This window comes from Pseudomonas tolaasii NCPPB 2192 (genome assembly GCF_002813445.1).
GTDB lineage: Bacteria > Pseudomonadota > Gammaproteobacteria > Pseudomonadales > Pseudomonadaceae > Aquipseudomonas > Aquipseudomonas tolaasii.
The window spans coordinates 2,120,698-2,178,368 of sequence record NZ_PHHD01000001.1 but is presented as its reverse complement, the minus strand read 5'-3'; the positions used below and the strand labels follow the sequence as shown (position 1 = coordinate 2,178,368).

At 61.3% G+C, this 57,671-nt stretch carries 49 protein-coding genes and 2 tRNA genes (2 of these 51 only partly in view); 19 read left to right on the top strand and 32 right to left on the bottom strand.

The window, feature by feature from the left end; all coding sequences use genetic code 11:
• Together ATI14_RS10070 and ATI14_RS10065 are read right to left on the bottom strand one after the other, a co-directional pair.
• A protein-coding gene (locus ATI14_RS10070) for an NEL-type E3 ubiquitin ligase domain-containing protein (protein WP_080520632.1) crosses the window boundary here: on the bottom strand, positions 1-4,363 show its 5' portion. The gene continues 2,492 nt to the left of window position 1, outside the view; 4,363 of the gene's 6,855 nt are visible here — the first part of the coding sequence; its start codon is at positions 4,361-4,363; its stop codon lies off the left edge, out of view.
• Positions 4,364-4,448: 85 nt separating this feature from the next.
• Positions 4,449-5,384 carry a DnaJ C-terminal domain-containing protein gene (locus ATI14_RS10065; protein ID WP_016972555.1) on the bottom strand — a complete coding sequence of 312 codons (936 nt, stop codon included), beginning with the start codon at positions 5,382-5,384 and terminating at the stop codon, positions 4,449-4,451.
• A 237-nt stretch (positions 5,385-5,621) separates the two neighbouring features.
• On the opposite strand from ATI14_RS10065, the gene ATI14_RS10060 reads away from it, so the two are divergent.
• Entirely contained in the window at positions 5,622-6,890 is a 1,269-nt protein-coding gene (locus ATI14_RS10060; RefSeq protein ID WP_016972556.1) for an Hsp70 family protein, read from the top strand.
• Positions 6,891-7,009: 119 nt separating this feature from the next.
• Here the strand turns inward: ATI14_RS10060 and ATI14_RS10055 are convergent, their stop codons facing one another.
• The 3 genes from ATI14_RS10055 to ATI14_RS10045 all read right to left on the bottom strand — a co-directional run bounded on the left by ATI14_RS10055 (position 7,010) and on the right by ATI14_RS10045 (position 9,410).
• A complete protein-coding gene (locus tag ATI14_RS10055; protein ID WP_016972557.1) occupies positions 7,010-8,023 on the bottom strand; it encodes an AI-2E family transporter in 1,014 nt (337 codons plus the stop codon).
• A gap of 223 nt (positions 8,024-8,246) precedes the next feature.
• Positions 8,247-8,549, bottom strand: coding sequence for a PsiF family protein (locus ATI14_RS10050; RefSeq protein WP_016972558.1), 303 nt, complete (start codon positions 8,547-8,549; stop codon positions 8,247-8,249).
• A gap of 72 nt (positions 8,550-8,621) precedes the next feature.
• The gene (locus ATI14_RS10045; RefSeq protein WP_016972559.1) at positions 8,622-9,410 is read right to left on the bottom strand and encodes an AraC family transcriptional regulator; all 789 of its coding nucleotides are present in this window, start codon (positions 9,408-9,410) and stop codon (positions 8,622-8,624) included.
• A 97-nt stretch (positions 9,411-9,507) separates the two neighbouring features.
• Between ATI14_RS10045 and ATI14_RS10040 the strand changes: the two genes are divergently transcribed.
• Positions 9,508-10,395 carry a DMT family transporter gene (locus tag ATI14_RS10040; protein WP_016972560.1) on the top strand — a complete coding sequence of 296 codons (888 nt, stop codon included), beginning with the start codon at positions 9,508-9,510 and terminating at the stop codon, positions 10,393-10,395.
• A gap of 111 nt (positions 10,396-10,506) precedes the next feature.
• Here ATI14_RS10040 and ATI14_RS10035 read toward each other — a convergent pair whose 3' ends face one another.
• Together ATI14_RS10035 and ATI14_RS10030 are read right to left on the bottom strand one after the other, a co-directional pair.
• On the bottom strand, positions 10,507-11,397 hold the full coding sequence (locus ATI14_RS10035) for an esterase/lipase family protein (protein ID WP_016972561.1): 891 nt from the start codon (positions 11,395-11,397) through the stop codon (positions 10,507-10,509).
• 88 nt (positions 11,398-11,485) lie between these two features.
• Positions 11,486-12,127 carry an FMN-dependent NADH-azoreductase gene (locus ATI14_RS10030; RefSeq protein WP_016972562.1) on the bottom strand — a complete coding sequence of 214 codons (642 nt, stop codon included), beginning with the start codon at positions 12,125-12,127 and terminating at the stop codon, positions 11,486-11,488.
• 136 nt (positions 12,128-12,263) lie between these two features.
• On the opposite strand from ATI14_RS10030, the gene ATI14_RS10025 reads away from it, so the two are divergent.
• Positions 12,264-13,163 (top strand): LysR substrate-binding domain-containing protein, encoded by a 900-nt coding sequence (locus tag ATI14_RS10025; RefSeq protein WP_016972563.1) that lies wholly within the window; start codon positions 12,264-12,266, stop codon positions 13,161-13,163.
• Positions 13,164-13,261: 98 nt separating this feature from the next.
• The gene (locus ATI14_RS10020) at positions 13,262-13,792 is read left to right on the top strand and encodes a ferritin-like domain-containing protein (protein ID WP_016972564.1); all 531 of its coding nucleotides are present in this window, start codon (positions 13,262-13,264) and stop codon (positions 13,790-13,792) included.
• A 148-nt stretch (positions 13,793-13,940) separates the two neighbouring features.
• Here the strand turns inward: ATI14_RS10020 and ATI14_RS10015 are convergent, their stop codons facing one another.
• Entirely contained in the window at positions 13,941-16,010 is a 2,070-nt protein-coding gene (locus ATI14_RS10015) for an AsmA family protein (protein ID WP_080520633.1), read from the bottom strand.
• A gap of 345 nt (positions 16,011-16,355) precedes the next feature.
• Between ATI14_RS10015 and ATI14_RS10010 the strand changes: the two genes are divergently transcribed.
• Positions 16,356-16,727, top strand: a complete 372-nt coding sequence (locus ATI14_RS10010; RefSeq protein ID WP_016972566.1) for a hypothetical protein — start codon at positions 16,356-16,358, stop codon at positions 16,725-16,727.
• 151 nt (positions 16,728-16,878) lie between these two features.
• A complete protein-coding gene (locus ATI14_RS10005; protein ID WP_016972567.1) occupies positions 16,879-17,511 on the top strand; it encodes a TetR family transcriptional regulator in 633 nt (210 codons plus the stop codon).
• A gap of 5 nt (positions 17,512-17,516) precedes the next feature.
• Here ATI14_RS10005 and ATI14_RS10000 read toward each other — a convergent pair whose 3' ends face one another.
• Positions 17,517-17,990, bottom strand: a complete 474-nt coding sequence (locus tag ATI14_RS10000; protein WP_080520634.1) for a C40 family peptidase — start codon at positions 17,988-17,990, stop codon at positions 17,517-17,519.
• Between the two features lie 341 nt (positions 17,991-18,331).
• Between ATI14_RS10000 and ureE the strand changes: the two genes are divergently transcribed.
• The 5 genes from ureE to ATI14_RS09975 all read left to right on the top strand — a co-directional run bounded on the left by ureE (position 18,332) and on the right by ATI14_RS09975 (position 21,994).
• Positions 18,332-18,832 (top strand): urease accessory protein UreE, encoded by a 501-nt coding sequence (gene ureE, locus ATI14_RS09995; RefSeq protein WP_016972568.1) that lies wholly within the window; start codon positions 18,332-18,334, stop codon positions 18,830-18,832.
• Complete coding sequence (locus tag ATI14_RS09990) at positions 18,829-19,503, top strand: urease accessory protein UreF (protein WP_016972569.1); 675 nt, start codon at positions 18,829-18,831, stop codon at positions 19,501-19,503. The genes ureE and ATI14_RS09990 overlap by 4 nt, the downstream gene beginning before the upstream one ends.
• An 11-nt stretch (positions 19,504-19,514) precedes the next feature.
• Positions 19,515-20,129: an urease accessory protein UreG gene (gene ureG, locus ATI14_RS09985; RefSeq protein WP_016972570.1), complete on the top strand. Its 615-nt coding sequence runs from the start codon at positions 19,515-19,517 to the stop codon at positions 20,127-20,129.
• Between the two features lie 25 nt (positions 20,130-20,154).
• A complete protein-coding gene (locus ATI14_RS09980) occupies positions 20,155-20,727 on the top strand; it encodes a HupE/UreJ family protein (protein WP_016972571.1) in 573 nt (190 codons plus the stop codon).
• 157 nt (positions 20,728-20,884) lie between these two features.
• On the top strand, positions 20,885-21,994 hold the full coding sequence (locus ATI14_RS09975; RefSeq protein WP_016972572.1) for an AGE family epimerase/isomerase: 1,110 nt from the start codon (positions 20,885-20,887) through the stop codon (positions 21,992-21,994).
• Between the two features lie 90 nt (positions 21,995-22,084).
• On the opposite strand, the gene ATI14_RS09970 is transcribed toward ATI14_RS09975, so the two are convergent.
• The 9 genes from ATI14_RS09970 to amaB all read right to left on the bottom strand — a co-directional run bounded on the left by ATI14_RS09970 (position 22,085) and on the right by amaB (position 33,129).
• Positions 22,085-22,990: a cation diffusion facilitator family transporter gene (locus tag ATI14_RS09970; RefSeq protein WP_016972573.1), complete on the bottom strand. Its 906-nt coding sequence runs from the start codon at positions 22,988-22,990 to the stop codon at positions 22,085-22,087.
• Between the two features lie 123 nt (positions 22,991-23,113).
• Positions 23,114-23,881 carry an SDR family oxidoreductase gene (locus tag ATI14_RS09965; RefSeq protein ID WP_016972574.1) on the bottom strand — a complete coding sequence of 256 codons (768 nt, stop codon included), beginning with the start codon at positions 23,879-23,881 and terminating at the stop codon, positions 23,114-23,116.
• Between the two features lie 800 nt (positions 23,882-24,681).
• Positions 24,682-25,398: an ABC transporter ATP-binding protein gene (locus ATI14_RS09955; RefSeq protein WP_016972575.1), complete on the bottom strand. Its 717-nt coding sequence runs from the start codon at positions 25,396-25,398 to the stop codon at positions 24,682-24,684.
• Entirely contained in the window at positions 25,395-26,270 is an 876-nt protein-coding gene (locus ATI14_RS09950; protein WP_016972576.1) for an ABC transporter ATP-binding protein, read from the bottom strand. Before ATI14_RS09950 ends, ATI14_RS09955 begins: the two co-directional genes overlap by 4 nt.
• Complete coding sequence (gene livM, locus ATI14_RS09945; RefSeq protein ID WP_017254567.1) at positions 26,267-27,544, bottom strand: high-affinity branched-chain amino acid ABC transporter permease LivM; 1,278 nt, start codon at positions 27,542-27,544, stop codon at positions 26,267-26,269. The genes ATI14_RS09950 and livM overlap by 4 nt, the downstream gene beginning before the upstream one ends.
• Positions 27,545-27,546: 2 nt before the next feature.
• Positions 27,547-28,461: an ABC transporter permease subunit gene (locus ATI14_RS09940; protein ID WP_016972578.1), complete on the bottom strand. Its 915-nt coding sequence runs from the start codon at positions 28,459-28,461 to the stop codon at positions 27,547-27,549.
• Between the two features lie 225 nt (positions 28,462-28,686).
• Complete coding sequence (locus ATI14_RS09935) at positions 28,687-29,823, bottom strand: branched-chain amino acid ABC transporter substrate-binding protein (protein WP_031320119.1); 1,137 nt, start codon at positions 29,821-29,823, stop codon at positions 28,687-28,689.
• A gap of 374 nt (positions 29,824-30,197) precedes the next feature.
• Positions 30,198-31,481, bottom strand: a complete 1,284-nt coding sequence (gene amaA, locus ATI14_RS09930) for an L-pipecolate oxidase (protein ID WP_017254565.1) — start codon at positions 31,479-31,481, stop codon at positions 30,198-30,200.
• A gap of 157 nt (positions 31,482-31,638) precedes the next feature.
• Positions 31,639-33,129 carry an L-piperidine-6-carboxylate dehydrogenase gene (amaB, locus tag ATI14_RS09925; RefSeq protein WP_016972581.1) on the bottom strand — a complete coding sequence of 497 codons (1,491 nt, stop codon included), beginning with the start codon at positions 33,127-33,129 and terminating at the stop codon, positions 31,639-31,641.
• A gap of 153 nt (positions 33,130-33,282) precedes the next feature.
• Between amaB and ATI14_RS09920 the strand changes: the two genes are divergently transcribed.
• The 3 genes from ATI14_RS09920 to nadE all read left to right on the top strand — a co-directional run bounded on the left by ATI14_RS09920 (position 33,283) and on the right by nadE (position 36,425).
• Complete coding sequence (locus ATI14_RS09920) at positions 33,283-34,173, top strand: LysR family transcriptional regulator (protein WP_016972582.1); 891 nt, start codon at positions 33,283-33,285, stop codon at positions 34,171-34,173.
• 206 nt (positions 34,174-34,379) lie between these two features.
• Entirely contained in the window at positions 34,380-35,594 is a 1,215-nt protein-coding gene (pncB, locus tag ATI14_RS09915) for a nicotinate phosphoribosyltransferase (RefSeq protein ID WP_017254324.1), read from the top strand.
• Between the two features lie 3 nt (positions 35,595-35,597).
• A complete protein-coding gene (nadE, locus tag ATI14_RS09910; RefSeq protein WP_016972584.1) occupies positions 35,598-36,425 on the top strand; it encodes an ammonia-dependent NAD(+) synthetase in 828 nt (275 codons plus the stop codon).
• A 99-nt stretch (positions 36,426-36,524) separates the two neighbouring features.
• Here the strand turns inward: nadE and azu are convergent, their stop codons facing one another.
• Entirely contained in the window at positions 36,525-36,971 is a 447-nt protein-coding gene (azu, locus tag ATI14_RS09905; protein ID WP_016972585.1) for an azurin, read from the bottom strand.
• A 332-nt stretch (positions 36,972-37,303) separates the two neighbouring features.
• Between azu and ATI14_RS09900 the strand changes: the two genes are divergently transcribed.
• The gene (locus ATI14_RS09900; RefSeq protein WP_016972586.1) at positions 37,304-37,486 is read left to right on the top strand and encodes a hypothetical protein; all 183 of its coding nucleotides are present in this window, start codon (positions 37,304-37,306) and stop codon (positions 37,484-37,486) included.
• Between the two features lie 119 nt (positions 37,487-37,605).
• On the opposite strand, the gene ATI14_RS09895 is transcribed toward ATI14_RS09900, so the two are convergent.
• The 13 genes from ATI14_RS09895 to rnr form a co-directional block, all read right to left on the bottom strand.
• A complete protein-coding gene (locus ATI14_RS09895; protein WP_016972587.1) occupies positions 37,606-38,496 on the bottom strand; it encodes a transglutaminase family protein in 891 nt (296 codons plus the stop codon).
• Positions 38,496-40,982 carry a circularly permuted type 2 ATP-grasp protein gene (locus ATI14_RS09890; protein ID WP_016972588.1) on the bottom strand — a complete coding sequence of 829 codons (2,487 nt, stop codon included), beginning with the start codon at positions 40,980-40,982 and terminating at the stop codon, positions 38,496-38,498. Before ATI14_RS09890 ends, ATI14_RS09895 begins: the two co-directional genes overlap by 1 nt.
• A gap of 157 nt (positions 40,983-41,139) precedes the next feature.
• Positions 41,140-44,430, bottom strand: coding sequence for a transglutaminase family protein (locus ATI14_RS09885; RefSeq protein ID WP_080520636.1), 3,291 nt, complete (start codon positions 44,428-44,430; stop codon positions 41,140-41,142).
• A 188-nt stretch (positions 44,431-44,618) separates the two neighbouring features.
• Positions 44,619-45,056, bottom strand: coding sequence for a hypothetical protein (locus ATI14_RS09880; RefSeq protein ID WP_016972590.1), 438 nt, complete (start codon positions 45,054-45,056; stop codon positions 44,619-44,621).
• Positions 45,056-45,973 carry an Ssp4 family T6SS effector gene (gene ssp4 / locus ATI14_RS09875; protein WP_016972591.1) on the bottom strand — a complete coding sequence of 306 codons (918 nt, stop codon included), beginning with the start codon at positions 45,971-45,973 and terminating at the stop codon, positions 45,056-45,058. The genes ATI14_RS09880 and ssp4 overlap by 1 nt, the downstream gene beginning before the upstream one ends.
• Before the next feature lie 208 nt (positions 45,974-46,181).
• Positions 46,182-48,482, bottom strand: coding sequence for a YgiQ family radical SAM protein (locus tag ATI14_RS09870; RefSeq protein ID WP_016972592.1), 2,301 nt, complete (start codon positions 48,480-48,482; stop codon positions 46,182-46,184).
• Positions 48,483-48,672: 190 nt separating this feature from the next.
• Complete coding sequence (dnaB, locus tag ATI14_RS09865) at positions 48,673-50,070, bottom strand: replicative DNA helicase (protein WP_016972593.1); 1,398 nt, start codon at positions 50,068-50,070, stop codon at positions 48,673-48,675.
• A 110-nt stretch (positions 50,071-50,180) separates the two neighbouring features.
• Positions 50,181-50,627: a 50S ribosomal protein L9 gene (rplI, locus tag ATI14_RS09860; protein WP_003171376.1), complete on the bottom strand. Its 447-nt coding sequence runs from the start codon at positions 50,625-50,627 to the stop codon at positions 50,181-50,183.
• A gap of 18 nt (positions 50,628-50,645) precedes the next feature.
• A complete protein-coding gene (locus tag ATI14_RS09855) occupies positions 50,646-51,539 on the bottom strand; it encodes a YybS family protein (RefSeq protein ID WP_016972594.1) in 894 nt (297 codons plus the stop codon).
• A gap of 36 nt (positions 51,540-51,575) precedes the next feature.
• Positions 51,576-51,806 carry a 30S ribosomal protein S18 gene (rpsR, locus tag ATI14_RS09850; protein WP_002551829.1) on the bottom strand — a complete coding sequence of 77 codons (231 nt, stop codon included), beginning with the start codon at positions 51,804-51,806 and terminating at the stop codon, positions 51,576-51,578.
• Positions 51,807-51,834: 28 nt separating this feature from the next.
• Positions 51,835-52,257 carry a 30S ribosomal protein S6 gene (gene rpsF, locus ATI14_RS09845; RefSeq protein ID WP_010563335.1) on the bottom strand — a complete coding sequence of 141 codons (423 nt, stop codon included), beginning with the start codon at positions 52,255-52,257 and terminating at the stop codon, positions 51,835-51,837.
• A 302-nt stretch (positions 52,258-52,559) separates the two neighbouring features.
• A complete protein-coding gene (rlmB, locus tag ATI14_RS09840) occupies positions 52,560-53,315 on the bottom strand; it encodes a 23S rRNA (guanosine(2251)-2'-O)-methyltransferase RlmB (protein ID WP_016972595.1) in 756 nt (251 codons plus the stop codon).
• A complete protein-coding gene (gene rnr / locus ATI14_RS09835; protein ID WP_016972596.1) occupies positions 53,312-55,948 on the bottom strand; it encodes a ribonuclease R in 2,637 nt (878 codons plus the stop codon). The genes rlmB and rnr overlap by 4 nt, the downstream gene beginning before the upstream one ends.
• Before the next feature lie 224 nt (positions 55,949-56,172).
• Here rnr and ATI14_RS09830 point away from each other — a divergent pair.
• The 4 genes from ATI14_RS09830 to ATI14_RS09815 all read left to right on the top strand — a co-directional run.
• A tRNA-Leu gene (locus tag ATI14_RS09830) sits at positions 56,173-56,259 on the top strand.
• Positions 56,260-56,412: 153 nt separating this feature from the next.
• Positions 56,413-56,499: transfer RNA gene (locus ATI14_RS09825), tRNA-Leu, on the top strand.
• A 145-nt stretch (positions 56,500-56,644) separates the two neighbouring features.
• Positions 56,645-57,670: an extracellular solute-binding protein gene (locus ATI14_RS09820; RefSeq protein ID WP_016972597.1), complete on the top strand. Its 1,026-nt coding sequence runs from the start codon at positions 56,645-56,647 to the stop codon at positions 57,668-57,670.
• On the top strand, positions 57,670-57,671 hold a 2-nt sliver of the coding sequence (locus ATI14_RS09815; protein ID WP_016972598.1) for an ABC transporter permease. Its footprint extends 1,564 nt past the window's final position; a 2-nt sliver of its 1,566-nt coding sequence is all that appears in the window; only part of the start codon is in view: it crosses the right edge, with 2 bases visible at positions 57,670-57,671; its stop codon lies off the right edge, out of view. The genes ATI14_RS09820 and ATI14_RS09815 overlap by 1 nt, the downstream gene beginning before the upstream one ends.

Here is a 57,671-nt window from a genome sequence, read left to right as displayed (position 1 = left end):
CAAACCGTTGCAGGTTCTGAGCATCCTGCGTTAACCAATTGTCGAGGCTGCGGGACAGCTCGGCGTATTCGCCGCTCAGTGCCTCTATGGCGTCGAACTGCGCCTGCGAACTGGTCCAGCGCTCGAAGAACAAGGCCTTGAGTGGTCCGCTCAAAGGTGTGTTAAAGCCGATTTTGCGGCCAAGGCCCTCATCCAGCAGCCCGCCACAGTACTCACGGACCATCTCGTCCTGGTCGATCAAGTGCTCCGGATGGTTGCGCACAAATTCATAGGCGGCCCTGAACCGCTCGCGATTGAAACTCGCCCAGTTCATCGACAGCTTGGCCCACTGGCTCTCTTGGCCAGGCGCAAACAGTTGATCCGGCAGCTGATCAATGGACGATGCCTTCAGATCCAGGCGCTGCAATTGCGACAGTTCGAGTGCGCCCAGCGGGAACTGCTTTTGCCCGCCCCCCGACAGCCTCAGGCTGCGCAGGCGCCGCAACCGGCTGACATCCAGCGGCTGGAGTGAGCCGAGGGTTGAGTGCAGGTCCAACTGTTCCAGGCCGGTAAGGCCTTGCAGCCGGTTCAATTCCTCGGTCGACAATCCGGTACCGGAGAAGATCTTGAGCTGCCGCAATTGTCCCATTCCCTCCAGGGCCTGGGGCACGCTGAACGGCGGCGTATCGGCGCCGGCCAATGTCAGCTCCTGCACATTGGGAAAGTAGCCCAGGAGCTGGTCGATATTCCCATCGATCATGCCCCGCCCACCGACGTTCAAGGTGCGCACATGGGAAAAATCTGCACTCAGGGGCGGCAGGGGGAACTCGCCGACCAACTGCAACTCAGCGTGCCCGGGAAGCTCGGCCAGAGGGGCGTTGCGCCAGCAGGCCTTGAGCGCTCGCACGATGCCGGGGCGCGAGTCCATTTGCGGGTAGCGGCGGATAAACAGGTCAGTGGATTCGGTGAGCATCCAGGTGTCGAGGGTCGACTCCAACTGCCGCCATTCGCTCAGGCGATTGTTGAGCAGGGTGAAGATCTGCGCGTCGCTCTTGTCGGCGAGCATTTGCCTGAGGATAAAACCGTTGGCCTGGTCTTCGGTCATCTGCGGGTACACGTCCTGCACACGACTGACCAATGACGGTGACGTGCCCTGGCCTCGGCCGCTGGCCGGATAGCCCAGCCCTTTGGCGCCGATGCGCTGGGGTGGCTTGAAGGTCGGGCGAGGCGACGACTGTTGCTTGATCAGGCGCGCCGACTCCAACCGGTGCGCGGTGGCGTAGTCGATGATGGCGCGGCGCAGCTCAAGGCTCTGGCCTACATGGGGCAGGCCAATGGCCTGACGCGCCTCGTCGGGCATGGCATGCATCAACGAGGCGTAGAAGTTGTCGCCATCGCGCCCCAGGCTGTTGAGGGTCTCGCCACGCTCGTTGAACGCCTGGTATTGCGGCCCGCGCTTGACCAGATACTTGCGCTGGCTTGCCGCCTCGCTGCCGATGCCATCGAGCAGCGTGCCACTGATACTGCCCTCGCGCACCTCAATGCGCAGTTGATCCGACCAACCCGGCAGCTTGCTCAAGGTGTGCAGGGCCAGGCGCTTGCTGTCGGCCGAGACGAGGTTTTGCATGTGCAAGCCGGTGTAGGCGCGCCCCAGGCGGCCCTGGCTGACCTGCCAGCGGGCATGTTCCTGCATGGCCAGGGGCACGCGGCCGGTGGCGCGCAGCCGGGCGATTTGCTCGGCATCGGCGTCGGCCAGCACCTGTTGCGCGGCGTGCTCGCTCAGGCCGGGGTACAGGCGTTGCAGTTTGGCGACAAAGGGGTCGGGCAGCTCGGTGCCTTTATAGAGGCTGTCGAACAGCGCCGGCTGGCGGCTGCGGGCGAAATCGGCCAATTGTTTGCGCAGCTCCAGAGGTCGGTTCTCAGGCACCCGCGCAGGCTCGCCACCGAGCATGCCGACAATTTCCGACTCATCGAGCGCCGCCAGGATGCGGGCCGGCATTTGGCTGCCGAGCACATCAGCGCGGCTGATGCGAATCGGCGCTTTGCGTACGACCCCGTGATACAGGCGCTCGGTGCCGTAACGCTGGACGGGACCGGCAAGATCCGCCCCCTCGAATACCTCCAGCACCCGGCCCACGGGCCAGCGCGGCATGTCGGTGAGCAACGGCAGGACGTAAAGGTAGCGGTCGTCCACGGCCTTGCCGGTGCTGATTTGCTCGATAACCTGCGCAACGTCACGGTCGGCCTTGAACAGGCGCAAGGTGTCGGCCAATGCCGCCGGAAGCGGCGTCTCATCCAGATACATCTGGCGCAAGGCGCCATCGGACGTGGCGCTGATATCGGCGATGCTCAACAATTGCTCATCGTCGAACCCGTCCGTGACCGGGCCGAGGCGGCGCATCAAGGTCTGCCGGTCCCAGGTCTGCGGGCGCTCCAGGGTGTGCCGCCAGGCCCCGAAGCCGTTATCCCTCAAGACTGGCTGATAGGCATCCGGATTCGTGGGGTGGCGAATCCGCCAGCGGCCGAGGGCAGCGTCGTAGGTTTTTTCATAAAACCCGTCGCCCGGGCGGATATAGGTTTTGCCGGCATGCAGGTATTGACCCCGGGCATTGGGGGTAATGTCGGCCGGCAGAGTGTCGGGGCTGGCATAACCTTTGAGGTCTGACTTGCCCAAACGCACCTGCCCATTGGGCAGAGTCACTGGGTCGAGGGCTTCGATCAGCGGTTCGGGCCTGGCCGCCGCGATGCTGGAAACGACTTTGCCGACACCCGCCATCACTGCCAGGGTCGCCAGGTTCTCGGCGACGTCCACCAAATGCGCCTTGGCGGCGCGGCGGTCGCCTTCGGCCCATTCCAGGCTGCCTTCGAAGGTTTCGTACAACAACTGACCCGCCATCACCGTCATCATCACTTCGCCCAGTACGGGCACGAACATCGACACGGTGTTGAGCACCATCAGACCGGCATTGAGCAAGGCGGCGATCTTGGCCGAACGCACACGGGCGTCCACATCCGCCGTTGGCACCGCATGGGCGGCGGCGTCGTTGAGGATTTTGTCGCGGTGACGGGTGTAGAGGTGGTCCCAGAGGTCGGGGTTTTCTTCCCACAGCCCACGGCCTTTGATCAGAATGGAACCGGGATTGAGGTAGGGGTCCGGGTTGGGCAGTCTGGCCCGGGGCGCAATGGGGGGCAACTCCTTGATGCCGGTTAGCGCAGCGAACGGATTGATGCCTTTGTTCAGCGTATTGAGCAACGGCGCATAAGGCGCCAAGGCTGCGCCGAAATTGGCGGCGGGGGCTTCTTCGGTCAGCCCGGCGAAATAGTCGGGAAGGTCGGCATAGGCCACGAACTGGCTGAAAAACTGCTGGTAGGCAGTGGGCGTGCCATCGCCGGGGTCTGGCTGGTCGCGGGCGTTGAAGCGTTGTTTGAACATGGCGGCGAACTGCGCCCAGTTATAGCGCTTCAGGGGATGAAACGGATCGTTGGGGATGTAGAGAATCACCTCGTCGCCATAGCGATATTTCTTCACGATCACGAAGGCCACGCAGCCGATCATGCGTTTTTTCATCAAGCCCAGGTCGCGCAGCCACACCTGCTTATCCCCCATCCAGGGATGCCGCTCACCGTTGATCATCGACAGGATCATCGCGTGGTCTGCAGGCTCGATGTCCTTGCTCAACAAGGCGGCCTCGGCCGCAGCTGCCAGGTCGGCTTTGCGCGCGCTGATGAAGGTTTCTCGCAGCGTCCGCTCCGCCACCGGGTCCGTGGGCTTGAGGTAGCTCTTGAGATGACGCTGATACTGCGCGCCGATATCCAGGGAACGGCACAGACGGGTGAACTGCACCACCGTCAACGGGGTAGTGACCGGTTCGATGTTGCCGCCCGCCGCCGTGAGGGTGAAAAACCCGGACGTTCGATCAAAGGCGTCGTCCGTGCATTCGCCCTCTTCGAAATTGTGCAACGCGGCCTGCAACAGCGGGATGCGCAGCACTTCGAAGTGGCCCACACGGATGTCGAAGAGTGTCACCTCCAGGGGTTTTCTCAGGACCAGCAGGGTTTTATGCACATCCAGATCGACCTTGAACTGCTCACTCAAGGCCTTGACCAGCAAGGGCTCGGCAAAGGCGTCGATGTCTTGCACGGGGGCCATGGCCTTGTCGAGGGCGGTTTGTGCGGTGAAGCTGGCGCGGGTCTTGTCGTGCAGGGTCTGGAGCTGGGCGGGGGTAGCGTTGCGGTACCAGTCCGGCACCGGCGCCGCTGCCTGCTTGAGCTGGGCGCGCCGTGACGGCGTGGCATCGGTCAGCCACGCGGGGCTGGCTTGTTCAAGGTAGTCGCGGTGAATGCTCAGGGTTGCCGCAGGGGGTGCGGCAGGAAGATCGGCCATGATGTCGCTCCAGTTAAAGGGAGCATCAGCACACCATGGCCGAGCCAGACAACCGCGCTAGATAGTTAGCGCCGGGCCGCTTTTTTCAGAAGTGTTCCCGTGGGTTGAACGCGGCCTTTTTCGCCAGTTCCTGCCACAGGGCGATGGTTTCGTCGTCGGCCTGCTTGGGCATCACGGCCTTGAGCTGGATGTACAGGAAACCCCGCTCGCCGGCCTTGTTCAGCAAGCCATGGCCCTTGGCGCGCATACGCTGGCCATTCTGGCTGCCGGCGGGCACCTTGAGGTTGATCTTGCCGGTCAGCGTCGGCACCGCCACTTCTGCGCCCAACGCCAGTTCCCATGGCGCCAGCGGCAGCGTGATCACCAGGTTTTCGCCTTCGACTTCGAACTTCGAATGGGGCGCAAACTTGATGATCAGGTAAAGGTCGCCATTGGCCCCGCCACCGATACCCGGTGCGCCCTGCGCCTTTAGGCGGATGCGCTCGCCGTCGGCCACACCGGCCGGAATTTTCACATTCAGGCTCTTGGTGGTGTTGGTCACATGCCGGCCCGAGGCGTCGTACTGCGGCACCTGGAAGCTGATCTGCTTGGATTCGGCCGACAGGGTCTCTTCAAGCGACACCGTCAGTTGCATCTCCACGTCCTGGCCCTTGCGCCCGGCTGGACGGCGCTGGCCGCCACCGAAGGCATCGCCACGGGAGCCGAAGATCGAACTGAAGAAGTCCGAGAAGTCCTCACCGCCGCCCCCGCCAAAGCCGCCACGGCTCTGCCAGCCCGGTGGCCCCTGGAACGGTTGCCCATGCTGGCCGTATTTGCGCAGCTCGTCGTACTCGGCGCGCTTGTCGGCGCTCTTGAGCGCTTCGTAGGCTTCGGACGCGTCCTTGAACTTGGCTTCAGCGTCTTTTTCCTTGCTCACATCCGGGTGATATTTACGCGCGAGCTTGCGATACGCGGCCTTGATTTCCTTGTCGTCAGCCGTCGGCTCTACGCCCAATATCTTGTAGTAATCTTTGAAATCCATCGGCGGTTCACCATCCTTAATCGAGATCGCACAGCCCGGGGCACAACGTGCGCTGGTTTGCACTTGTTGAGTGATGTGGCCCGGGGGTGCGTCAAAGTGTTATCGGCGCTTGCCGTATGCAGCAGATGTGGGGGCAAATTCCCGGCTTTCAAGGCGTATTTACAGATAGCCGGCCTACGCATCCGCCCGCGACTGGCATACACTGCGCGGCCGTTTTTCAACCGGAACCTGATTGTCATGGAAAACCCATCCCCAGCCCGTGCCTGCGGTATCGACTTCGGCACGTCCAACTCCACCGTCGGCTGGATTCGTCCCGGCATGGAAACGCTGCTTGCGCTGGAGGACGACAAGATCACCTTGCCGTCGGTGGTGTTCTTCAACTTCGAGGAGCGCCGTCCGGTGTACGGTCGCCTGGCGCTGCACGAGTACCTGGAAAACTACGAAGGCCGCCTGATGCGCTCGCTCAAGAGCCTGCTGGGTTCCAAGCTGATCAAGCACGACACCAGCGTGCTCGGCACCGCAATGCCGTTCACCGACCTGCTGGCGCTGTTTATCGGCCAGCTCAAGAGCCGCGCCGAAGCCACCGCCGGCCGTGAGTTCGAAGAAGTGGTGCTGGGCCGCCCAGTGTTTTTCGTCGATGACGACCCGCTGGCCGACCAGGAAGCCGAAAACACCCTGGTCGATGTAGCCCGCAAGATCGGCTTCAAGGACATATCGTTCCAGTACGAGCCGATTGCCGCGGCATTCGACTACGAGTCCACCATCGAGAAAGAAGAGCTGGTACTGATCGTCGACATCGGCGGCGGTACTTCCGACTTCTCCCTGGTGCGCCTGAGCCCGGACCGTCGCCATAACGACAACCGCCAGAGCGACATCCTCGCCACCGGCGGTGTGCACATCGGCGGGACCGACTTCGACAAGCAGCTCTCGCTCAACGGCATGATGCCGTTGTTCGGCTACGGCAGCCGCATGAAGAGCGGCGCCTACATGCCCACCAGCCACCACATGAACCTGGCCACCTGGCACACCATCAACTCGGTGTACTCGCAGAAATCCCAGCTGGCCCTGGGCAGCATGCGCTACGACATCGAAGACACCGGCGGCATCGACCGCCTGTTCAAGCTGATTGAACAGCGTGCCGGGCACTGGCTGGCGATGGAAGTGGAAGAGACCAAGATCCAGCTGACCCATGAAGACAGTCGCCATGTGCCGCTCGACCGTATCGAAGCGGGCTTGAGCGTGGACTTGAGCCGGGCGCTGTTCGAATCGTCCATCGACGGCCTGCTGGAGCGCGTGCGCGGCAGCGTGACGCAATTGCTCAATGACGCTTCGGTGAGCGTGGCGCAGGTGGACACGGTGTTCTTTACCGGCGGCTCCAGCGGAATCCCGGCGCTGCGCCACAGCATCTCGGCGATGTTGCCGAATGCGCGGCATGTGGAAGGCAATATCTTTGGCAGTATCGGCAGTGGTCTGGCGATTGAGGCCAGCAAGCGGTACGGCTACTGAGTTTTAGCTGGAAGACCGAGGCACCTCTATCGCGGGCAAGCCCGCTCCCACACCTGGAATGCATTTCAGATGTGGGAGCGGGCTTGCCCGCGATGGCCTCAGCTCAGGCAATACAAGGCTTAAACCAACCCGCCCAGCTTCAGCTCACTCTTGAGATACGCATAATAAATCGGCCCCGCCACCACCCCCGGCAGCCCGAATGCGGCCTCGAACACCAGCATCGCCAGCAGCAACTCCCACGATTTGGCACTGATCTGCCCGCCGACAATGCGCGCGTTGAGGAAATACTCGACCTTGTGGATAACGATCAGATAGCCCAGCGCCGCCACCGCCACCCAGATCGACAATGACAACGCGACGATGGTGATCAGGGTATTGGAGATCAGGTTGCCAATCACCGGCAACAGGCCTACCAGAAAGGTCAGCACGATCAGGGTTTTGGTCAGCGGCAGGTGAATCCCGCACAGCGGCAGCACCACGGCGAGGAATACGGCGGTGAACGCGGTGTTGAGCGCAGCGATTTTGATCTGGGCGAAAACGATATTGCGAAAGGCTTGCACCAGCAGGTGCAGGCGATCGAACAGCGCGGCAGCCAGCGGCTTGCGTTTGGTCAGGTCGGGCACGCGTTGCAGGGCGATGATGGCGCCGAGCACCATACCGATCAGCAGGGTGACAAACATGTGGGCGGCGTCTTTGCCGACCAGTTGCAGCTCGCTCAGGTGCTTGCTCAGCCAATCGCCGATGGCCACGCGAAACTCGGCAGCGCTGGCCGGCAGGTAGGCATCGACGAACGGCGGCAACTGGCCGCGTGCGCGGTCGACCACGCCCATGAATTTGTCGAGTGAAGCGCCGGGGTTTTCCGCTTCGTGAAGCAGAAAGCTGATGGCGCCGGCAAAGATCAGTGTCAGCACGCTGACGATCAACGTCCCCAGCAACGCCACCGCCAGCCAGCGCGCGCGCCGCCCTTCGATCAGTCGCTGCAACTGCGGGGTGAGCATATTGACCAGCTCATACACCAGCAGGCCAGCCAGCAGGCTGGGCAGCAGCTTGAGCGGCAGGACGAGCAGTAACCCACCGAAAATGATGATGCAACTGACCAGCAACAACACGTGACGCTGAGAAAACGTTGGCATACAGCCTCAAAACGAACGGCGTTAAAGGATTGGCAGTCTGCCAGCCTTGAGGGAATCAAGCGAGGGGTGTCAATTGCGAACACTGTCAATGTGGAGGCGGGCTTGTGTAGGAGCTGGCTTGCCTGCGATGCAGGCACCTCGGTCTTCAGCTTGATTGAGGTGATGCCATCGCAGGCAAGCCAGCTCCCACACAAGCCCAGCCCCCACAAGGGGATTCGCGAACTTAGCTACCTTTGAGGCACGTGCTCATAAAGGTCTTGCGCGCATCGCCGGTCAGCGCCTTGGTTTTCGCCGAGGCGTTGCAGTCTTTCATCTTCTGTTGCTGCGGGGTCAGGGTCTTGGCGTCGTTGGCCGCAGGGGCCGACAGGCAGGTCTTCATAAAGGCTTTACGGTCATCGCCCTTGAGCGTCTTGGTGGTCGCCTCGGCGTTGCAGGTGGTCATCTTGTTTTGCTGAGCGGTGGCGGCAAAGCCTTGTGAGCACAGCAGCAGACCCATCATCAACAGCGGAATACGCAGCATCTTCATGGAGTTTTCTCCCTGTTGCCGCGTCGAAAGTGCGCGGCCTACACGGCAGTGTAGTCAAAGCCTGTTACATCTCTACCGACCACGAATATTCGACCGGCGGTACTGCTCCGGGGTGCAGCCCGCGTGGCGCTGGAACATGGCGATGAAGGCCGAGGCGGTGCTGTAACCCAGGTCGAACGCCACGTGTTGCACACTGCGCTCGCTGTCCAGCGCCTCAATGGCGGCCAGGTAACGCAGGCGCTGGCGCCACTCGCCGAAGCTCATGCCCACTTCCCGTACGAATTGACGGGCCAGGGTCCGCTCACTCACGTGAATCTGTTCAGCCCAATGCGCCAATGGCCGGTTGTCGGCGGGGTCAGCCTGCATGCCTTCGAGCACGCCGAGCAAACCGGGGTGGCGGGCGTAGGGCAGGAAGCAATCGTGTATCGGCGCTTGCCTGAGCTGGTCCACCAGCACCTGGGCCAGGCGGATATCGGCCTCGGTCTGCGGAATGTTGACGTCCCGCCGCGCAAAGTCACCGAGGATGGCTTTAAGAATTTCGCTGATCGCCAGCGTGCACGGCTGTTGCGGCAATTGCTCGCACAGCGCCGGCACCAGCCCTACCGAGCGGTAGGACGCCGCCTGGGCATTGTAGGAACCGTGCTCGGTATTCGGCGGGATCCAGACCGCGTACTGCGGCGGCGACATAAAACGGCTGCCGGCGACTTCCATGCGCATCACGCCATTGGCGGAATAATCCAGGCACCCCCAGGTGTGCCGATGCTGAGTGCACTCGGTGTCGGGGGCGAAATCCGAGTAGCGAAAGTACACAGGGCTCGGCAGGCTGGGGAAGTCCGCAAGGCGGACGGTGTATCTGGGCATGTTGTCTGGTTCTAGAGGCCGTTTGTCTGGATCGCAGTATAGGCTTCTATCCAGACAAGGGATAATCACGCCACTTCACCCAATCTGGTTTTTTTCGATGCAATACGCTTATCCCTTGCTGGCCATCTTCATTTGGGCCGGCAACACCGTGGTCAACAAACTCGCCGTAGGTTCGATCTTCCCCGCTGAAATCGGCTTTTACCGCTGGCTGCTGGCGGCGCTACTGTTCACGCCGTTCATGCTCAAGTCGGTGATTGCCAACTGGGCGCTGATCCGCCCGAACCTGGGCAAAATCTTCATTCTCGGCGTGCTGGGAATGGCGGTTTACCAAAGCCTGGCCTACTACGCCGCAACGGTCACCACGGCGACCAACATGGGCATCATCCTCTCGCTGATGCCGTTGATGGCATTGACCGCCGCGATCATTAGCCTTGGCCAGCGCCTGACCTTCGGCGCGCTGACCGGCGCAGTGCTGTCGTTTGCCGGCGTGGTGGTAGTGGTTTCAGCCGGCAGCCTCGGCGCCTTGCTGCAACACGGCGTCAACCTGGGCGACGGCATGATGCTGGTCGCCACCCTCGCCTACGCGGTCTACAGCACCCTGTTGAAAAAATGGCATCTGCGCCTGCCGCCGCTGGTGTTGTTGTACTTGCAGATTCTGGTGGCGGTGGTGGTGCTGTTTCCGCTGTTCCTGTTTTCGGCGAAAGCGGGTCTTGGCTGGGCGAATGTCCCGTTGATTCTGTACGCGTGCTTGCTGGCTTCGATGCTGGCGCCGCTGGCCTGGATGCACTCGGTGAAAACCCTCGGGCCGAGCCGCACCACGTTGTTTTTCAACTTGCTGCCGCTGATCACCGCGCTGATTGCGGCGGTGGTGTTGAAGGAGCAGTTGGCGATGTATCACTTGGTCGGGGGGTTGTTGACCCTGGGCGGGGTGATTTTGTCGGAGCGCTGGACGACGCCGGTGCGCCGTGAGGTCGGCGTTGCCTGATCCATTGTCATCGCAGGCAAGCCAGCTCCCACATTTGACCGAGTTCTACCTTTGGAACGCAGGCAACTGTGGGAGCTCGCTTGCCTGCGATGAACGATAACTCGGTCCCCGCTAAACCCCCGCCGCCTTCAACCGCCGCGCATGCTCAACAAACAACCGGATCGGCTCCGCCCCTTTGCCCACCAGCCCCAGCGACTGGTTGACGATGTCGAAATGATCCAGCGCGTAGTCGTCGCCGATCACCCACCCCAGGTGTGAACTGTAACGCCCCACCATGCCGTCGCACTGGCCTTTCTCGCGCACAAAACTGCGGGCAAACAGGCGGCAGCTGCGGTTCGTGCCATCGAACAGGTTGCGTCCACGGTCGGTGATGCCCGGCTGCAAGGTGCCGGACCACGAGTAATAACGCACACCGTTGACCTCCTCGGCGCCCTGCCCGCCCCACGTGAGTGGCAGGCCTTGGGGATATTGTTGATTGAACAACGCCACGCCGGCACTCGTCAGCGAATGGTGCGACGCCTGCAGGTCAGCCTTGAAGCGCGGCCCGCGATAGCCGGTTTCCAGCAGCCACATTACCCACGCAACCCAATGAAATGCGGCGCTCATGAGGCGGCCTTTCACGCTCTTGGCCGGGTAATTCGCGTGAATATGGTCGGCCAGCTCCGACCCCTGATTGGGCCCCGCCACCGATGTTACCGACGCCACCCATTCAGGGCGCCTGGCCGCGGCGTAACGCGCGGTGAGAGCGCCCTGGCTGTGGCCGATCAGGTTGACCTTGTCGGCGCCGGTTTCGCGGCGGATCCGTTCGATCTGCACCAACAGCTGTTCACCGCGCACTTCGCTGGAATCCAGCGGCGCCACCTGCACGGGAAATACTTGCGCCCCGCCGGCCCGCAACGCCGGGACAATGCCGTACCAATAGGGAAACAACCCCACGCGCACGAACCCCAGCATGCCAGGGACCAGCACCAGGGGATAACGTGTGGCCAGGGAGTGCGGCATGGGGCAGCGGCTCAGGTCAGGGATGGATCCATCCTAGACCAGTGTTTCATAAATCGACATGACCGCCCCATGACAGGCTCATGACACCTTAAAAGCCCTCGGCAAACGCGTGCAATTGACGCTCAGCCTCTGCACAGGCGCGCAGGAACACGCTTTTGTCCGACTCCTCCCCCTCTGCGGCGATCACACTCACATCATCGATGCCGATGTAACCCAACACTGTGCGCAGGTGCGGGTCCGCGTGGTTCATCCATTCAAATTCACCGCCCGGGCCGAACCCGCTGCCGCCGCGGCTGGTGATGATCAAGGCTTTTTTGCCCTTCAGCAGCGCCTGATACTGCGCGATACCGTTGCTGTCCTGGGTGATATCGAAGGTCAGGCCCATGCGCACAATCTGGTCGATCCACGCCTTGAGGCCGCTGGGCACGCCGAAGTTGTAAAGCGGCATGGCGATCACCAACAGCTCATGCTCGATGAGTTCGCCAACCAGTTCATCGCTCAGTTGCAGGTCGGCCTTCATCACCTTCGGCAGCGACTGCGGCTCCGGGTAAAAGTTGGCGGCCACAAAGGCCTCGGTGACGTGGGGAATAAAGGCTCGCCCGACTTCGCGGCGAGTCACCTGCGCGCCGGGGTTTGCCGCTTGCCACACCTCAAGAAACGACTCGGCCAGGCGCCGGGAATGAGAACGCTCGCCGCGCGGGCTGGCGTGAATCACTAGCATTTTTTTCATGTGTATAACCTTGGCAAGTTAAACTCCGACGGTTTGAATGGCCGCCGTTCGTGCTCGCCAATCTAGAGCCGAGCGCCCAGACGGACAAATGATCAATAGTTAGTCCGGATGAACTCATTTCACCTGTGGAGCTGACATGTTTGCCACACTGCCCCTGACGGCCTTGCGCACGTTTGAATCGGCGTCACGCCTGCTGAGCTTCAAAGCCGCCGCCGAAGAGCTGTCGGTGACGCCCACGGCGGTGTCCCATCAGATCCGCAGCCTGGAAACCTGGCTGGGCATTGCCCTCTTCGAACGCCTGCCGCGTCAGGTCCGCCTCACCGAAGGCGGCGAGCGGCTATTTCAAAGCCTGCACGGCGCCTTGCTCGACGTGGCGCACAGCCTCGACACACTGCGTCCGCAACGCAGTGCCGGGCAGCTCACGGTGTCCACCACGCCGGCGTTTGCCGCGCTGTGGCTGGTACCCAGGCTGGGGCGATTCTATGCCGCTCACCCGGATATCAGCCTGCGCCTGGACACCCGCTGCGCGGTGGTCGACCTGCAGCAGGACGCCAGCGTCGACCTGGTGATTCGCTACAGCCTCGGCGACTACCCGCAGTTGTATGGCCAATGCCTGTTTGACGAGTCCTTTGCGTTGTACGGCTCACCCGAACAGGTGGCACGGGCGGCCAGTCATGTACCGACGCTGATCAGCGTGCGCTGGCACAACTCCGACCTGTACGCGTTGGGCTGGAAGGCCTGGTGCGAAAAAGCCGGCGAAACCTGGCTGGCCCACACCTCACTGTTGCGCGAATACGACGAAGAGCACTACGCGCTGCAAGCGGCGATTGCCGGCCAGGGTTTGGTGCTGGCGAGCAATATTCTGGTGTCGGAAAGCGTGGCGTCGGGCCTGCTGGTGCCGTACCGCCCTCAGGTGCGCGTGGATGGCGCCGGTTACAGCGCGCTGTGCGTGCCGGGCCGCGAGCGTCATCCGCCGGTGCGCGCGTTTTTCCAGTGGGTACAGGAAGAAGCGAAGCTCTCCGGCCACGCACTTTGAAATCCGATAAAACTTTTTGCGTCGGCCAACACTCACAACCTGGAGCGATCACGCCGGCAGAGCGTGGCGCAAAACCGGATTAGCACCAGGAGAATGAGATGACTGAAGCACACTTGACTGACGTTGCGACCCTGCGCAGCCGCGCCCGCCAGAACGTCGAAAACGGCGCCGTCACCGAAGGCTACGACGCCGACCGCAAAGAAATCATCCGCCTGCTCAACGAATCGCTGGCCACCGAACTGGTCTGCGTGTTGCGCTACAAGCGCCACTACTTCATGGCCACCGGCCTGAAGGCCAGCGTTGCCGCCGATGAGTTTCTCGAACACGCCACCCAGGAAGCCGAGCACGCCGACAAACTGGCCGAGCGCATCGTGCAATTGGGCGGTGAGCCGGAGTTCAACCCCGACCTGCTGTCGAAGAACTCCCACGCACAATACGTTGCGGGCAAGAACTTGAAGGAAATGGTCTACGAAGACCTGGTGGCCGAGCGCATCGCGGTGGACAGCTACCGCGAAATCATCCAGTACATCGGCGACAAGGACCCAACCACCCGCCGTATCTTCGAAGACATCCTGGCCCAGGAAGAAGAACACGCCGACGACATGGCGGATATTCTGCAGGACCTGTAACCCGCTACACCGCTGAACCCCATGTGGAAGTTGGACTTGTGTGGGAGCTGGCTTGCCTGCGATAGCATCACTGCGGTGTGACTGACACACCGAGGTATCTGCATCGTGGGCAAGCCAGCTCCCACATTTTTGCCTGCGGTTTTGTCAGTCAGCCTTTGACGGTCTTCGGCGCCTTGCCTTCCTTCATCTGCTGCAACAGCGGCGCACACTGGTTCGGCTCATCCCCGCTCGGCGCTACCAGCGCGAGCAACCCGGCAGCCGGTCCGGCGATCACGCCCAGCGCCACCATGCCCGCACCGCGCAGGGCCAGCGGAATGGCTTTCACACCCGCGTTAGGCTTGATGAACGACCCGTTGACGTACAACGGCGAGCGCAGGGAAAACAGGCGAAAGCCCTTGGATTCAGGCGTGATGGTCAGGTCCAGTTGCTCGCTGGCCATGTTCGCCGTGCCATCGATGTAGATGATGGCGTTCTCGGTATCGAACACAAACAGTCGCGTCGTCGCCAGGCCGGTCTTGATGCCGAAGTCGGCCGCTGCGCAGTTGATCTTCACTTCCTTGTCGCCGAACAGGCGGCCGACCACGTAGTTGCCCACGTTGAGCCCGGCGATCTCCATCAGGCTGCGGCTGATCGCGCCATCGTTGATGAGCATTTTCAGGTCACCGTTGGACGTGCCCAGCAACGCCGCCACGGAGTTGCCGCGCCCGGAAATATCCGCGTCGCCGTTCAGTTCACCAAAGCTGGTTTTCATCGGCTCGAAGGTCGGGAACAACTGCTTGAGCTTGAAGTTGCGTGCCGTCAGTTTGGCGCGGCCCTCCATCGGCGTGATGCGGCCATTCAAGCGAATCTGCGCGTCGAGTTTGCCGCCGGCCACGCCAAAGCGCAGAGGCTCCAGGCTCAGTTGGCCATCATTCAGGACGACGTGAGTGTAAAGGTCGGTGAAAGGCAGCTCGGCACTGTGCACGATGCGCTTGCCGGTGAACTCCACGTCGGCATCCATATCGCGCCAGCGTTCGGTGCGGAACTCTTCCACCGGCAGCACTTTGGTCGCCGGTTGCTTGCTTTCGCCGCCACGGGCTTTTTGCTTGGCATTGGAGTCCGCGCCGATCAGGGGCGCGAGGTCGGCCATCAGCAACTGGTTGGAGACCAGTGCGCCGGTGAGCTTGGGCCGTGGCTGGCTGGCGACGTAGCCCAGGTTGCCATGGATATCGCTGTTGCCGATCTTGCCGTTGAAGTTCTCGTAGGTGAACGACGCGCCGCCGGCTTCGTGCAGCTTGGCGATCAAGTGGCCGTCGGTGGAATAGGCCGGCGAATCCGGCAGAGTCACGCCGGTCAGCGGGTAGAGGTTGCCCAGGCTGCTGCCGGAGAGTTTCAGGCGCAGGTCCAGGGCGCCGAGGTTCAGCGGGTCGGTAAGGGTGCCGGCGAGGGCGATGCTGGTGTCGGCAATCCTTGCCTGGGCTTGCAGCGGAAACGGCTTGGCCGCGTCCTGCAAGGCCAGCAGGCCACCGATTTTGCCGGTGCCGTCGAGCTTCTGGCCGTGGTATTGGCCTTTGACCTTGAGGCCGAAAGCATAGTCCTGGGGCGCCGAGCCTTTTTCCAGGGCCTTTTTGGCATCTGCGTCACCGACGATCTCGCCGAAGGGAATCGGCTTGCCCAGCGGGTCGATGATTACATCCAGTTGAGTCTTGAGGGTTTGGTCGTCAAGGGTTACGTGGCCCTTGTCAAAGCCGATGGCGCCGATGTCCACCACCCAGCTGGAGGGTTCGGCGTTCGGGTCTTTGGGGTCGAATGTGAAGGTCCAGTTGGCACGGCCGTCGGCCAGGCGCTGCAAATCGGCGCTCGGTTCAGTGAGGTCGATGCGCGGGATCACTACGCGCTGTACCAGCAAGGCCAGGGGCGAAATACGCAACTCGACCTTCTTGAGCGTGACCATCTGCGGCTTTTTCGACCAATCGGGGTTGCCCAGGGTCAGGTCCTCGGCAATCACGTGGGGCCACGGCACCCAGGCGCGCCAGCCGCCTTCGTCGGGCTCTCGCGCCCACACCACGGCCAGGTTGCCATTGATGGCGAAGGGGCGGTGCAGTTCTTCAGAGACCTTGGCATTGAGCGGCGGCTTGATGCGGTTCCAGTCAAAAAACACCAGAACCAATACCACCACAGCGATTAATACAACGAAGCTGGCGCAGCTCCAGGCGACGATTTTACGAGTGCGCGTCATTGCACAGGACTCCTCAACACGAATAGCTGAACTACAGCTCATAAGGCTACGACTGGCAAACGGCGCGGGGGTTTAACCCGATCGGTGAATTAGTCGCAAAAAGCCATTTTCCTGATCGACCGGACAGTTTTAATCATCGACGGCGCACCAATGTTACCCACCTCCGTGTCGAAAATACCCAGCACGGTGCAAAACCGCGGGCTTGAGAGGTGCGATTTAGAGCCTTCGAGGGGAACAATCAATTCTGTTGATTATTACCATTGTGTTTATGAACTTTTATATCGACTTATCGAGAGTAGCATTAGCCCTGTACCCACTTTATCGCCCTCCCAAGGAGCAACTCTCATGAAACGCCAAGTACTCGCAGTCGCCCTGCTTTCCGTCCTCGCTTCCAGTGCCTTTGCCCTGCCAGCTGCCGAACAGGCGACCCCACAGAACAAAGCCCAAGCCGTTGAATCCAGCCAGACCCTGGCCCGCAGCGGTTCGCAGGAAGAAGAAAACCGTGACTACGCCAAAGGTGCCGTCGCTGAAAATGGTTCGGAACACGCCAACAAACGCGCCTACACCGAAGGTGTGGCTGAAGGTGGCCGTGATCGCCTGGAACAGAAAGGTCTGGTAGAAGGCGGTGCTGAACAAGCCAACAAACGCGCTTACACCGATGGCGTTGCCGAAGGTGGTTCCGACCGCCTGCAAGAACTGCATCAAGCACAGAGCTAACCCCGTGGTGGCCCATAAAAAAGCCCGATCCGCCGATCGGGCTTTTGCTTTTTCATAGACCACGTCACGCCTCGCCCCCGCCAAGTTCGACGCCGGCAAAGCGGTTTTGCTAGAGTGCGTCGCTGTACTCGCCGACAAAGCCCACCCGCCGATGCTGCCCCGCGCCGAACAAAAGCAACAGACCCGCCTTGCCTTGATGGACGCAGCCCGCCATCTGATGGAGTGTGGCCGCGGGTTTGGCAGCCTGAGCCTGCGCGAAGTGGCCAAAACCGCGGGCATCGTGCCGACCGGGTTCTATCGCCATTTCGATGACATGGACCAACTGGGCCTGGTGCTGGTGAGTGAAGTCGGCCAGACCTTTCGCGCCACGATCCGCCTGGTGCGCCATAACGAATTCGTGATGGGCGGCATTATTGATGCCTCCGTGCGGATCTTTCTGGATGTGGTGTCGGCCAACCGCTCACAGTTCCTGTTCCTGGCCCGCGAGCAATACGGCGGCTGCCTGGCCGTGCGCCAGGCCATCGGCGCCTTGCGCGAAGACATCACCCGCGACCTGGCGGCCGACCTGACGCTGATGCCCAAGTTGCAGCACCTGGATGCCGAAGGCTTGCATGTGATGGCCGACCTGATCGTCAAAAGCGTGTTCGCCACCCTGCCTGACATCATCGACCCGCCGGCCCACGCCTTGCCCGAGCACCTCACGCCTCAGGCGAAGATCACCCAGCAACTGCGCTTTATCTTCATCGGCCTCAAGCACTGGCAAGGGCTGGGCAGCACCGAGTAAAGCGCTCAGCCCGCCGCGTGAAAGCGCTTGGCGGTGGTGTAGTTCTTCTTCCAGTAGCTGTTACTCAGCGAATCAATGCGCACACGCTTGCCGGTACTCGGCGAATGGATGAACTTGCCCTGGCCGATATACAGGCCAACATGGCTGACGCGGCCACTCCCGTTACCCGAAAAAAACACCGCATCGCCGGGTTTGAGCGCGTCGCGCTTGACGGTTTTTGCCGTTGAACGGTGCATGCCGGAAGTCGTGCGGGGCAGCTGGATATTGGCCTCGGTCTTGAACAGATAGACCAGGAAACTGCTGCAATCGAAACCGCGCTCGGTGGAGGAACCACCAGCCTTGTAAGGCGTGCCCAGCAGTTCATGGGCGCGGTCGATCACGTTGTCGATGGATGTGGAGCGGTGCTGAAGGTTGGCCGAAGCCGATGGAACGGTACACATCAGACTGACGATGACTACACACAAAAATGACTTGAACATGATGGACGTCGCTGTGGATTAAACACGGCGCACAGCCTAATGAAACAGCGCGTAACTTTTGGAAGGCCGAATCCTGATGCCTCGTAGGAAAACTCCCAAAAAAACGTCAGCAGCGAAGTAGATGAAAGAAATTTCATGCAGCCTGCAACGGATCTCAACGCAAAACGCCCACATCCAGTGCTATAAAACCCATCACGCACCAAATTGAAACACTGCCGGAAAGCGCTGACGCCCTATTCGGTGGCATGACTGTGCCTGCCTACAGGGATTTCCCACACGCACTCGGGGTTGGCAAGCCCCTTGCTCTGCGTCTCTTATCGCTCATAGCTGGAAGCTTCCTGATGCTGGTGATCCACCGCCGAATCGCCCCCCAAGCCCTCTGGGCCGCAGAATTGCTGCTGAACTTCGAAGCCCGCAGCAAGAGCCGCCTGCGCTGTTTCAGTGCCGACGGTGAAGACGTCGGCCTGTTTCTGGAGCGCGGCCAGCCGCCGCTGCACGATGGCGAATTCCTGCAGGCCGAAGACGGACGCGTCGTACGCGTCTGCGCCCGCCCTGAACAACTGCTGCACGTCACCTGCAGCAGCGCCTTCGAACTGACCCGCGCCGCCTACCACCTGGGTAACCGCCACGTTGCCCTGCAAGTGGGGGATGGCTGGCTGCGCCTGCTCGACGATTACGTGCTCAAGGCCATGCTCGAACAACTGGGCGCCAGCACCGAAACCATCGAAGCGCCGTTCCAGCCGGAACACGGTGCCTACGGCGGTGGCCACCACCACTCGCGCCATGGCGACGAAGATTTCAACTACCCGCCCAAGCTGCACCAGTTCGGCGTACGTCTATGAACCCAGCCTGGGCGCTGTTGCGTCTGGCCAGTCCGCAATTGCCGATTGGCGGCTACAGCTATTCCCAAGGCCTGGAAATGGCCGTGGAAAATAGCCGGGTCAACGACGCCGCGAGCGCCCGACGCTGGATCAGTGATCAGTTATTGCTCAACCTCGCCCGCTTCGAAGCGCCGCTGCTGCTCGCTCATTGCCGCGCTGCAGCCGACGAGAACTGGCCGCGCCTGACGCAGCTGTGCGAAGAACATCGCGCCAGCCGCGAGACCCGCGAGCTGTACCAGGAAAGCCGGCAGATGGGGTACTCCCTGCAGCAACTGCTCAACGGTTTGCCTGAACTTGACGACGCGGCGCGCAGCTTTCTTGAAGGACAAACCGAGCCCCACCTGGCCCTCGGCTGGGCGTTGGCGGCCCGTGCATGGGCCATCAGCCCGGACGATGCCCTCGCCGCCTGGCTGTGGAGCTGGCTGGAAAACCAATTGGCCGTGCTGATGAAAACCCTGCCCCTGGGCCAGCAAGCCGCACAACGCCTGACCAGTGAACTGCTGCCCTTGTTGCAACAAGCCCAGCAGGACGCCGCCCGCATCGACCCCAACCCTTTGGGCAGCGCCGCTTTTGGCCTCGCCCTGGCCTGCATGGCGCATGAGCGCCAGTACAGCCGCCTGTTCCGTTCCTAGGAGACACACACATGAACACACAACCCCTGCGCGTCGGCATCGGCGGCCCGGTGGGCTCCGGCAAGACGGCCCTGACCCTGGCGCTGTGCCTGGCGCTGCGCGACCGCTACAACCTGGCGGTGGTCACCAACGACATCTACACCCGCGAGGATGCCGACTTTCTGGTGCGTAACCAGGCGCTGGCGCCCGAGCGTATCATTGGTGTGGAAACCGGCGGCTGCCCGCACACGGCGATTCGCGAAGACGCCTCGATCAACCTCGAAGCCGTAGACCAGCTCAACCGACGCTTCCCCGGCCTGGACCTGATTCTGGTGGAATCCGGCGGCGACAACCTGTCGGCCACCTTCAGCCCCGAGCTGTCGGACCTGACCATCTACGTGATCGATGTATCCGCCGGCGACAAGCTGCCGCGCAAAGGCGGGCCCGGGATTTGCAAATCCGATTTGCTGGTGATCAACAAAATCGACCTGGCCCCCCTGGTCGGCGCCTCGCTGGAGCTGATGAACAGCGACACCACACGCATGCGCAACGGCAAACCCTTTGTGTTCAGCAACCAGAAAACCGGCGTCGGCCTGGATGACATCGTTGCCTTTATCGAACGTCAGGGCTTGCTGACTGCGGCCTGATTCAACCCCCAAAAGGAGCCTGTTCATGGGTCTCAACAAACTTCTCGCAACCGCCGCCCTGCTGCTGGCTCCCGCCCTCGCCTTCGCTCACCCCGGGCATGGCGACAATGGGCTGGTGGCCGGTATCAGCCACCCGCTGGGCGGCATTGATCATTTATTAGCCATGGTCGCCGTCGGCCTGTGGGCCGCGCAGCAAAAAGGCAACGCGCGCTGGGCACTGCCGTGTGCGTTTGTCGGCACCATGCTGATGGGCGGCCTGCTCGGCTTTGAAGGCCTGGAGTTGCCGGCGCTGGAAAGCGGAATTGCCGCCTCGGTGCTGGCGCTGGGCCTGGCCGTGGCGCTGGCCGTGCGGCCGCCGCTGTTTGTGGCGGTGGGTGCGACGGCACTGTTTGCGCTGTTTCATGGTGTGGCCCATGGCCTGGAGCTGCCGGACATGTCCAGCCCCTGGGCGTATGCGGCGGGTTTCGTCGGCGCGACGGCGGTATTGCACGCGGCCGGCTATGCAGTCGTTCGTTTCCTGCCCGCGGCAGCGGCGCCGTTGGTGCGTGTAGCCGGGGCGGCTTCGGCGGCGACTGGGGCCTGGTTACTGGCTGGCTGAGCGATCGTTCCCACGCTCCGCGTGGGAATGCAGCCCGGGACGCTCCGCGTCCCAAAGCGCGACGCAGAGCGTCACAAAATGCATTCCCACGCAGAGCGTGGGAACGATCAGCCTGCTACCATGCGCGCCTACACCCCTGCCGTGACGACGCCAGCCAATGCCCAGCGCTTCCCAACCCTCCCTGAACACCGTGCTCACGCACTTCCACAGCCTGATCGTGCCGCTCTGGCAAGGCCCGGGCTGGAATGCCGAGCTGGCCCTGCCCTATGAAGCCCTGGACGCCGACCACCGGCCATTGCCGCCGCAACGCTACCGCGCCATGGCGTGCGCCCGTCAGTTGTACCTGTTCGCCAGCCTGATCGGCGAGCCTGGCGCAACGTTCGCTCAGGAACGCGCCGCCGCACTGTTCCGCTCGCTGCAACGGCACTTCCACGACGCCGAACATGGCGGCTGGTTCTACAGCATCGACCCCGCCGGCCAGCCGCTGGACAAGCGCAAAGACCTCTACACCCATGCCTTCATCATCTTCGCCTGCGCCCATTACTGGGCCAAAGTGCGCGAGCCGTTGGTGGAATCGGTGCTCAATGCCGCGCTGGATGTGGTGGCCGAACGTTTCGCCACGGGCGACGGCCTGTACGAAGCGGTGCTGGAGCGCAACTGGTCATCGCTCAACTCCGGGCCGCTGCAAAACCCGTTGATGCACTTGGCCGAAGGTTTCCTCGCCACCCTGGCCGTGCGTGAGGATGCCATTACACAGGACGCGCTGCTGGACCTGGCGACCGCCATGCAGAAGCGCTTCATCGACCGCCAGACCGGCGTGATGATGGAGAAACCGCTGGGCGCTGTGGATAACTGGTTTGAGCCGGGGCACCAGTTCGAATGGTTCTTTTTGCTGGAGTCGTCGGCAGTATTGCGCGGTACGCCGTTGCATGGGTCTTTGACCCGCGCGTTTGCCTACGCTGAACAGAAGGGTGTGGATAACGTGACGGGGGCCGTCAGCGGCATGCTTGCCCTTGACGGCAGCGTACGCGACGGTACGCAGCGCATCTGGGCCCAGGCCGAATACCTGCGGGCGCTGACCTTGCGGCCGAACAGCGACGCGGTGCTGCAACGCCAATTGCTGGCGCTGCAGCAGCACTTTTTGCATGAGAAGGGCTGGAATGAATGCCTGGACGCCAAGGGTGCCGTGAGCCGGCGGGATATGCCGTCGACTACGCCTTATCATTTGGCGACTTGCTATCAGGGTTTGATCCAGCATTTGGGCTGACTTTCAGGGCCTCATCGCAGGCGAGCCAGCTCCCACATTCGAATGTATATGTGGGAGCGGGCTTGCCTGCGATAGCGGTCTACCTGACGGTCACGCAACCCACTTGCGATCCCCGGTAAAACTGATCGTCAACCAGCGCGCCGCATCCGGCTTGCCGAGTCCTGTGGATATCTCCTCGCGCAACCCATCGAGCGTCGCCACGTTATCCACCGGGTAATCCGCCGGCAGCACCACATGAATCTCGATAAACCGCGCCCGCCCGTGCTTTTGCACGTAGGACACGTAGTCGTCGAAACCATGCTTGGCCTGGGCCGCGTCCATCACCTCGCGCACCTTGTCGTCCAACTGGTCCGGGGCAATGCCGAGCACCTCGCGCAACGCCGGGCGCAGGATCTTCAGCGCCGGCGCCAGCATGCTCAGGGCCAGCAGGATCAGAATCAACGGGTCGACATACACCGCCCACTCGCCGTAGCCCTGAGACTTGAGCAGCAGTGCCGCCAGGAAGCTGATCAGCAAGCCCACCGACAGCATCGCGTCCACCAGCCAACTGATGTTGTCGAACTGGATCAGCGAGGACTTGAGCGTGCGATTGCGATAGCGCACGTAGAAGAAGTAGGCGAATTCAACAACGGTGAACACCGCTGCATAAATGATCACCAGCCCCAGCTCGATCTCGCGCCCGCCATTGATAATGCCGAACACACCGTTGAGGAATGCATAGATGGCGATCAGCAACAGAAAACTGCCTTCGATCAGCAGCACCATGGGCTCCAGGTGCCAGTAGCCGAACTGAAAGCGCTCGTTGCTTTTCTTGGCAATCAGCTTGGCCGTGATCAGCATCAACACCTTGATGGCGGTGGCGATCAGCGAGAAAAAGCCGTCGAACAGAATGGATTGGGCGCCGGATATCACACCCGTGACAATCCCGGCGATCGCGACGGCGAACATCAGGATGGTCGATTGTTTGAGCAGTGCCTGCTCACCTCGGTTACTCACATTTCCTCCCGTCAAAACCTTAAATCCGCACAGTGCGGAGGGGATTTACCGGGGGGAGTGTACCTTATGGCCTGTTTTTGACCGATTGTGGCGAGGGAGCTTGCTCCCTCGCCACAAAAGAAATCAGCCTTTGGCGCCACGCTCGATAGCAAAACCTGCCCAGCTCTGGCTCACCGGCATCAGTTCCAGACGGTTGATGTTCACGTGCGCCGGGGTGTTCAGCACCCAGAAGATGGTATCGGCAATGTCCTGCGGCTGGATCGGCTCGGCACCAGCATAAGTGGCGTCATAGCGCGCCTGATCACCGCCGAAGCGCACTAGCGAGAACTCGCTTTCGCACAGGCCCGGCTCGATGTTGGTCACGCGCACGCCCGTGCCCTGCAGGTCGCAACGCAGGCTCAGGGAGAACTGTTTGACGAATGCCTTGGAGCCGCCATACACGTGGCTGCCCGGGTACGGGTAGCTGCCGGCGATGGAACCCAGGTTGATGATGCCGGCGCCACGGCCATGGGCGATCAAGCGCGGCAACAGCAGGTGAGTGGTGGTCAGCAGGCCCTTGATGTTGGTGTCGACCATGGTCTCCCAATCATCGAGGCTGCACTTGGGCGCAGGGTCGGCACCCAGGGCCAGGCCGGCATTGTTGATCAGCCCGCGCAATTTGGCGAAGGAAGGCGGCAGGTTGGCAATCGCCTCCTCCATGCCTTTGCGGTCACGCACGTCTACCACCAGGCCGTGCACTTCGGTCTGTTTGGACAGCTCTTCAACCAATGCATTCAAGCGGTCGGCACGACGACCAGTGAGCACCAGTTTCCAGCCGGCTTCGGCAAAACGACGGGCGCAGGCTTCGCCAAAACCGGAAGTGGCGCCAGTGATAAACAGCGTGTCGGACATGGTGTTCTCCTTGCGGGCATCGGGGAAAAAAACAGCCAGCAGAATGCCCGTACGCCGCCGTTGCGGCAACCGCCACGCGCAAGACTTCATCTACAACTGATCATTATTTAATCACTTCAAGCAACGCCTTATAAACCGTGGCCTGCAGCCACATGCGCGCAGGTTATCCACAACTGCGCCCACAGTCTTTGGGGGCAAGTGCAAACCGCGTCAGCCCGCTGTACACAAGGCCTGCAGGCGATTTTAGAAAGTTTATTGCTTGACCTGAGCCAGGCCGTATGTAGGCCCCTGTGAAGCGGAAAAATCCGAACGATGGCTCCAGGCCAGTCATTCCGGCCCCTGCGGCCGTCTTTCCAGAGTTTAATCACAGACTTATCCACAGGCTGAAGGGACATATTTCGGTCATATACCTGTGTCTTTAAACAGGTTGACAAAACCCTCGGAGGGCGCCGAAAAAACCGCTGATCAATAAACGACCACCACGCTGCAAGCCACGGCTTTAAAGGCTTTCAGCCAAGTACTACCACGTTACCCACAGCCGGTTCCACAGCCGGTGGGGACAAGTCAAAACTGTGACAAAACAGGGATTTGCGGCGGCTATATGTCGCGCTTTGGAGGGTGGCTGGATTTGTTTTCCACAATTTCCGGAAAGGTCTGTGGATAGCACAAAAAAGAATGCAGGAGCCGCTTTGTGTGGGAGCTGGCTTGCCTGCGATAGCAGCAACTCGGTTCACCAGATGGACCGAGGTGTCTGCATCGCAGGCAAGCCAGCTCCCACAGAGCCAGCGTCAAACTTTAGATCAATGCCCGCCGAGGTAGGCGTTGCGCACTTCCTCGTTCACCAGCAATTCCTTGCCGGTACCCGTCAGGCGAATCTCGCCGTTGACCATCACATAGGCCCGGTCCGACAGGCGCAACGCATGGTTGGCGTTCTGTTCCACCAGAAAGATGGTCATGCCTGTGGCCGCCAGCTCGCGCAGGGTGGCGAAAATCTGCTTCACCACAATCGGTGCCAGGCCCAGGCTCGGTTCGTCCAGCAACAGCAGCTTGGGCCGGCTCATCAGCGCGCGGGCGATGGCGAGCATTTGCTGCTCGCCACCGGACATGGTCATGGCCCGCTGGGTACGCCGTTCCTTGAGCCGCGGGAACAGCTCGAACATGCGCTGCATGTCTTCCTGAGCGAACTTGTCACCAATCGGAATGGTGCCCATCAGCAGGTTTTCCTCAACCGTCATGTCGGGGAACACCCGCCGCCCTTCCGGCGACTGCGCAATGCCGTTGGAGGCGATGTAGTGGGACGACTTGTGGGTAATGTCGACGCCGTTGTACAGAATCTGCCCCGACTCGGCGCGCGGCTGGCCGAAAATCGACATCAGCAGCGTGGACTTGCCCGCGCCGTTGGAGCCGATCAGGCTGACCGTTTCGCCTTCGTTGATGTGCAGCGAGACTTTTTTCAGGGCCTGGATCGGGCCGTAATACACGTCCAGGTCCTTCATTTCGAGGATAGGCCCGTTCATACAAGCTCCTCTTCGTCTGCGCCCAGGTAGGCGGCAATCACTTTCGGGTCGTTGCGGATCGCGTCCGGCCCGCCTTCGGCGATCACGTTGCCGTGGTCGAGCACCACGATGTGGTCGGAAATACTCATCACCATGCCCATGTCGTGTTCGATCAGCACCACCGTGAGGTCGTGTTCGTCGCGCAACAGGCGAATCATCGCGCTGAGGGCTTCGGTTTCCTGCGGGTTGAGGCCCGCTGCCGGTTCGTCCAGGCAGATGACCTGCGGCCGGGTGCACATGGCGCGGGCGATTTCCAGGCGGCGCTGCTGGCCGTAGGAAAGCTCACCGGCCAGGCGGTTGGCGCAGTCCACCAGGTCCACCACTTCCAGCCAGTAAAAAGCGTGGTCGAGGGCGTCGCTTTCAGCCTTGCGGTAGCCCTTGGTGTTGAGGATGCCCGCGAGCATGTTGCGGTTGACCCACATGTGCTGGGCCACCAGCAGGTTTTCCAGCACCGACATTTCCTTGAACAGGCGAATGTTCTGAAAGGTCCGCGCCAAACCCGCGCGGTTTACCAGGTGGGTGCCGCCGAACATCTTGTAGTACACACGGCTCAGGAAGCTTTTCGGCGACACGAAATCGACGGCTTTGAAGCGCTCGCCGAGCAACTGGATCACGTTTGTCTGCTTGCCGCGAAGGTTGAGTTCGATCTTGCCGCCGCTGGCTTTGTAAAAGCCGGTAAGGCAGTTGAACACCGTGGTTTTGCCGGCGCCGTTGGGACCGATCAGGGCGAAGATCGAGTTGCGTTCGACCTTGAGGCTCACATCGCTCAAGGCCTTGATGCCACCGAAGTGCATCATCAAATGTTCCACGCTGAGGACGATTTCCTTGCTCATGGCGCCACTCCTTTGCGCGGTGTCACACCGGTTCGGCTGATGCGGATCAAGCCGCGAGGGCGCCAGATCATCATCACCACCATCAACACGCCGAACAGCAGCACGCGGTATTCGGAGAAGCTGCGCAGCAATTCAGGGGCAACGGTCAACACGAACGCCGCGATCACCACGCCGACCGTCGAGCCCATGCCGCCCAATACCACGATGGCCAGGATCAGCGCCGACTCGAAGAAGGTAAACGACGACGGGTTGACGAAGCCTTGATAACTGGCAAAGAACACCCCCGCCAAACCGGCGGTAGACGCACCGATGGTGAACGCCGAGAGCTTGACCAGTACGTGGTTCAGGCCCATGGAACGGCAGGCGATTTCATCTTCGCGCAAGGCTTCCCAGGCGCGGCCCACCGGCATGCGGGTCAGGCGGTGCTTGATGTACAGCACGGCCAGCACCACCAGGAACAGCACGATGTAGATGAACATGAACTTGATGTTGGGGTTGTAATCGATGCCGAAGAACTCGTGGAACGGAATCCCGCCGTCCTTGGCCTTGCGCCCGAACTCCAGGCCCAGGAAGGTCGGCGAAGGCACCGGCATGCCATTCGGGCCGCCGGTAAACGACAGCCAGTTGTTGAGCACCAGGCGGATGATTTCACCGAAGCCCAGGGTCACGATCGCCAGGTAGTCACCGTGCATGCGCAAGACCGGGAAGCCGAGTATGCATCCCGCCAGCGCCGCACAAATGGCCGCCAGCGGCAGCACCGTCCAGAAGCCCAGGCCGAGGTATTGATAACCCAGCGCCAGGCCGTAGGCGCCGATGGCGTAGAACGCCACGTAACCCAGGTCGAGCAGGCCGGCCAGGCCGACCACGATGTTCAGGCCGAGCCCGAGCAGCACGTAGATCAGGCCGAGGATCACCACGGTCAGCAGGTACTTGTTGGCGAAGATCGGGAACACGATGGCAATCACGATCAGCGCCGGGATGATCCAGCGCAGCCGCGACTTGTAGTCTGGCGGCAGCACGTGCACACCGGAGCCACTGCTTTCGAAGCCCTGCAGGACCTTCAGGCCCTTGGGGGTTTGCAGAAACAGGCTCAGGGCGAAGCGGCCCGCCATCACGATGGCGACCAGGGTGGCCACACGGGCCGGTTCCAGGTTGAAGCTGTAGCCGTCGAGGACCACGCCGACGATCGGACCGAACACGATCAGGGAAATCAGCCCGGCGAGGACCGTATCGACCACACTTTTCTTGATATCGATGGGTTTGGCAGCAGACATGTTTACACCTTAGCCACGAGTGGGCGACCCAGCAGGCCCTGGGGACGGAAGATCAGAATCACCACCAGCAGGGAGAAACTGAACACGTCTTTGTAGTCGGAATTGATCAGCCCCGAGAACAGCGACTCGGAGATGCCCAGGATGATGCCGCCGAGCATGGCCCCCGGCAGGGAACCGATGCCGCCGAGTACCGCCGCGGTGAACGCCTTGATGCCGATGATGAAACCGGCATAGAAGTCGAACGTGCCGTAGTTGAGGGTGATCAGCACGCCTGCCAGCGCGGCCATGGCGGCACCGATGACAAACACGTAGGAAATCACGCGGTCGGTGTTGATGCCGAGGATCGACGCCATCTTGCGGTCTTGCTGCGTCGCACGGCACATGCGGCCCAGCTTGGTGTATTTGATGATGTAGGTCAGCAAGGCCATGCCCGCGAAGGCCGCGACCAGGATGAAGACCTTGGTGTACGTCAACTGAACGAAGCCGGTGCCGAAGTCGACACGCCAGGCACCGGCCAGCAGGGTAGGAATACCTTGTTGCTTGGCGCCCTGTGCGATCTGGGCGTAGTTCTGCAGGATCAGCGAGATCCCGATGGCGCTGATCAGCGGTGCCAACCGGGTGGAGTTGCGCAGGGGTTTATAGGCGACACGCTCGATGACCCAACCGTACACGCCGGTGACGACCACGGTGAAGATCAAGGTGCCGAGAATGAGCAGCGGGAAGGATTCGATGCCGAAGTAAGCCAGCAGTGCCAGACTGATCGCCGCGAGGTAAGCGGAAATCATATAAACCTCGCCATGGGCGAAGTTGATCATGCCAATGATGCCATAGACCATTGTGTAGCCGATGGCGATCAGGCCATAGACCGACCCGAGGGTCAGGCCGTTGACCAGTTGCTGCAGGAAAATACCATCCATAACGCAATCTCACGCGGTGAGCACCTGCACACCGGTGGGTGTGCGGCGCTTCTGGAGGAAAAGACAGATTTGTTGCCTGGCGGCAAGGCTCGAACAACCACAATCCATGTGGGAGCTGGCTTGCCTGCGATGCAGACACCGCGGTGCTTCAGATGTACTGCGGTGATGCAATCGCAGGCAAGCCAGCTCCCACAAGGATGGGTGGCGTTCAAGCTGTCGCGTTGATTACTTCTGTTTTTCCAGCTGGTGGTATTTGCCGTTGGCATCCCACTGGTAAACCACGTAGTCGGAGATTTTCAGGTCACCCTTGGTATCCCAGGCTTTTTCGCCCATCACGGTTTTCACCGGGTGAGCTTTCAGCCACTTGGCCGCGTCTTCGCCCTTGTTGGACTTGGAGCCGTTGAAGCCGGCCGCCAGGGCCTGGATCGAGGCGTAGGCGTACAGGGTGTAGCCTTCAGGTTCTACGCCAGCCTTGCGGAATTGCTCCACAACCGCCTTGCTGTCTGGCAGCAGGCGCGGGTCGGCGCCGAAGGTCATGTACACGCCGTCTACGTATTGCGCGCCGCCGGCGGTGGCCACCAGTTCGTCGGTCACAACGCCGTCATCGGACATGAACTTGACGTCTTTGAGGCCAGCTTCACGGATCTGGCGAACCAGCGGACCGGCTTCCGGGTGCAGGCCGCCGAAATACACGACGTCGGCGCCGGTAGAGCGGATTTTGGTCACCAGGGCGCTGAAGTCTTTCTCGCCACGGGTCAGGCCTTCTTCCAGCACAGGCTTCACGCCGCGCTTGGTCAACTGGGCAGCGGTGGCATCAGCCAGGCCTTTGCCGTAGGTGTCCTTGTCGTTGATGACGGCGACTTTTTTGCCTTTGAGCACGTCGACGATGTAGTCACCGGCCACGATGCCTTGCTGGTCGTCACGCCCGCACATGCGGAACACCGCGCCCAGGCCACGCTCGGTCACCTGCGGGTTGGTGGAGCCCGGGGTGATCATGATGATGCCCGCTTCGTCGTACACCTCGGACGCCGGGATGGTGTTGGAGGAGCAGAAGTGCCCGACCACGCCGATCACTTTGTCCTGGTCGGCCAGGCGGTTGGCCACGGCCACGGCCTGCTTGGGTTCGCAGGCGTCGTCACCGGCCACCAGCTTGATCTGCTCACCGTTGATGCCACCGGCCTTGTTGATCACATCGGCTGCCGCTTGGGCACCCTTCATGTACTGCTCACCGAAAGCTGCGTTGGCACCCGTCATCGGGCCTGCCACGCCAATCTTCACATCAGCTTGAACAAACGCAGAAACACCCAGCGCCGCTGCAACGGCGAGGGCCAGAAAACCTTTCTTGTAAAACGTCTGGGACATGAGTGGTGCTCCGATATTTTTGATTTTTGGCACGACAACTTGCATTCAAACTTTCCACTGAAAGCCCTGAGCAAGCGGCGTGCCATTACTTTTTTATTCTTCAAAAAGACACGGTGTCATTGTAGTTGCGGGCGTTTCGACTCCTTCGGCAAGGACGTGCAACCGTCTGGCATCAGAAGGTGCAACCCACACCACAAAAAAGTACAACCATGGCAGGTCGCACCTGCAACCAGATAGATAAACGACAGTTCCGGCACCTGTAACAATGTGCGTAACGGAACTGCACATTTACAGTGCGCGACTGCTACGACTTGCACCAATACAGATTAGTAGCCTGCTAAGAAAATGCAGGCTTTTGAAGGGTATTTCGCTGATCAGATCACGATCCGCAGACATTGCCCGGCGTGATACAGCGAGAATCCGGCTTCATACAGGCAACTGCGCAGGCCCACTCCGGCCAACGGCTGCATCGGCGCGAACGGAATCGGCAATGCCTGGGGATTCTGGTGACACAAATAGTCGGCAAACGCCTTGCCGACCACGCTGCCGGTGGTCACGCCGCGCCCGTTATAGCCCGTTACTGCCACGAGGCCCGGCGCCGGTTCGAACAGGCGCATGAGGTGGTCGGGGGTGAAGGCGATGCAGCCGGTCCAGGTGCACTCCCACTGCACCGATTTGAGGTACGGGAAGTAATGCTGCTGCACCCGATCGGCCCATGCCTTGAGGAACCACGCGGGTTTCTGGTTGCCGTTGCCCAGGCTGCCGAGCAACAGGCGGCCATCGGCATCGCGGCGGATGCTGCTCAGCACCTGGCGCGTATCCCACGAGCCCTGGCCGCCGGGCAGGATCTGCTGGGCGGCCTCGTCTGTCAGTGGCGCCGACGCGACCTGATAGTAGTAACCGGGAAAGAAATTGCGGCGCAGCTCGGTCCACTCGCCCTCGGTGTAGGCGTTGGAGGCGATCACCACCTGCGCCGCCTGCACCGCGCCCTGGGCGGTCTGCACCGACCAGTTCGAGCCCTGGCGCTCAAGTTGGGTGACCGGGGAATGGTCGAACAACTGCCCGCCCAGCCCGGCGGCCGCATTGGCCAAACCCGTGGTGTAAGCCATGGGGTTGAGCGTACCGGCACGCCGGTCGAGCAAGGCGGCGGCAATCTTTTTAGTGCCCGTGGCGTGCTCGCACGCCTGGCCGGTGAGCAGCTCGACCGGCGCCCCCCGGCGTTTCCATTGTTCTTCACGGCTGCGCAAATCCGCCTCGCCCCGGGCGTTGTGCGCCATGTGCAGGGTGCCTTCGCGGCGCAACTGGCAATCGATGTTGTATTTGTCGATAAGGCTGAACACCAGTGACGGCGCCGCGCCCAGCATGCGGTTGAGCTGGCTGCCCACCGCCTCGCCGAAACCGGCTTCGATCTCGTCCGGCGGGATCCACATGCCGGCGTTGACCAACCCGACGTTGCGCCCCGAACCGCCATGGCCGGTGCGATGAGCCTCCAGCACGGCGACAGTTTTACCTTGCTCCAGCAAATGGATAGCGGCCGACAAACCGGTAATGCCGGCGCCGATCACGCACACATCCACTTTGACCTCGCCCTTGAGCGCGGCACGATCGGGCCGGCCGGGGGTGAGTTGTTCCCATAAACATGCTTCGCGTAATGCCATTGCCAGACTCCGATGAGACCTAACAAACAACCATTATTCTGAATTGCAAACCCAATCAACTGTGGGAGCTGGCTTGCCTGCGATAGCGGTATCAACTGCACCACCGCTATCGCAGGCAAGCCAGCTCCCACATTTTCAACCGCGTTTCGTCAGTGGTTTAGTCGAAGGTAATGCCCTGCGCCAGCGGCAACTCCAGCGAGTAGTTCACGGTGTTGGTCTGGCGACGCATGTACCCGCGCCACGCGTCCGAACCCGATTCGCGCCCGCCGCCGGTTTCTTTCTCGCCACCAAACGCGCCGCCGATTTCCGCGCCGCTCGGGCCGATGTTGACGTTGGCGATGCCGCAGTCGCTGCCCACCGCCGACATGAACTGCTCGGCCTCGCGCACGTCCGTGGTGAAGATGCACGACGACAAGCCTTGCGGCACGGCGTTGTTCAGGCGCAGGGCTTCGTTGAAGTCGCTGTAGCCGATCACGTACAGGATCGGCGCGAAGGTTTCGGTGCACACCACGTCGCTTTGCTCAGGCATTTCTACAATCGCGGGCGACACGTAATAGGCATTCGGGAATTTGTCTTCCAGCTGGCGCTTGCCGCCGAACACCTTGCCGCCTTCGCTCAGGGCCTGTTCCAGCGCGTCCTGCATGTTGTCGAAGCCGTGCTTGTCGATCAGCGGGCCGATCAGGTTGCCTTCCAGCGGGTGGCCGATGCGCACTTTGGAATAGGCGGCCTTGAGGCGGGTGACGATCTCTTCCTTCACCGACTCATGGGCAATCAGGCGGCGCAAGGTGGTGCAGCGCTGCCCGGCGGTGCCGACGGCGCTGAACAGGATGGCACGCACGGCCATGTCCAGGTCGGCGCTTGGGCCGAGGATCATCGCGTTGTTACCGCCCAGCTCAAGGATGCTGCGGGCGAAACGCGCGGCGACTTTCGGCGCCACTTCACGGCCCATGCGGGTGCTGCCGGTGGCGCTGATCAACGCGACGCGCGGGTCGTCCACCAGCGCAGCGCCGGCGTCGCGGCCGCCGATGATCACTTGGCTGAGGTACTGCGGGGCGCCGTCGAATTTTTTCAGTACACGCTCGAACAGCGCCTGGCACGCCAGCGCCGTCAGCGGCGTTTTTTCCGAAGGCTTCCAGATCACCGCGTTGCCGCACACCAGCGCCAGCGCGGTATTCCACGCCCATACGGCCACCGGGAAGTTGAACGCGCTGATCACGCCGACCACACCCAGCGGGTGCCAGGTTTCACGCATGTGGTGGCCTGGGCGCTCGGAGGCGATCGTCAAGCCGTACAGCTGACGTGACAGGCCGACGGCAAAATCGCAGATGTCGATCATTTCCTGCACTTCACCGAGGCCTTCCTGGGTGATCTTGCCGGCTTCCCACGACACCAGCTCGCCGAGATCGGCCTTGTATTCGCGCAGCACGTCGCCGAACTGGCGCACCAGCTCGCCACGGCGCGGCGCCGGCACTTTGCGCCAGGCCTCGAATGCATGCTCGGCGCGACTGACCTGTTGCTCCACCTCGGCGGCGCCTTCCCAGTGCACGCTGCCGATACGGCTGCCATCAATCGGCGAATGCACAGGTTGTTTACCCGACTGGTACAGCGCCGGGTTTACCCCGAGACGATCAAGCAATGCGGCAACCATGGGTCACTCCTTCAATCTCAAACACAAAATTCGCGCCGCCACAGGCACGGCGATCCAGACCTTATTTGTAGCTGGCCCAAGACTTGCCAACAAACGACGTTTAGGCGAGATATCATTCCGTTTATTCATGCAAAGCCTAAAAAGAGGCACGCCGTGCTGAACAAAAGACATTTGCCCTCGATCACCGCCCTGCAGTGTTTCGAAGCCGCTACCCGCCACCTGAGCTTCACCCGCGCTGCCGAGGAGCTGAACCTCACGCAGAGTGCAGTGAGCAAGCAAGTGGCGCAGCTTGAAGAACTGCTGCAACACCTGTTGTTTCGCCGGGTGCGCCGCCGCTTGCAGATGACACCGGCCGGGGATTTGTACTTGGTGGAAGTGCGAAAAATCCTCACCCAAGTGGAGATGTCCACCCATTACCTGCGTTCCTACGGCGGCGAGACCGAAGTACTGCGCGTCTCCACGCCCTACACCTTCGGCGCGCGCTGGCTGGTGCCGCGCCTCAAGGGCTGGCGGCTGCGTCACCCGCAGATCCACCTGGACCTGTGCAACGAACAGGAGCCGGACGAACTGCTGCAAGGCAAAGCCGACATGGCCTTCTACTTCGGCCAGGGCTCACGGCCCGGCACCGAGAGTCTGAAGCTGTTCAGCGAAGAGCTGGTGCCGGTGTGCGCGCCCGAAAGCCTGCCCGCCAAGCCGTTCGCCGACCCCACGCAACTGAGCAACCTGGTGCTGCTGCAAAACGCCTCGCGCCCACAGGGCTGGCACGACTGGTTCGCCAGTCAGGGTTACCAGACCGAGCACAGCTACCACGGGCCGCGCTTCGACACCTTTTATATGTGCATTCGTGCGGCGCAGGTGGGCTGTGGGGTGGCGCTGTTACCGCGCTTTTTGGTGGAAGAAGAATTGGCGGACGGCAAATTGGTGATCCCCTGGCAGCATGCAATGCCGAGCCAGGATGCTTATTACCTGGCTTACCCCGAGCATTCGGCGGAGGTGCCGAAGGTGAAGGAGTTTGTGAAATGGATGATGGAACAGGTGATTTAGCGCCTGGAATACCGCCATCGCAGGCAAGCCAGCTCCCACCTTTGGCATGCATTTCACCTGTGGGAGCTGGCTTGCCTGCGATGAGGCCGGTGGCTGCACTGAAAAAATCACTGGCAAACCACCCCTCGCCTATGCGCCACTAGCGCCATTCCTTAATTGTGCGTAAAGGCCGGCGCCCATCGCCGACCCGTCTGGAGATTCCCGTTATGAGCGAGAGTGTGTTTGCCGATCGCATCGTGCAGAACTTGCTCGACACCGACTTCTACAAGCTGACCATGATGCAGGCGGTGCTGCACAACTACCCGAACGTGGAAGTTGAATGGGAGTTTCGTTGCCGCAACAGCGAAGACCTGCGCCCGTACCTGGCGGAAATCCGCTACCAGATCGAGCGCCTCGCCGAGCTGAGCCTGAGCCCTGACCAGCTGGGTTTCCTTGAGCGCATCAGCTTCATGAAGCCGGATTTCCTGCGTTTCCTGGGCCTGTTCCGCTTCAACCTGCGCTACGTGCAGACCGGCATCGAAAACGGTGAGTTATTCATCCGCCTGCGCGGCCCGTGGTTGCATGTGATTCTGTTTGAAGTGCCAATGCTGGCCATCGTCAGCGAAGTGCGTAACCGCTACCGCTACCAGACCGTGATTCTCGAACAGGCCCGTGAGCAGCTGTACCGCAAGTTCGACTGGCTGACGGCCAATGCCGGCAGCGACGAATTGTCCGAGCTGCAAGTGGCGGATTTCGGCACGCGTCGGCGCTTCTCGTACCGCGTGCAGGAAGAAGTGGTCAGCGTACTCAAACACGACTTCCCCGGCCGTTTCGTCGGCACCAGCAACGTGCACCTGGCCCGCGAATTCGGCATGAAGCCGCTCGGCACCATGGCCCACGAATGGATCATGGCCCACCAGCAACTCGGGCCGCGCCTGATCGACAGCCAGATCGCCGCCCTCGATTGCTGGGTCCGCGAATACCGCGGCCTGCTGGGTATTGCCCTGACCGATTGCATCACCACCGACGCATTCCTCGGCGATTTCGACTTGTACTTCGCCAAGCTGTTCGACGGCCTGCGCCACGACTCCGGCGACCCGGTGCAGTGGGCCGAAAAAGCCATCGCTCATTACCACAAGCTCGGCATTGAGCCGATGAGCAAGACCCTGGTGTTCTCCGACAGCCTGACGCTGCCCAAGGCGCTGGAGATTTTCCGCGCGTTGCGTGGTCGCATTAATGTGAGCTTCGGCATCGGCACCAACCTGACCTGCGACATCCCGGGTGTTGAGCCGATGAGCATCGTGCTTAAAATGACCGCCTGCAATGGCCAGCCCGTCGCGAAGATTTCCGATGAAGCGGGCAAGACCCACTGCACCGACCCGAATTTTGTCGCCTATTTGCGTCATGTTTTCAAAGTACCTGCCCTATCCAGCAAGGAGTGAATCATGCAAGCCGTACAGCGTGAGATTGCGCAGCAGCTCAAGGTCCAGGCGCCGTTCAACGACCAGGCCGCCCTTGAAGCCGAAGTTGCCCGCCGCGTGGCGTTTATCCAGGATTGCCTGCGCAATTCCGGGCTCAAGACATTGGTGCTCGGCATCAGCGGCGGCGTCGACTCCCTGACCGCAGGCCTGCTGGCCCAGCGCGCAATGAAAGAACTGCGCGAAAGCACCGGCGACCAGGCTTACCGCTTTATCGCCGTGCGCCTGCCCTACGAAACCCAGTTCGACGAAATCGATGCCACGGCCTCGGTGGACTTTATCGAGCCGGACGAACGCCACACCGTGAACATCGGACCGGCGGTGAAAGCCCTGGCCAATGAAGTGGCGGCCTTTGAAGGCAAGGCGGCGGTGTCCCGCGATTTCGTGCTGGGCAACACCAAGGCGCGCATGCGCATGGTTGCGCAATACACCATCGCCGGCGCGGCCGGTGGGTTGGTGATTGGTACCGACCATGCGGCGGAAGCGGTGATGGGCTTTTTCACCAAGTTCGGTGATGGCGCGTGCGACCTGGCGCCGTTGAGCGGGTTGGTGAAAAACCAGGTGCGTGCGATTGCCCGGCATTTTGGTGCGCCGGAATCGCTGGTGGAGAAAGTGCCGACCGCCGATCTTGAAGACCTGTCGCCGGGCAAGCCGGACGAAGCGTCACATGGCGTGACCTACGCCGAGATTGATGCGTTCCTGCACGGTGAGCCAGTGCGTGAGGAAGCGTTCAAGATTATCTGCGATACCTACCGCAAGACTGAGCATAAGCGGGTCATGCCATTCGCGCCGTGAGGTAGACCGCTATCGCGGGCAAGCCCGCTCCCACATTTTGATTTGTGAATACATTCAAGTGTGGGAGCTGGCTTGCCTGCGATGAACGATAACGCGGCCTTACTTGACGACCACAGTGCCTTTCATCATCGAAATGTGGCCCGGGAACGAGCAGAAGAACGCGTAATCAGTCCCGGCTGCCAGCTTCGACACATCAAACGTCACCGAATCCTTCTCGCCGGCACCAATGATCTTGGTGTGAGCGATGATGCGGGTGTCGCCATCTTTCAGGTAGTTCTTGTCGATACCGGCAGCCATGCCGTCGCTGGCGATGCCCGGCATGTCGGCGGCGGAGCTCAGTACCCAGTTATGGCCCATCACGTTTTTCGGCAAGCTGCCGGAGTGGGTCAATTCCACAGTGAAGGTTTTGCAGCTTTTGTCGATTTCGATGGCCTTGGTGTTGAAGGACATCTGGTCAGTGGAGTCGACGGTGACCTTGCACTCTGCGGCAAGCAACTGGCCGCTCGCCAGAGTCAGCAGGGAAACAGCAACGAGTTTGGCAAACATGTGAATCTCCAAGGCAGGGTTTAAAAAACGCGGATTGCGACTAGGGTGCCTCAATCGGGCAGACATTCTTATGATCTGAATCAACAGATTGTATACAACTTTAGGCTATCAGCGTGATCAACACAATCTACCAGCCAAACCTGCGGCGCCCGCCTATGATCGGTCCATCAACCACCGGAGCTTGCACCATGCACCTCAACCAATTGTTCAACGGCCTTCTGGCCGCTTACGCCTGCGGTAAGTGAAGGCCAAGCGCGCTGCTAAGCTGCTACCATGGCAGCCCAAGGCAGCTGCGCGCCGCCACCCTCACCTTCGACCCTAGAGGATCGCCCATGGCCAAACCTAATTACTCCTTCGCCAAACGTCAGAGAGACTTGGCCAAGGAGCAGAAGAAAGAGGAAAAACTGCAACGCAAGAAAGCCGCTGCAGAAGAAGAGGCCAATGGGCTGAACGCCGATGTCGATGCTGAAGAAACGAACGACGAGACCGAAACACCAAAAGATCCTGCTGAATAGCCGATCGATCATGTGGGAGCCGGGCTCGCCCGCGATGCAGGCGACTCGGTGTATCAGTCAAATCGAGCAAGCGGCCATCGCAGGCAAGCCAGCTCCCACACAAGCCAACCCGCAAGCCTCTACTCCAGCGGCATCACCGTCACCCGCACCTCCGGGTCGTGGCTTCCTCCCCCCAGAATCACCCCGCGCAATGGCGACACATCCGAGAAATCCCGGCCCCAGGCCAGGGTGATGTGCTCCAGGGCCGGCTGCACATTGTTCGTCGGATCGAAATCCACCCAGCCTGACACCGGGCAATACACCGACACCCACGCATGGGACGCATCGGCGCCGATCAGCCGTGGCTGGCCGGGCGGTGGCTGGGTCAGCAGGTAGCCGCTGATGTAGCGCGCGGCCAGCCCGCGTGAGCGCAGGCAGGCGAGCATCAGGTGGGCGAAGTCCTGGCACACGCCACGCCGGCGCTCCAGCACTTCCACCAGCGGCGTAGCGACCTGGGTGGCTTCGGCATCGAAGGTGAATTCGGTGAAGATCTTTTCCATCAAGGCCTGCACGCCCAGCAGCAACGGCTCGCCGGGAGGAAAGCAACTTTCGGAAAATTCCACGAAGGTGTTCTTCAGGTGCACGTAGGGCGATTCGAAACGATAACGGCAGGCCTCCAGCATTTCAGGCGACAACGCCTGGCTGCTGTAGCTCAGGCTGGCGCCGGTCTGATCCCAGGGCGGCGACTGGTTGAAGTCCGGCACAGGCCGCGCCAGCACTTCCACGGTCAAGCCGGCATTCACCAATAATTCATCGTGAGGACGCTCGAACGCCAGCCGCGTGATGGGGTTGCCAAACACGTCCAGCTCATCGCGGCGCGAGGTCGGCTCGGGGCTGATATCCAACTGTTGCGAACTGCAACGTTGCCAGGCGCACGGCCGTGGCCACAAATGCGCCAGTTGCTGGGCCAGGGACACCGGGCTGTCGTAGTGGTAGTGGGTATCGTGGAAAATCTGGTAGCGCGCACTCATCACACCGACACCGTTTGCTGGCTGACATCATCCACATGGGCAAAGTGGCGCAACGCGAGGCGGTCCGACACTTGCCCACTCTCATCGGCCACCGCTTGCAGCAGGTCGGCCAGGCCATCCAGCGCGGCACGCACGCTGGACTCGCCAAACAGCGGGTTCTCCAGGCAACCCAAATCAAAACGCGAGAGGCGCTCCACCAAAGGCGCCAGGCCGGTTTCGCGAGGCACGCCAAAATCGTCGTTGAGACGGCGCAGCGTGCGGCTCACCAATTTCAACTGGAACAACACCGCGTGAGGGTTCTGCTCGTCCAGCAGCAACAGGTCGAGCACCGGAATCAACTGCGGCACCGCCAGGTAGCGCGAGCGGTAGGTAATGCTGCTGTTGCCCAGCTCCAGCAGCCACTCGAGCCCCGCCTGATCGAACACGGCCACGCCACGCAGGAAAGCCGCCAGGCTGCTGCTGAGAAACTGCAGACGCTCGATGCGTCGGCCCATCATCAAGAAGCGCCAGCCTTCATCGCGGGTCATGTCGTCCAGCGCAAAACCGGACAGCGCCGCCAGCGACATCACCAAACGGTTGAGGAAATCCAGCAGTTCGCCAAAATCCGGTGCCTCGCTTTCCAGCTCCAACGCTTCACGCTGCAGCTCAACCAGCGCCTGCCAGTTTTCCCGGGACAGCTTGCCGCGCACCTGAGACGCCGCCCACTGCAAGCGCTGCAGGTTGGCGCGCAGGCTCGACGGCCAGTCGTCACCGAGCAAGGCGGCGAGCAGGCGCTCAGGCAGCTCGCCCTCCTCCGGCAGCAGCCGCAGGTTCTCGCCCAATTCCACTGCCGCCTGCAAGGCCTGCGGATCGTCACCGTCCACATAACGCGCCAGCACGATGCGAAGCCAGCGCGCACTGTCATCGCAACGCTCGCAATAACGCCCGAACCAGAACAGGTTTTCCACCACACGGGAAGGCAGATAAGGGTCGCGGCGCACCAGATCGTGAGCGCCAATGGCACGCTGGGCACGCCAATGTTCGCCGCCAATGGCACGCTCGCCGAGTACCCAGGTGTCCTTGCTCGCGCCACCGCGCTGCATCGACACCACTTCGGCATCGGCCTCTGCGGCGACCCGAGTCAGCCCGCCAGGCAAGACACGATAGCCTTCATCGCTGGCCACGGCGTACACGCGCATGCCGATGGCGCGGTGCTGCAGGTGGTCATCCACGGTGTGCCACACCGGCGCCTGGGACAACTGCGCCAACTCCTGAGCGACGTAGGCGTAAGGCCGCGCGCGCATGCGTTCAGCCAGGGCCTGGCGCTGTTCGTCATTCAAATCGCGGCCAAACACCGGGGTAAAACTTTGCGACGGAAAGGCCGGTTTGATCAGCAGCTCCGGCAGCTTCTCCAGCGCTTCGGCGAGTACCGGAGCCTCACCGCACCACCAGGTGGCGATGGACGGCAGGATCAGTTCTTCGCCAAACAGAAACTCGTTGATCTTCGGCAGAAAGCCGAGCAACCCCGGCGACTCCAGCACACCGCTGCCCAAGGCATTCGCCACCAGCACGTTGCCCTGACGCACGGCGTCGAGCAGGCCCGGCACGCCCAGGGCCGAGTCGGTGCGCAGCTCCAGCGGGTCGCAGAAGTCGTCGTCCAGGCGCCGCATGATCGCGTGCACCCGGCGCAGGCCGCTGAGGGTTTTCAGGAACACGGTGCTGTCGCGTACCGTCAGGTCACCACCTTCCACCAGCGGGTAACCGAGCTGTCGTGCGAGGTAGAGGTGTTCGAAATAGCTTTCGTTGAATCGGCCGGGCGTGAGCAGCACGATCAGCGGCGGTTGATCATCACCGGGGGCCTGGCGGGCCAGGGTTTCCTGCAAGGTGCGGAAAAAACCGGTGAGGTGCTGCACCTGCAAGTCGCGGTACAGGTCCGGAAATGCGCGGGACACGATGGTGCGGTTTTCCAGCGCATAGCCTGCGCCCGACGGCGCCTGAGTTCGGTCGGCAGTGACCCACCAGCGGCCATCCGGCGTGCGCGCCAGGTCCACGGCATACAGGTGCAAAAACGCACCGTCGGGCGGCTGGATGCCCTGGCATGGCCACAGGAAATTGTTGTGCCCGAACACCAGCTCGGCGGGCAGCAGGCCTTCCTTGATCAGGCGCTGCGGGCCATACAGGTCAGCCAGCACCGCATTGAGCAATCGCGCACGTTGGGCAATGCCGGCCGACAGGTGCTGCCACTCTTCGGCGGCCAGCACGTGAGGCAGCAAATCCAGCTCCCACGGGCGGTCGGCGCCCTTGGGGTCGGCGTAGACGTTGTAAGTCACGCCGTTTTCCTGGATCTGCCGCGTCAGCAATGCCTGACGCTGGGCCAATTGCGCCGGGGTGCTGCGTTGCAGGTGATCAAGCAGGCGCTGCCAATGGGCGCGCACCGCGCCACTGTCATCCAGCAGTTCGTGATAAGTGCCCGCAGTCAGCGGGTAACGGTCGAGCAAGTCGGACATGGAACGCTCGGCAGGGGCAAGGGGGCTCAGTTTAAATCAAATTCACTGCAATCCAGTGTGGGAGCTGGCTTGCCTGCGATAGCGGTGGTTCAGTCGGTATTTCTGGTGACTGATACACCGCTATCGCAGGCAAGCCAGCTCCCACAGTTGAATGCGTTCATTCCTTATTGTTGGGGAAACGCCGCAGATCCAGGGTCATGGGCAGCTCATCGTTAATCACCAAAGCAGGTACCGGAAGTTTGCCGGGGGTATGCCCCAACCGGAAAAACCGCGCCATGCGCCGGCTCTCGGCTTCATTGGCATTCACCGGCAAACTGTCGTAATTGCGCCCGCCGGGGTGGGCGACGTGGTACTGGCAGCCGCCCAGCGAGCGCTGCATCCAGGTATCGAGCACGTCAAACACCAGCGGCGCATGCACCGGGATGGTCGGCTGCAGGCAGTTGGCCGGTTGCCAGGCGCGATAGCGCACGCCCGCCACAAACTCGCCGACGCGCCCGGTGGCGTGCAGCGGCACCGGAATGCCGTTGCAGGTCAGCAGATAGCGCTGCGGCGCCAGCCCGGTGAGCTTGACTTGCAGCCGTTCCAGGGACGAATCCACATAGCGCACCGTGCCCCCCGCCGCGCCCTCCTCGCCCAGGACGTGCCACGGCTCCAGGGCCTGGCGCAGCTCCAGCTCGATACCGCTGACGGCGTAGTCGCCGACCTTGGGGAAACGGAATTCCAGGTGTGCGGCAAACCACTCGGCGCGCAACGGGTAGCCGGCGGCGTTCAGTTCGACGATCACATCGGCAAAATCCTGCTCAATAAAATGCGGCAACAGAAACCGGTCATGCAGTTCAGTGCCCCAACGCGCCAGTTTCGGCGGCGCATAGGGCTCGCGCCAGAAGCGCGCGACCAGCGCGCGCAACAGCAACTGCTGGGTCAGGCTCATGCGCGCATGGGGCGGCATTTCAAAGGCGCGCAGCTCCAGCAGACCCAGGCGGCCGGTGGCGCCATCCGGCGAGTAGAGTTTGTCGATGCAAAATTCGGCGCGGTGGGTGTTGCCCGTCACGTCAATCAGCAGGTTGCGCAGGAGGCGGTCGACCAACCAAGGCGGGCAGTCTTCGCCGGGGGCGGGCATTTGTGCGAAAGCAATTTCCAGCTCGTACAGCGCATCGTTGCGCGCCTCGTCCACCCGTGGCGCCTGGGACGTCGGGCCGATAAACAGGCCGGAAAACAAATACGACAAAGACGGGTGGTTATGCCAGTAGCTGATCAAACTGCGCAGCAAATCCGGGCGACGCAGAAACGGCGAGTCCTTGGGCGTCGCGCCGCCGAGCACAAAATGGTTACCGCCGCCGGTGCCGGTGTGGCGGCCGTCGATCATGAACTTTTCAGTGGTCAGGCGGGTTTGCCGCGCCTCTTCATAGAGAAATTCGGTGCGCTCCACCAACTCATCCCAAGTGGCGGACGGCTGCACGTTAACCTCGATCACACCCGGGTCCGGCGTGACGCGAAAGTTGCTCAGACGCGTGTCCGCCGGCGGCTCATAGCCTTCCAGCAGCACCGGGCAATGCAGCTCCTCGGCGGTGGCTTCGATGGCCGCCACCAGTTCCAGATAATCCTCGACGCGCTCCAGCGGCGGCATGAACAGGTACAGCCGCCCTTCCCGCGCTTCGGCACACAAGGCCGTGCGGGTCAGCCAGTCAGCGGATTGATCCACCTTTGGCACACGCTCATCGCTCGGCGCGGCGTCGGCGTGATTATGCAGTTGCGCCGCCGTCGGCAACTCGGGTTGATCCTGATTGGGATCAACCGGATGCACGAACGGGTACTCCGCCGCCGTGACCCACGGCTGCGACGCCAACGGCAGGCGATAGCCCAGCGGCGAATCACCCGGCACCAAGCGGCAATGGTTGTCACGCAGGTACCAGCGCCCGCTCTGCCAGCGATTATTGGCGGCGGTGCGCGCCAGCGGCAGCACCTGACCGATGACTTTATCCAGGCCCTGGCTGAACACTTTGCGCAGGCGCTCGCGCTCAAGCTCGTCGCTCAGGCGCGGGTCTTTGGCGGTCACGTTTTGCGGCAGCGCGCCTTCGCGCCACAGGTAGTAGAAGTTGTCTTCGAAAGCCGGGAACACGAAGCGCGCCGGCAACTTGAGGCGCTCGGCAACGCTGGCCAGAAAGCGCCCGGCCAGCACGCCGTCGGCGCCGTAATCCTGCTGCTCATCGGCGATCAACGCGCTGTTGTGCCAGATCGGCACACCGTCGCGGCGCCAGTAGCAGTTGAGCGACCAGCGCGGCAGTTGTTCGCCGGGGTACCACTTGCCCTGGCCGAAATGCACCAGGCCCTGGGGCGCGTAGTGCTGGCGCATGCGCTGGAACAGCTCGGCGGACAGGCGGCGTTTGTCCGGCCCCAGGGCCGCGGTGTTCCACTCCGCGCCGTCGGGGTCGTCGATAGAGACGAAAGTCGGTTCACCGCCCATGGTCAGGCGCACGTCGTGCTTGAGCAGGTCGCCGTCGATCTGCCGGCCAAGGGCCTGGATCGCCAGCCACTGTTCCTCGGTGTAGGGTTTGGTGACGCGCGGCGCTTCCCAAATCCGCTCCACCGACATTTCGTGGGTGAATTCACACTCGCAGGGTTCCACCAGGCCACTAATCGGCGCGGCAGAAGAAGGATCGGGACTACACGCCAATGGGATATGCCCTTCACCGGCGAACAGTCCCGAGGTGGCATCCAGCCCGATCCAGCCGGCACCGGGCAAATACACCTCGCACCAGGCGTGCAGGTCGGTGAAATCCACGTCGGTGCCGGACGGGCCGTCGAGGGCTTTGACATCGGCGGTCAACTGAATCAGGTAGCCGGACACAAACCGCGCCGCCAGCCCGAGGTTGCGCAGCAGTTGCACCAGCAGCCACGCCGAATCCCGGCACGAGCCGGAGGCGTTTTCCAGGGTGAATTCCGGGGTTTGCACGCCCGGCTCCATGCGGATCAGGTAAGCGATATCGGCGGCCAGGCGTTGGTTGAGGCCGACCAGAAAATCCACCGCCGGCAAGGGTGTACGGTCGATACCGGCCAAATAGGTGGCAAATTTTGGCGTCAGCGGCAAGGTTTCCAGGTACGGCGCCAGCTCGCGCCTTTCATCGGCGGCGTAGCTGAAGGGGATTTTTTCGGCGTAGGGCTCCAGGAAGAAATCGAACGGGTTGAATACCGCCATCTCGGCGACCAGGTCGACTTCGATGCGCAGCTCGTCAGTCTTTTCCGGAAACACCAACCGCGCCAGGTAATTGCCCTGGGGGTCTTGCTGCCAATTGATGAAATGCTGCTCGGGCAGCACGTTGAGGGCGTAGGACAAAATCCGCGTGCGGCTGTGGGCCGCCGGGCGCAAACGCACGATCTGTGGGCCGAGTTCGACAGCGCGGTCATAGCGGTAATGCGTAACGTGGTGCAACGCGACATGAATCGACACGGCGGCCTCCTGCAAGCCAGGGCATGGAAACAAAGCGCGCAAGACTTATGCCAGAGCGGCCGTCATTGCGCTTTATCGTAAGACCCGGTGCAGTACAGCACCAAAACGGCGCCCACGCGGGGGCCATGGTGCGAGGCTTGCACATATTTGTGGCGAAGGTGTGAGAGGTGGGTGGTGAATCTACCCAATCAGCGAGCTTTCGCAGCCTCACGCAGGTGGCGCACCTCAAGCAGCTTTTGACGCATTTCGCGGTGGCGCCGGCTGTTGAGCAGCAACAGCGCCAGCAGCGGCAACAACAGGCTCAAGCCATACAACAGAACATGCGGCCGGTACGCGATAGTCGGCAGTACCGCCAGAACGCACAGCCCCAACAGGGTTGCCAGCGGCCATACCCAGTGCGGGCGCCCCCGCGCGATCATGAAGTTGCAGTGCACCACGACCCAGGCCAGTGCCAGGCCGCCCAGGAAGGAATACTTGGCGTTGTCCGCCAGCGGAAGGTGGGGGAAATAACTGTCGAACACCAGTGGAACAGCCAGCACCAGCGTAAACACTGCCGCAAAGATCGCACCCATGAACACCGGGAAATACTGCGAGAGAAAATGGCGAATGCCGGGCATCTCATTCATTACTCGATCTCCTCATACAGGCCGACGGCGATGGTGCGCACATTTCCCGAAACGGCGCTGCCGGTTAAACCGATGGCGGCGCCCAGGGCATCCTTGATCTGGGTCACCGTCGCGTGCTTGACCTGGGCCGGGGTGAAACGTTTGGTGGCCTCGCCGGACAACTGTTTCAACTTGAGCATTTTCGAGGTCATGCGCGGGTCCTTGATGCTGAGCAATTCCTTGGTCAGCTTGGCGCGCTCCTGACGGTTCAGGCCCTTGAGCACTTCCCGCACACTTTTGCCGGTGGCGGCCTGGTTCATGCGTACCAGTTTCAGTGTGGTCAATGACGATGCTCCGACGCCGACCAGCGAGGCGGCATCCAGCGCGGCCATGGTGTACTGGTACCACTGGGCGCTGTCGAGTTCGTCGTTTTTGGCGGGGTTGCTGACTTCATTGACTGTGCGATAACCGCTGGCGACGCACTGCAGCGTGCTCGCCGTGGCGGCCGTGTAGCCGATCGCGGCCACCACGCTGCTGGCTCCAGCGGTGAACGGCACAGCCACGGAACCACTGAGCACCACGATCCAACCAATCACCGCACCGGCGCAAGACAGCGTGGTATTGACGGCTTCGCCCACCAGTCGCGATTCGCGGGGGTTGTCTTGCACCTGCTGTGCAAACTGCGCCGGGGCGATGTATTTCTGGGCCTCGCGCAGGATGACGCGTTTGGGCGCAATGCTGCAGATGGGCTGGAATTCGCGCAGGGTGATGACGTTGAAATCGGCGTCGATATACACCACGCCCGCGCCGACGATGGCGGGGTCGGCGTCGATAGCCGCGAACAGACGCGGCAGGTTGATCTGGCTTTCGATGCGCTGGCGCGCCATGAACTGGGAGCGGCTGGTGTCCATGCCGATGTTGAGCAGGGGGTTGCTCATGGGTGTTCTTCCTTGAAATAGGCGGTGGCCACATTGGCCTCATCGCAGGCAAGCCAGCTTCCACATTGATTTGTGAATACATTCAAATGTGGGAGCTGGCTTGCCTGCGATAGCGATCTAATGGGCGCCACCTTAACAAACAGGCTATCCACCGGCTAGAAAGCAAAACGCCAGCACGAGGCTGGCGTTTTGCATATTCAGATTGCGATCAACGCGGCACCACCGGCTTGCGCGCAGGCTTGCCGCCCTTGCCCTTGGCCGCATCGCTGCGTTCCTTGGCGGCCTGCTTGTTGCGGGCCTGGGCCGCGGCCTTGGCTTGCTCACGCTTGTCCCACGGGTTGCTGCCGTCACTGCCGCGCGGTGGCAAGCCGGTGTGCTGGGTGAGGATCCGCGTGGTTTCCTTGGCAACCTTGTGGCTGCCGGCCGGCGTCGAGTTTTTGCGACGGGCGCTCTGGTAGCTGTCGGTGCTTGGCTGGTGCAGCGGAATCAACTGCTCCTTGCCCGGCCCGATCAGGTCGGCGCGGCCCATGCGGGTCAGCGCTTCACGCAGCATTGGCCAGCCTTTCGGGTCGTGGTAACGCAGGAACGCCTTGTGCAGGCGGCGCTGCTCTTCGCTCTTGACGATAGTCACCGCGTCGCTCTTGTAGGTGACCTTGCGCAGCGGGTTCTTGCCCGAGTGGTACATCGCGGTGGCGGTGGCCATCGGCGACGGGTAGAACGCCTGTACCTGGTCGGCGCGGAAGTCATTGCGCTTGAGCCACAGGGCCAGGTTCATCATGTCTTCATCGGTGGTGCCGGGGTGGGCGGCGATGAAGTACGGGATCAGGTACTGCTCCTTGCCCGCTTCCTTGGTGTACTTCTCGAACATGCGCTTGAACTTGTCATAGCTGCCGATGCCCGGTTTCATCATCTGGTTGAGCGGACCTTCTTCGGTGTGTTCCGGAGCGATCTTCAGGTAGCCACCGACGTGATGGGTCACCAGCTCTTTCACGTACTCCGGCGACTCCACGGCGAGGTCGTAGCGCAGGCCGGAGGCGATCAGAATCTTCTTCACACCCGGCAACGCACGAGCGCTGCGGTACAGCTGGATCAACGACGAGTGGTCAGTGTTCAGGTTCGGGCAGATGCCGGGGAACACGCACGATGGCTTGCGGCACGCGGATTCGATTTCCGGGCTCTTGCAGGCGATGCGGTACATGTTAGCGGTCGGGCCGCCGAGGTCGGAGATCACGCCGGTGAAGCCCGGGACCTTGTCGCGGATCTCTTCGATTTCGCGAATGATCGACTCTTCGGAACGGTTCTGGATGATGCGACCTTCGTGCTCGGTGATCGAGCAGAAGGTGCAGCCGCCAAAGCAACCACGCATGATGTTCACCGAGAAACGGATCATGTCGTAGGCCGGAATCTTTTCCTTGCCGTAAGCCGGATGCGGAATACGTGCGTAAGGCATGCCGAACACGTAGTCCATTTCTTCGGTGGTCATCGGAATGGGCGGCGGGTTGAACCACACGTCCACTTCGCCGTGCTTCTGCACCAGGGCGCGGGCGTTGCCGGGGTTGGTTTCCAGGTGCAACACGCGGTTGGCGTGGGCGTATAGCACCGCGTCATTGCGTACTTTTTCCACCGATGGCAGGCGAATCACGGTTTTGTCGCGGGTCATCTTCGGGCTGGCCAGGATCTGCACGACCTTGGGCTCTTCCGGGTCTTCAACCGGACCCTTTTCCTGCTCGATGGCGCAGGCCTGGGTGTCCTGGGTGTTCACGTACGGGTTGATGATCTTGTCGATCTTGCCCGGACGGTCGATACGCGTGGAGTCCACTTCGTACCAGCCCACCGGCGTGTCACGGCGAATGAACGCGGTGCCGCGCACGTCGGTGATGTCTTCGATCTTGTGGCCCCACGACAGGCGCTGGGCAACCTCGACAATCGCGCGCTCGGCGTTGCCGTACAACAGGATGTCGGCGGTAGCGTCGATCAGGATCGAGTTGCGCACACGGTCCTGCCAGTAGTCATAGTGGGCGATACGGCGCAGGGAGGCTTCGATGCCGCCGAGCACGATCGGCACGTTCTTGTAGGCTTCCTTGCAACGCTGGCTGTACACCAGGCTCGCGCGGTCCGGGCGTTTGCCGGCCATGCCGCCAGGGGTGTAGGCGTCGTCGGAACGGATTTTCTTGTCGGCGGTGTAGCGGTTGATCATCGAGTCCATGTTGCCGGCCGCGACGCCGAAGAACAGGTTCGGCTCGCCGAGCTTCATGAAATCGTCTTTGGACTGCCAGTTCGGCTGGGCGATGATCCCGACGCGAAAGCCCTGGGACTCCAGCAGCCGGCCGATGATCGCCATGCCGAACGATGGATGGTCAACGTAGGCATCACCGGTGACGATGATGATGTCGCAGGAATCCCAGCCAAGCTGATCCATCTCCTCCCTGCTCATGGGCAGGAATGGCGCTGGACCGAAACATTCGGCCCAGTACTTGGGATAGTCAAATAACGGCTTGGCTGTTTGCATGACGGTGACCGGTGTTGAGATGAAAAATCGCGGGCGCGGAATATAGCACAAATTTTGACCAATTCCGACGGCAGCAGTCGGAATTGTGGAGAAGCCATCGCGGGCAAGCCCGCTCCCACACTTGTTGGTATTTGCAATCCAATGTGGGAGCGGGCTTGCCCGCGATGAGGCCCTTACAGGCGCAGGAGCACTACTCGTCGTCGTCGAAGTTATAGCTGCCCGGCGCGAGGTTCTCGAAGCGGGTGTACTTGCCGATGAACGCCAGGCGGATAAAGCCGATCGGGCCGTTCCGCTGCTTGCCGATGATGATCTCGGCAATGCCTTTGTGTTCGGTCTCGGGGTGATACACCTCGTCGCGGTACACAAACATGATCACGTCGGCGTCCTGCTCGATCGCACCCGATTCCCGCAAGTCGGAGTTCACCGGACGCTTGTTGGGACGTTGTTCCAGGGAACGGTTGAGCTGGGACAATGCCACCACCGGGCAGTTGAATTCCTTGGCCAGGGCCTTGAGGGACCGGGAAATCTCGGAAATCTCGTTGGTGCGGTTGTCGCCACTGGAGCCCGGGATCTGCATCAACTGCAGGTAGTCGATCATGATCAGCGCGATGTCCCCATGCTCGCGCACCAGGCGACGGGTGCGCGCACGCATCTCGGAAGGGCTGATGCCCGCCGTGTCATCAATGAACAGCTTGCGGTCGTTGAGCAGGTTGACCGCCGAGGTCAGGCGCGGCCAGTCGTCATCTTCCAGTTGGCCGGAACGTACCTTGGTCTGGTCGATACGGCCCAGGGACGACAGCATCCGCATGATCAGCGATTCACCTGGCATCTCCAGGGAGTACACCAACACGGCCTTGTCGCTGCGCAACACGGCGTTTTCCACCAGGTTCATCGCAAACGTGGTTTTACCCATGGATGGACGGCCGGCGACGATGATCAAGTCGGCCGGTTGCAGGCCACTGGTTTTCTCGTCGAGGTCGGTGTAGCCGGTGGAAATACCGGTGATGGCCGCATCGGTGTTGAACAGCGTGTCGATGCGATCGATGGCCTTGGTCAACAGCTCGTTGACACCCACCGGGCCGCCGGTTTTCGGGCGGGCTTCGGCGATCTGGAAGATCTGGCGCTCGGCTTCGTCGAGGATTTCTTCGGCGGTGCGGCCCTCGGGGTTGAAGGCACTGTCGGCGATCTCGGTGCTGATGCCGATCAGTTGGCGCAGCGTGGCCCGCTGGCGGACGATCTGGGCATAGGCCTTGATGTTGGCGACGGACGGCGTGTTTTTCGCCAGTTCACCCAGGTAGCCGAGGCCGCCGACCTGGGAGGTCTGGCCTTCCTTGTCCAGTTGCTCGGCCAGGGTCACCACGTCGATCGGCGAGTTCTGGTCGGCCAGCTTGGCGATGGCGCGGAAGATCAGACGGTGGTCATGGCGATAGAAATCACCGTCCGAGACTTGATCCAGCACACGTTCCCAGGCGTTGTTGTCCAGCATCAAACCACCGAGCACGGCCTGTTCGGCCTCGATGGAATGCGGCGGCACCTTCAGGGCAGCGGTTTGCAGATCGTATTGCTCGGGAGCTGAAATATCGTTCATGGCCACTTGGAATTTGGGGTTTGTAGAAAAACAAAAGGCACGACCTGTAAACAGGATCGTGCCCGATGTTAACCGCCTGGCACGCGAGGTGCCAGTCAGTTAGGTGCGGCTTAAGCTGCTACCACGACAACGCGTACGGTGGCTTCAACTTCGGCGTGCAGGTGCACGGCTACGTCGAATTCGCCTACGTTGCGGATGGTGCCGTTCGGCAGACGAACTTCGCTCTTCTGCACTTCAACGCCGGAGGCGGTCAGTGCATCAGCGATGTCGTGGGTGCCGATCGAACCGAACAGCTTGCCTTCGTCACCGGCGGTGGCAGTGATAGTCACTTCCAGCTCAGCCAGTTGGGCAGCGCGAGTTTCGGCCGACGCTTTTTTGTCTGCTGCGGCTTTTTCCAGCTCAGCGCGACGCTCTTCAAACGCAGCCAGGTTGGCAGCGGTTGCAGCGGTGGCTTTGCCGTATGGCAGCAGGTAGTTACGACCGTAACCGGCCTTAACGTTCACTTTGTCGCCCAGGTTGCCCAGGTTGGCGACTTTTTCCAGAAGGATCAGTTGCATGTGAAAATCCTCTAACTTTTAACCTTCACCGTTCGCGTTATCGGCATCTTTCGATGCCAGACGACCGCGAAAATCAATCAGGCCGTCGACAATGGCCAAAACCACGAGTAACGGATAGATCAGCTGCATGAACAGCAACAGCGTCACGTACAACCCCACCAGCCAGAACCTGGCCAGGCGCTTTCGCGCAACCAGCCCGTGAATCAGGGCCAGCCCGGCAAACACCAGCGGTACGCTGCAAATCGGCGCCAGCAAGGCCATCTGTGGACCGAAGTTCGGCCCGACAACCATGCACGCCAGCAGCAACATCGCCGGCCCCGCAGGGATTCTGACTTCGCGAAACTCGCGACCAAAACCACCCGGGTTGTACAACAACGCCTGCCAATAACGCCCGAGAATCAGGCTCAGCACGCTGACGACCTGCAACAACGCCGCTATCAGGCCGGTCAGGACCGGGGCAATCAGTGACGCAAACCGCGCTCGCTCATCTACCGACAATTGCTGGTAGAGATCCCCGAGGGCCATCGGCAGGATCTTGACGATCTCTTGCGACAGCGCCTCGATTTGCGGGCGGAAAGCCGCGCCAAGCATCACTGAGTACACCAACCCCAATGCCACGCTGACCAGCAGCGTGCGGACCCAGGACTCACTTGCGCGTAAAACCAACGCAAGGCCCGACGACCCCAGCAGTACCAGAAGTACCCGTGGATCACCGAATTGCAGCCACCAGATCAAGGCCGGCAACAATCCCAGGGCAAGAACGCCAAGGGCGTCCTTCAAACCGCGCCGCAGCAGCACAAGGCAACCGGCGGCAGCACCCAACCAATAAAGCAACGGCAATGCCGCACATCCAGCCACTACCAGAGTGGCCTGCACGCGACCGCGCATGATGAACTCAGCTAAGGCGCGCATGCATTCAATCCCTTACTACTTGTCGACTGCCCGGTCTCAGCGGCCGTGGCTGTCGGTGTAGGCCAGCAGGGCCAGGAAGCGGGCGCGCTTGATAGCGGTGGCCAGCTGACGCTGATAACGTGCTTTGGTACCGGTGATACGGCTTGGAACGATTTTGCCGGTCTCGGATACGTAGGCTTTCAGAGTGTTGAGATCTTTGTAATCGATCTCTTTCACGTCTTCAGCGGTGAAGCGGCAGAATTTACGACGACGGAAGAAACGTGCCATTTGATAGGCTCCTTAAAAGGTCCGTGGATTACTCGTCAGCGTTATCGCTGTTGTCGCTGTCATCACTATCAACGCTATCAGCGCCTTCGTGCTCAGGACGGTCGCGACGCTCACGGCGCTCACTGCGGTTTTCTTCAGCCTTGAGCATCTCGGATTGGCCGGTAACGGCTTCTTCGCGACGGATGACCAGGTTACGGATCACAGCATCGTTGTAGCGGAAGTTGTCTTCCAGCTCGGCCAGGGCCTTGCCAGTGCACTCAACGTTCAGCATCACGTAGTGAGCCTTGTGAACATTGTTGATTGCGTAGGCCAGTTGACGACGGCCCCAATCTTCCAGACGGTGGATTTTGCCGCCGTCTTCTTCGATCAGCTTGGTGTAACGCTCAACCATGCCGCCGACTTGCTCGCTTTGATCCGGGTGGACCAAAAAGATGATTTCGTAATGACGCATGAATGCTCCTTACGGGTTGTAGCCTGCCGCTCAAAAACGGTCAGACAAGGAGTGAATGACACTTATGGATCTTGCCGCAGGGAGGCACATCAGTGCCTGCCAGGAAGGCAAGGGGCGCAATTGTAGAGAAGGGGGAGAAAGCGTGCAAGGTGATTGGTGATTATTTGAACAATCACCCTTTCTCAACCAGGCACAAACAAATGTGGGAGCTGGCTTGCCTGCGATAGCATCACCTCGGTATGACTGAACGACCGAGGTGTCTGCATCGCAGGCAAGCCAGCTCCCACACAAGCCAGACCTGATTACTTCCTGGTCTTGGCCTTCGCGCCACGCTGGCGCTGCGCTTCAAACAGGCACACGCCGGTGGCGACCGACACGTTCAAACTGCTGACACTACCGGCCATCGGCAGGTGCACCAGGTAATCACAATGCTCGCGGGTCAGGCGACGCATGCCTTTGCCTTCGGCGCCCATGATCAGGATGGTCGGGCCGGTAAGGTCCTGGTCATAAATGCTGACCTCGGCCTCGCCCGCCGTGCCCACGACCCAAAGGCCGCGCTGCTGGAGTTTTTCCAGGGTACGCGCCAGGTTGGTCACCGCCACCAGTGGAATGACTTCCGCCGCGCCACAGGCCACTTTACGCACGACGGGCGTCAGCGTGGCCGACTTGTCTTTGGGCACGATCACCGCCAGCGCGCCGGCAGCATCCGCCGAACGCAGGCAGGCGCCAAGGTTGTGCGGGTCGGTCACGCCGTCCAGCACCAACAACAGCGGCGCGCCTTCGGTGCGGTCGAGCAGTTCGTCGAGCATGGCCTCGCCCCAGACCTGGCTCGGGCTTACGTCCGCCACCACGCCCTGGTGAACGCCTTCAACCCACACATCCATTTCACGACGCTCGGCCTGGCCGAGGGCGACCTTGTTCTGCGTGGCCAGCTCAACCAGCGCTTGAACGCGCGGTTCGCTGCGACCTTCCGCCAGCCAAACCTGCTTGACGCGTTTCGGGTGGTGACGCAGCAATGCTTCTACAGCGTGCACGCCGTAGATTTTTTCCAGACTCATGACTTGGCCTTAGGTTTGCGCGACCCGCCGCTTTTCGCGGGAGCCGAACCCGCTTTTGGCGGGCCTTTACGATGTTTGCTTGGCTTGCTCGACGGATTTTCCGCCCCGCGAGACTTTCCCCCAGACGCCGCTTTACCACCGCTTTTGGCTTCGTTGAGCAACTGCTGCTTCAACTCACGGCTCTTGCGCACTTCGGCGTTTTTCGCCGCCGCGTCGCTTGGGCGGTAGGCTTCGGGGGCCTTGTCCTTGGCAGAAGAACGGCGAGCCGGCTTGGCTGGCGCAGGCTCGGTGGCGGCTGCTTTCGCAGGAGTGTCTTTGCCTTTGGCGGCCGGCGTCGAGGTTTTGCTGTCGCGGTTTTTACGGTTACCAGGCGATTCAGCCGGCTTGTCGGACATGCCGAAGTCGATCTTGCGCTCGTCGAGGTCGACGCGCATGACCTGCACTTCCACGGTGTCGCCCAAACGGAAGCTGCGACCGGTGCGCTCGCCCGCCAGGCGGTGATGCACAGGGTCGAAGTGGTAGTAGTCACCCGGCAAGGCAGTGACGTGCACCAGGCCTTCCACGTAGATATCAGTCAACTCCACAAACAGGCCAAAACCGGTCACGGCCGTGATCACGCCCGGGAACGACTCGCCCACGCGATCCTTCATGAACTCGCACTTGAGCCAGTTCACCACGTCGCGGGTGGCTTCGTCGGCGCGGCGCTCGCTCATGGAGCACTGCTCGCCCAGTTGTTCCAGCGCCGCTTCGTCGTACGGATAGATTCGCGCCTTCGGAATGGTCATGGCGCCGGCGCGCTTGACGTGCGGGGTGTTTTGCTTGGAATGGATCACGCTGCGGATGGCGCGGTGCGTGAGCAAGTCCGGGTAACGGCGAATCGGCGAGGTGAAGTGGGTATACGCCTCGTAATTCAGGCCGAAGTGGCCCTGATTGTCGGCGCTGTACACCGCCTGGCTCAAGGAACGCAGCATCACGGTCTGGATTACGTGGTAATCCGGACGGTCCTTGATGCTGGCCAGCAGGGCCTGGTAATCCTTCGGCGTCGGGCCATCCTTGCCTTTGTGCAGGGACAGGCCGAGCTCGCCAAGGAACGCGCGCAGTTTTTCCAGGCGCTCCGGCGGCGGGCCGTCGTGCACGCGGTACAACGCAGGAATTTCGTGCTTTTTCAGGAATTCAGCGGTGGCCACGTTGGCCGCCAGCATGCATTCCTCGATCAGCTTGTGCGCGTCATTTCGGGTAGTCGGGGTGATCGCGGCAATTTTGCGCTCGGAACCGAAGACAATTCGGGTTTCCTGGGTTTCAAAATCGATCGCGCCACGGGTGTGACGAGCGCCCAGCAACACTTTGTACAGCGCATACAGCTGTTTGAGGTGAGGAACCACGCCAGCGTATTCACCACGCAAGGCCTTGGCTTCGCTGGTTTTCGGCTGTTCCAGGATGGTGCTGACCTTGTTGTAGGTCAGGCGTGCCTGGGAATGGATCACCGCCTCGTAGAACTGGTAATCGGTCATTTCGCCGGTTTTCGAGATGGTCATCTCGCACACCATGGCCAAACGGTCGACTTTCGGGTTCAGCGAGCACAGGCCGTTGGACAGTTCTTCCGGCAGCATCGGAATCACGCGCTCGGGGAAGTACACCGAGTTGCCGCGCACCTGGGCCTCGGCATCGAGGGCCGAGCCGATCTTCACGTAGCTGGAGACGTCGGCAATCGCCACGTACAGTTTCCAGCCACCGGAGAACAGGCGCAGCTTGCCCGGCTTGGCTTCGCAGTAAACGGCGTCGTCGAAGTCGCGGGCGTCTTCACCGTCGATGGTGACGAACGGCAGATGGCGCAGATCGATGCGCTTCTCTTTGTCCTTCTCTTCCACTTCAGGCTTGAGCTTGCGTGCTTCTTTGACGACAGCTTCAGGCCAAACGTGCGGGATATCGTAGGTGCGCAGCGCCACATCGATTTCCATGCCCGGCGCCATGTAGTTGCCGACCACTTCGATCACATCACCCTGCGGCTGGAAGCGCGGGGTCGGCCAGTGGGTGATTTTCACCTCGACGAACTGGCCGATCTTGGCATTGGCGTTGCGGCCCGGGGTGATCAGCACTTCCTGCTGAACCTTGGGGTTGTCCGGCACGACAAAACCGATGCCACCTTCTTCGAAATAACGACCGACGATGGTCTCGTGACCACGGGACACCACTTCAACGATCACGCCTTCACGGCGACCACGACGGTCCAGGCCGGAAACGCGCGCCAGGGCACGGTCGCCATCGAACACCAGGCGCATTTGCGCCGGGCTCATGAACAGGTCATCGCTGCCATCGTCCGGGATCAGGAAGCCGAAGCCGTCACGGTGGCCGGCGATGCGGCCCAGGATCAGGTCGAGTTTGTCCACAGGCGCGTAAGTGCCACGGCGGGTGTAGATCAGTTGTGCGTCGCGCTCCATGGCGCGCAGGCGGCGGCGCAGCGCTTCGAGTTGGTCTTCGGTGGTCAGACCGAATTCTTCAACCAGCTGCTCGCGGCTAGCAGGCGAACCCCGATCGGCGAGATGCGCCAGGATCAGTTCGCGGCTAGGAATAGGGTTTTCATATTTTTCCGCTTCACGAGCGGCCTCGGGATCGAGGGACTGCCAATCGGCCATTAGAGAGTTTTCACCTTGTCTATATGCGGGTTAGTTTGGCATACGCGTATTGAAACGGGAAATTTCAGGCATCAACAAGCGTTTAAAAGCCCTTTGCAGCCCCTGGCAGGCACCTTGCACGACCATTGGCGAAATTTTCCAGACTTTTTTCGTGGCGGGGGTTTACAGCTCAAAAATCGCTCCGTATAGTGCGCGCCATCGACGACGGCAACGTGGTTGATGCTGCCCAGGTGGTGAAATTGGTAGACACGCCAGCTTCAGGTGCTGGTGATCGCAAGGTCGTGGAAGTTCGAGTCTTCTCCTGGGCACCAAATTCAGATCAAACCCGCGAAAGCGGGTTTTTTCGTTTCAGGTCTTTGATTTTTAACGCAAAACCCGATTTATTTTTTTGAATCAGGGGTTTACAGATCAAAAAGCCCTCCGTATAGTTCGCTCCATCAACAGCGCAAGCGCTGCTGAGAAATGCCCAGGTGGTGAAATTGGTAGACACGCCAGCTTCAGGTGCTGGTGACCTTACGGTCGTGGAAGTTCGAGTCTTCTCCTGGGCACCAAATTCAGATCAAACCCGCGAAAGCGGGTTTTTTCGTTTCCGGGGTTTGAAAACCTCACACCTGATTTCCCCCCTTCGCCGCACTTGAGAAGGTTTATCGTTTATCCTTGCAATGATTTGTTGCATTCAAGCGAGGAAACTTCCGGATGATGATCCGCAATACCCATCTCAAGACATCTCTCCTGCGTGGCCTGACCCTCACCCTGCTCAGCCTGTCCCTGCTCTCGCCCGCCGCCTATTCCGCCGACAAGGTCTCGCTGACCCTCTACAACGGCCAACACAAAGAAGTGGGCGATGAACTCGCCAAGGCCTTCGAAGCCAAGACCGGCATCCACGTCAACGTGCGCAAAGGCAGCAGCAACCAGCTCGCCAGCCAGGTTGTGGAAGAAGGCGATCGCTCGCCTGCCGACGTGATTTACACCGAAGAATCGCCGCCGCTGAACAAACTCGGCGAACAAGGCCTGCTGGCCAGGATCGATGCCAGTACCCTCGACGTATTGCCCAAGGATTACGTGGGCGCCAACGGCGACTGGATGGGCGTAACCGCACGTACCCGAGTCGTAGCCTTCAACCCGAAATTGATCGCCGAAAAAGACCTGCCCAAGTCCGTACTGGATTTCGCCGGGCCCGAGTGGCAAGGCAAGGTCGGCTTCGTGCCCACCAGCGGCGCTTTCCAGGAACAAGCCGTGGCAATCATCAAGCTGCACGGTCGCGAAGCCGCCGAAGAATGGCTGACCGGCCTGCGCGCATTCGGCAAGGTGTACAGCAACAATATGGTCGCCCTCAAAGCCGTGGAAAAAGGCGAAGTGGCCACCGTGCTGGTGAACAACTACTACTGGTTCGCCCTGAAGAAAGAAAAAACCAACCTGGATTCCCAACTGCATTACTTCACCGACGGCGACGCTGGCGGCCTGATCACCGTGTCTTCGGCGGCGGCGCTCAAATCCAGCAAGCACCCCAAGGAAGCCCAGCAGTTACTCGCCTTCATGGCCAGCGAAGAAGGCCAGCGCGTGATCACCAACACCTCGGCCGAATACCCGCTGCGCAAAGGCATGGAATCCAGCCGTGGCCTCAAGCCTTTCAGCGAGCTGCAACCGCCGAAAGTCACGCCGGCAGACCTGGGCAACGCAGAAGAAGCCCTGGACCTGGAACGTGACGTTGGCCTGAACTGAT

Excerpts from the sequence above, each read along its gene's own strand:
- ATI14_RS10030 (WP_016972562.1), bottom strand. The coding sequence starts at position 12,127 with ATGAAAAAAATGCTAGTGATTCACGCCAGCCCGCGCGGCGAGCGTTCT.
- ATI14_RS10025 (WP_016972563.1), top strand. The coding sequence starts at position 12,264 with ATGTTTGCCACACTGCCCCTGACGGCCTTGCGCACGTTTGAATCGGCG.
- ATI14_RS09880 (WP_016972590.1), bottom strand. The coding sequence starts at position 45,056 with ATGAATGAGATGCCCGGCATTCGCCATTTTCTCTCGCAGTATTTCCCG.
- rnr (WP_016972596.1), bottom strand. The coding sequence starts at position 55,948 with ATGGCCGATTGGCAGTCCCTCGATCCCGAGGCCGCTCGTGAAGCGGAA.
- ATI14_RS09890 (WP_016972588.1), bottom strand. The coding sequence starts at position 40,982 with ATGTCCGACTTGCTCGACCGTTACCCGCTGACTGCGGGCACTTATCAC.
- azu (WP_016972585.1), bottom strand. The coding sequence starts at position 36,971 with ATGTTTGCCAAACTCGTTGCTGTTTCCCTGCTGACTCTGGCGAGCGGC.
- rpsF (WP_010563335.1), bottom strand. The coding sequence starts at position 52,257 with ATGCGTCATTACGAAATCATCTTTTTGGTCCACCCGGATCAAAGCGAG.
- livM (WP_017254567.1), bottom strand. The coding sequence starts at position 27,544 with ATGTCTGCTGCCAAACCCATCGATATCAAGAAAAGTGTGGTCGATACG.
- ATI14_RS09870 (WP_016972592.1), bottom strand. The coding sequence starts at position 48,482 with ATGCAAACAGCCAAGCCGTTATTTGACTATCCCAAGTACTGGGCCGAA.
- ssp4 (WP_016972591.1), bottom strand. The coding sequence starts at position 45,973 with ATGAGCAACCCCCTGCTCAACATCGGCATGGACACCAGCCGCTCCCAG.
- ATI14_RS09895 (WP_016972587.1), bottom strand. The coding sequence starts at position 38,496 with ATGAGTGCGCGCTACCAGATTTTCCACGATACCCACTACCACTACGAC.
- ATI14_RS09975 (WP_016972572.1), top strand. The coding sequence starts at position 20,885 with ATGCCCAGCGCTTCCCAACCCTCCCTGAACACCGTGCTCACGCACTTC.
- ATI14_RS10050 (WP_016972558.1), bottom strand. The coding sequence starts at position 8,549 with ATGAAGATGCTGCGTATTCCGCTGTTGATGATGGGTCTGCTGCTGTGC.
- ureE (WP_016972568.1), top strand. The coding sequence starts at position 18,332 with ATGCTGGTGATCCACCGCCGAATCGCCCCCCAAGCCCTCTGGGCCGCA.
- ureG (WP_016972570.1), top strand. The coding sequence starts at position 19,515 with ATGAACACACAACCCCTGCGCGTCGGCATCGGCGGCCCGGTGGGCTCC.
- ATI14_RS09990 (WP_016972569.1), top strand. The coding sequence starts at position 18,829 with ATGAACCCAGCCTGGGCGCTGTTGCGTCTGGCCAGTCCGCAATTGCCG.
- ATI14_RS09900 (WP_016972586.1), top strand. The coding sequence starts at position 37,304 with ATGGCCAAACCTAATTACTCCTTCGCCAAACGTCAGAGAGACTTGGCC.
- ATI14_RS10060 (WP_016972556.1), top strand. The coding sequence starts at position 5,622 with ATGGAAAACCCATCCCCAGCCCGTGCCTGCGGTATCGACTTCGGCACG.
- amaA (WP_017254565.1), bottom strand. The coding sequence starts at position 31,481 with ATGGCATTACGCGAAGCATGTTTATGGGAACAACTCACCCCCGGCCGG.
- amaB (WP_016972581.1), bottom strand. The coding sequence starts at position 33,129 with ATGGTTGCCGCATTGCTTGATCGTCTCGGGGTAAACCCGGCGCTGTAC.
- ATI14_RS10035 (WP_016972561.1), bottom strand. The coding sequence starts at position 11,397 with ATGCCGCACTCCCTGGCCACACGTTATCCCCTGGTGCTGGTCCCTGGC.
- ATI14_RS09980 (WP_016972571.1), top strand. The coding sequence starts at position 20,155 with ATGGGTCTCAACAAACTTCTCGCAACCGCCGCCCTGCTGCTGGCTCCC.
- ATI14_RS10015 (WP_080520633.1), bottom strand. The coding sequence starts at position 16,010 with ATGACGCGCACTCGTAAAATCGTCGCCTGGAGCTGCGCCAGCTTCGTT.
- ATI14_RS10020 (WP_016972564.1), top strand. The coding sequence starts at position 13,262 with ATGACTGAAGCACACTTGACTGACGTTGCGACCCTGCGCAGCCGCGCC.
- pncB (WP_017254324.1), top strand. The coding sequence starts at position 34,380 with ATGAGCGAGAGTGTGTTTGCCGATCGCATCGTGCAGAACTTGCTCGAC.
- ATI14_RS10005 (WP_016972567.1), top strand. The coding sequence starts at position 16,879 with ATGCTGCCCCGCGCCGAACAAAAGCAACAGACCCGCCTTGCCTTGATG.
- nadE (WP_016972584.1), top strand. The coding sequence starts at position 35,598 with ATGCAAGCCGTACAGCGTGAGATTGCGCAGCAGCTCAAGGTCCAGGCG.
- rlmB (WP_016972595.1), bottom strand. The coding sequence starts at position 53,315 with ATGAGTCTGGAAAAAATCTACGGCGTGCACGCTGTAGAAGCATTGCTG.
- rplI (WP_003171376.1), bottom strand. The coding sequence starts at position 50,627 with ATGCAACTGATCCTTCTGGAAAAAGTCGCCAACCTGGGCAACCTGGGC.
- dnaB (WP_016972593.1), bottom strand. The coding sequence starts at position 50,070 with ATGAACGATATTTCAGCTCCCGAGCAATACGATCTGCAAACCGCTGCC.
- ATI14_RS10055 (WP_016972557.1), bottom strand. The coding sequence starts at position 8,023 with ATGCCAACGTTTTCTCAGCGTCACGTGTTGTTGCTGGTCAGTTGCATC.
- ATI14_RS09935 (WP_031320119.1), bottom strand. The coding sequence starts at position 29,823 with ATGTCCCAGACGTTTTACAAGAAAGGTTTTCTGGCCCTCGCCGTTGCA.
- ATI14_RS09955 (WP_016972575.1), bottom strand. The coding sequence starts at position 25,398 with ATGAACGGGCCTATCCTCGAAATGAAGGACCTGGACGTGTATTACGGC.
- ATI14_RS10045 (WP_016972559.1), bottom strand. The coding sequence starts at position 9,410 with ATGCCCAGATACACCGTCCGCCTTGCGGACTTCCCCAGCCTGCCGAGC.
- ATI14_RS09950 (WP_016972576.1), bottom strand. The coding sequence starts at position 26,270 with ATGAGCAAGGAAATCGTCCTCAGCGTGGAACATTTGATGATGCACTTC.
- ATI14_RS10040 (WP_016972560.1), top strand. The coding sequence starts at position 9,508 with ATGCAATACGCTTATCCCTTGCTGGCCATCTTCATTTGGGCCGGCAAC.
- ATI14_RS09855 (WP_016972594.1), bottom strand. The coding sequence starts at position 51,539 with ATGCGCGCCTTAGCTGAGTTCATCATGCGCGGTCGCGTGCAGGCCACT.
- rpsR (WP_002551829.1), bottom strand. The coding sequence starts at position 51,806 with ATGGCACGTTTCTTCCGTCGTCGTAAATTCTGCCGCTTCACCGCTGAA.
- ATI14_RS09965 (WP_016972574.1), bottom strand. The coding sequence starts at position 23,881 with ATGTCCGACACGCTGTTTATCACTGGCGCCACTTCCGGTTTTGGCGAA.
- ATI14_RS10065 (WP_016972555.1), bottom strand. The coding sequence starts at position 5,384 with ATGGATTTCAAAGATTACTACAAGATATTGGGCGTAGAGCCGACGGCT.
- ATI14_RS09940 (WP_016972578.1), bottom strand. The coding sequence starts at position 28,461 with ATGGATGGTATTTTCCTGCAGCAACTGGTCAACGGCCTGACCCTCGGG.
- ATI14_RS10010 (WP_016972566.1), top strand. The coding sequence starts at position 16,356 with ATGAAACGCCAAGTACTCGCAGTCGCCCTGCTTTCCGTCCTCGCTTCC.
- ATI14_RS09820 (WP_016972597.1), top strand. The coding sequence starts at position 56,645 with ATGATGATCCGCAATACCCATCTCAAGACATCTCTCCTGCGTGGCCTG.
- ATI14_RS10000 (WP_080520634.1), bottom strand. The coding sequence starts at position 17,990 with ATGTTCAAGTCATTTTTGTGTGTAGTCATCGTCAGTCTGATGTGTACC.